Below are 57671 nucleotides of genomic sequence, written 5' to 3'. Positions count from 1 at the left end.
GCGACGGCCAACTCCTGCGGGGTGATCTCCGGCTCCAGGACACCGGTCAGATCACTGGCCCAGCGCCGGAACTGAGCCCAGTCGGCCGCCGGTACGCCGAGCAGGGCGCAGATCACCGCGACCGGCAACGGGTAGGCGAAGCTACCCAGGAAGTCCACCGGAGCTCCGCCCCGACCGGCCCGGATCATCCCGTCGACCAGACCGTCGGCCTGGGCGGCTACCACCTCGCGGAGGGCGGCGACCCGCCGCGGGGTGAACGCCTTCGCGGCCAGCCGGCGCATTCGGCTGTGGTCCGGCGGATTGGCCCGGATCATCGACTGGGAGATCGACATCATCGCCGGGCTCTCCTGCCAATGCGGGAAGACACCCTCGCGCTCTTCGTCGTCCATCACCCCGAACCGGGGGTTTCGCAACACCGTGTCGGCCTCGGTGTACCCGGTGACCACGAAGAAACCGGCCGCCGTCGGAACCACCGTTCCGTGCGCGCGCAGCCGCTCGTACGTGGGATAGGGGTCCAGCCGGCCCGGCGGTGACATCAGCAGTGCGACCGCCTCAGATGCATCCATTCGCCACCTCCGATATCAGGGTCAGGTGGCCCATCATGCACGCTCAGTCGGCGGGCCGTAACCCCCGGCGCCGGGGGTTGACGGAGACGGCGCTCAGGCGCTGGCGCCGGGCTCCCCCGCCAACACCGCACCGCCGCCCAACAGAGCCGGTTCGGGCAGCGGCAGCTCGATCCCGTGCGCAGCCGACCAGTCGTGGATCATGCTGGGCCGGACCTGGGCGGCGAAGTAGTCGATAGCGCTCATCCCACCGACGACGGGCTCGTCCACCTCGGCGACGAGCCGGGCGGGCACCAGCCGGCACCCGTCCTGCAACGCGGCACTGAGTCTACGGTGCCCGTCCACAACGAAGAAGTGCTCCCCCGTGTAACCAATCCGCAGCGGCTCGTCGCCCGCGGCAGCGACATCGCCGCCGGGTGCGGCGTCCCACCGGCCGCGGAGGGTGACGATGTCCTCGGTCGGGTACACCCGGGCCGGGTCGAGCAGCAGCAGCGGCGGAGCCTCCCGCAGCACCTCGGGGCAGAGCCGCCCTTCGTACGCGGCGACGATGTGCTCGATCACCTCCGCGGCGCCGGCCCGGGTGGTGTCACAGATCAAGTCGTAGTTGCGCAGCTGGGCCTTGTCCACGCCGTAGCGGATGATGAACCGGTTCCGCTCACTTTCGCTGCGCTCCATGAGCCGGGCCTTCGCCTCCTCCAGGGAGGTGTACTGCTCAGCCGGGCCAGACGGACGCAGCAGCACCCGCCGGGCAGCCTCCCCCGGCTCGGTGATCATGTGCACCTTGAGCGCGTCGGTGAAGAAGTGCCAGGCGAGCCGCGAGTCCATCACCAGACACTCGCCGGAGGCCGCGATATCCCGCTGGAGTTGGTCGACATAGCCGTCCACGGCCTGATCCAGCTCGGCGTGCAAGTTGAGCTGAAGGGCGGTCATCTGCCGCTCCTGGGCCATCTGCCGGTAGAGATCACCCACGCTGACCCGACGCATGCCGAGACGCTCGGCGATCTCCACGGAGACGGTGCTCTTGCCACTACCGAGGTCGCCGTTGAAGACAATCGATTGAGGAACGATCACGACTGGTCCACCTATGATTGCGGGCTGTTAACACTCGCCGGCACCGCGTCACCCGACGCGCTCCGTCGCCATCGCCGCCGGACCGGCGCCGGCTCCGGCCGGGCGTATCGAACGACACACCATGACCTGAGCCTTCATCCGGCTCGACATGGGGGGCGATGCTATCACCTGGATCCGCCCCCATCCCCACACAGCGTGTCCGTCGCGACAACTTCAGTAACTCTTGGTAGCTGTCGACTTCCGCTGAGTTGTTGGATCAGAAGAGGGTCAGCGGGTCGACCTGAAGCCGGAGTGGATCAGCAGCCTTACGGGCGGTGCGCACCCCGGCCGCCGAGTGCAGGGCGGCGGCCAGGTCCGCGGCCCGGGAACGGGGAACCCGCACCAGCATCCGTTCCCGGTCGCCGTCGGCGGGCACCGGCCCCAGCAGCTCCGCCTCCGCCGGTAGCCGGGACTCGTCGAGCAGCTCGGCGACGGCGGCCGGCGGCCCGGTGACGCTCGCCATCCGCACCGCCGGTGGAAAACCGAGCTCCCGGCGTTCGGCGAGTTCACGGGCCGCGAACCAGCCAGCGTCCCAGCGGAGAAGTGCCTGCACCGGGGCGAGCGCACCGTCGGCGACCACCACCACCCGGCCGCCGTCCGACCCGGGGCGGGCCAGGGCGGCGGCGGCCAGCCAGCGCCGCAGCGCCTCCTCCCCCGCCCGCAGGTCGGCCCGGGTCAGCAGGGCCCACGAGTCCAGCAGCAACACCGCCCCGTAACCGCCATCGGCCACCGGCTCGGCACCCGGGGTGGTGATGACCAACCCGGCGCCACCGGGGACCGTTGCGAGGACCTCCTCCCGCCCGGAGGTACGCACCGGCACACCGGGAAAGGCCCGGCCCAGCTCCTCCGCCGTCCGTCGGGCGCCGGTGACCGAGGCGCGTAACCGCCGGCCCCGGCACTCCGAACAGGCGTACGCGGCGGCGACCCGCGCACACCAGCGGCAGACCGGCGCACCCCGCGCCGAGGGCAACGCGAGCGGCCCGGCGCAGTGCGGGCAGCGCGCCGGAGCCCGGCAGGTGGCGCACGCCACCGCCGGCAGATAGCCACGCCGGGGCACCTGGACGAGGACCGGCGCATCGGCGGAGAGGGCAGCGCGTGCCGCGGTCCAGGCCAGGCTGGGCAACCGGGCGGTAGCCGCACCCGGGTCCCGGGCCAGCTGGGGGTCGTCGCCGGTGGGCGCGATCGCCGGCATCCGCGCCCGGACGGCGGCGCGGGCGGCCGTGACCTCGCGGGCCCACCCGGTCTCCACGAGCAGCTGCGCCTCGGCGGTGCGGGCATAACCGCCGATCAGGGCAGCGGCGCCAGCAAGCTGGGCACGGGTCAGCAACACCTCGCGGGCGTGCGGATAGGGGGCGCGGGGCTCGGCGTGCAGGTCGTCACCGTCGTCCCAGATGGCGACGAGACCGAGTCGCGGCACCGGCGCGAACATGGCGGCCCGGGTGCCGATCACCACCGGCACCTGACCCCGCCGGGCGGCGAGAAACGCCCGGTACCGGCGGGCCGGACCGAGCGCGGCGGTCAACTGGACGTGCCGGCCGGTGCCGAGCACGGCGGTCAGCGCCGAGTCGAGCCGGTCGAGGTCCCGGGCGTCGGCGACGACCACGACCGCGCTCCGGCCACCGGCGACGGTCGCCGCGACCGCCTCGGCGTAGCGGGCGGGCCACTCCTCCCCCGGTAGAGCAGACCAGACCGCGCGGGGGGCACGGCCGTCGGCTAGCGCCCGCAGGAGGGCGGGGCCAGTCGGGTAGCCCGACCAACCAACCGGATCGACCGGCGCGGTTCCCGCATCCGGCCCGGTTCCCGCATCCGACGCGGCCGGGCCGGCCGCGGCAGGCGGTTGCGGCTCCTTCTCGACCCGGGCGTGCCGGGGCGGAACAGCGAGGCGAAGCACGTCGGCGAGGCTGCCGGCGTACCGGTCGGCGACGGCGCGGGCCAGGCGGGCGATCTCCGGAGCCAGGGCCGGCTCCGGAGAGACGACCTTCTCCAGGTACGCGAGCCGGGGGTGGGCGGATTCGCTCACCCGCTCCAACAGCCAACCGTTGACGAGCTGACCGGCGAAGCGGACCTTGACCCGGGTCCCGGGAGCAGCATCGACATCGAGAGCCTCGGGCACCAGGTAGTCGAAGGGCCGATCGAGGTGGGCCAGGGGAACGTCCACGCAGACACGAGCGACCGGCGACCCGTTGGCGGGCCGCCGGTCGCTACGCGGGGTGTTACTCAGGCGCCCGCTACCGACTTCAGGTCAGCGGCGCGGTCGGTGCCCTCCCAGGTGAAGTCGGGAAGCTCTCGACCGAAGTGTCCGTACGCCGCGGTCTGCGAGTAGATCGGCCGCATCAACTTCAGGTCCCGGATGATCGCCGCCGGCCGAAGGTCGAACACCTCCGTCACCGCCTTCTCGATCCGCTCCACCGGCACCGTCTCCGTGCCGAACGTCTCCAGGAACAGGCTCACCGGCTGCGCCTTGCCGATGGCGTACGCCACCTGCGCCTCGCACCGCTCCGCCAGCCCGGCCGCCACCACGTTCTTGGCCACCCACCGCATCGCGTACGCCGCCGAGCGGTCCACCTTGGATGGGTCCTTGCCCGAGAACGCTCCGCCGCCGTGCCGCGCGTACCCGCCGTAGGTGTCCACGATGATCTTCCGGCCGGTCAGACCCGCGTCTCCCATCGGGCCACCAACCTCGAACCGGCCCGTCGGATTCACCAGCAGCCGGTAGTCTTCGGTGTCCAGCCCCAGCCCCAGACTCTCCACCTCCGGTGCGATCACGTGCTCCCGGATGTCCGGCGTCAGCAGCGACTCCAGCGACACATCTGCCGCGTGCTGCGACGACACCAGCACGGTGTTCAGCCGCACCGGCCGCAGTCCCTCGTACTCCACCGTCACCTGCGTCTTGCCATCCGGACGCAGGTACGGCACCAACCCTTCGCGCCGCACCTGTGCCAGGCGGCGGGACAGCCGATGCGCCAACGCGATCGGCAGCGGCATCAACTCCGGGGTCTCCGAGCAGGCGAACCCGAACATCATCCCCTGGTCGCCAGCGCCCTGCGCATCCAACACGTGCTCGGACGCACCGGTACGCAGCTCAAACGCGTTATCGACACCCTGGGCGATATCTGCCGATTGTGACCCAATCGACACACTTACCCCGCAGGACGCCCCGTCGAAACCCTTTCGCGACGAGTCGTAACCAATATCCAGAATCGTCCGACGCACGATCGACGGGATGTCGGCGTAGGCCTGGGTGGTTACCTCGCCCGCAACATGCACCTGACCGGTTGTGATCAGCGTCTCCACTGCAACCCGGCTACGCGGGTCCTCTGTCAGCAACGCATCGAGGATCCCGTCACTGATCTGGTCAGCGATCTTGTCAGGGTGACCTTCGGTGACCGATTCGGAAGTGAAGAGGCGGCGTGTCACGGCACTCCTAAGTCAGGGAAACTCGTTCCGCGGCAGTTTAGTCACTCGCGCCCGGTACCGGATCCCCCTATCGCGCACTGATCCAGCTATCCGGGACAGCCGGCCAGCCGGGTGACGATGAGGTCCCACACACCGTCGGCGAGGTCTTCCTTGGACTGCTCGGGCATCCGGCTGACCGATCCGTCCGTGCCGATGACGGTCGCCGCGTTGGTGTCGGCGCCAAAAACCCGGTCCGGGCCGACCTCGTTGATGACGATGAGATCCGCCCGCTTACGGGCGAGCTTGGCTCGACCGTTGGCCTCGGCGTCACTGGTCTCCGCAGCGAAGACCACCAGCACCTGCTCCGGGCGACGGCGCTTCCCGAGCTCGGCGGCGATGTCCGGGTTCGCGACGAGCTCAATGGTGGGCGCGCTGCCGTCGTCCGACTTCTTGATTTTGCCAGCCGCGTACGTCGCCGGGCGGAAATCGGCGGGAGCCGCCGCCAACACCACCGCGTCGGCTCGGTCGGCAGCCGTCAGCGTGGCCTCGCGCAGCTCGGCGGTCGTACCGACCCGGACCAGGTCCACGCCGGCCGGATCGGGCAGCGCGACGTTGGCGGAGACCAGGGTGACCCGGGCTCCTCGCGCCACCGCGGCGCGGGCGAACGCATACCCCTGCTTGCCGGAGGAGCGATTACCGAGAAACCGGACCGGGTCAAGCGGCTCCCGGGTGCCCCCGGCGGTGACCAGCACGCGCTTCCCGGTGAGGTCCGCCGGGGCGGCGGCGCCGCGGGCGAGAACGCGTCGGGCCACGGCGAAGAGCTCCGCCGGGTCCGGTAGCCGCCCCTTGCCGGTATCCGCTCCGGTGAGCCGGCCGACCGCCGGCTCGACGATCCGCACCCCACGGGAGCGCAGCGTCGCCACGTTGGCAACCGTCGCCGGATGTTCCCACATCTCGGTATGCATCGCCGGCGCCAGGACCACCGGACAGCGCGCCGTCAGCAGAGTGTTGGTGAGCAGGTCGTCCGCGAGCCCATGCGCGGCCCGGGCGAGCAGGTCGGTGGTGGCCGGAGCCACCACGACCAGGTCCGCCTGCTGACCCAACCGCACGTGCGGCACCTCGTGCACGTCGGACCAAACGTCATCGGCGACCGGTTGACCGGAGAGCGCCGACCAGGTCGCGGCCCCGACGAACTGGAGCGCCGACGAGGTCGGCACCACCCGGACCTGATGGCCGGACTCGGTGAAGAGCCGGAGCAACTCGCAGGCCTTGTAGGCGGCGATCCCGCCACCGACCCCGAGGATTATCCGGGGGGACATCGCTGGGTACGCGTTACGGCTGGTCGGTGGGCTCAGCGGTGAGCAGGCCCGCGTTGATCTCCCGCATGGCGATCGAGAGCGGCTTCTCCTGCGGGGTCGTCTCGACCAGCGGGCCGACGTACTCCAGCAGGCCCTCACCGAGCTGGCTGTAGTAGGCGTTGACCTGACGGGCCCGCTTGGCGGCGAAGATGACCAGCGCGTATTTCGACGTGGTCTTCTCGAGGAGCTCGTCGATCGGCGGGTTGGTGATGCCTTCGGGGTTGGTGGCGATGGATCCCACTGTTGACCTCTGCGTCTGTGACACCGCTCGCGGTGCTGGCGGTCAACCGCGCACGCGCGGTCGCGCCGGAGCTATGAATGACGAACCGAACAATCCTACCAGCTCGTCCACGACCTGCATGGTCCGGCCATGCACGATGGTATGCGCGAATTGTGGCGCGGTGACCGGATCGGCCACGTAGCCGGGTGGGTGCAGCAGCACCAGCTGGGCCGTCGGCAACACGGCCCGCAGCCGCAGCGCCCCGGCTAGGTCCATCGGGAGCAGAGCCGGCACCCCGGCGGCCAGCCGGGACCGCAGGGGCTGCCCCGGCGTACCCCGCCGGTACCGGCCGATCTGACTCCATTCCAGCAGCTCGCCGGCGGCCAGCAGCCGGTCGAACTCGGCCGGGTCGAGGAAGACCCGGTCGACCCCGGCCACCTCGCCATCCCGCCGGGGGCGGGTGGTCACCGGCACCGGCGTCCACACAGCAGGCAGGCGCGCCCGGACCAACCCAGCGACACCATCCCGACCGGAACCCGACGGTCCGGTCAGGATGGTGAGCCGGGCCGCCGGGCGCGCCTCACCATCCGTGCTCACTGCTCGTTTCTACACGGCTGCCGACCTCAGTTGGCGGCGAACTCCCCAAGCAGGGCCTTGCGCTGCTGCTCACCGAGCCCACGCAGGCGCCGGCTATCGGCGATCTTGAGCTTCTCCATGATCTGGGTCGCCCGGATCTTGCCGATTCCCGGCATCGCCTGCAGGACAGCGGATACCTTCAGCTTGCCGACGACATCGTCGGACTCGGCCCGCTCGAGAACGGCTCCGAGCGTTGTCTTGCCCTGCTTGAGCTGCTCCTTCAGCTCAGCACGGGCCTTGCGGATCTCCGCGGCCTTCTCCAGCGCTGCTGCGCGCTGCTCAGGGGTCAGTGACGGGAGCGGCACCAGTTCTCCTCAGGTCCCTATCGCGACGGGCGAACGCACCGCCGCACTGTGAAACGTGGTGTCGCTGCGAACCAGGGAGGCCCAAGGTTCCCAGCGCGGGGAAAACTAGCGGTCAACGGCGCATTCGGCAACGTGGGCACGCGAAGATCGGCGGAAAGTGACCGAGCCGTCAGTCAGTTACGAACCGGTCAAAGCCGCTCGGCACTCGGCTAGGACCCGGTCCGCGGCGTCCCGAAGAGCCGCCGGATCGGGCCCCGCGGCCAGCACCTCACGGGAGTATGTGGGCAGTACGGCGGGCAGGCTGGAGCCGAAGACCACCCGGAGGTCAGCGGCGCTGGCGCCCTGCGCTCCCAGGCCCGGAGCGAGCAACGGACCGTTGACCGCAGTGAGATCGTGACCCGTCGCGCCGATGGTCGCCCCCACCACCAACCCCACGCTGCCCAGTGGTTGCGCACCCGCGTTGAGCTGGGAAATCTCGTCGATCACCAGCTGTGCGACGGTCCGCCCGTCGGCGGTGCGAGCCCGCTGCACCGCGGCGCCCTCGGGATTGGAGGTGAGCGCCAGCACGAAGACTCCGCCACCTCGCGCGGCGGCCAGCTCGAACATCGGGGCGAGCGCGCCAACGCCGAGATACGGGCTCACCGTCACCGCGTCGACATGCAGTGGGCTCGATGGTTCAAGGTACGCGGAGGCGTACGCGGCGACCGTCGAGCCGATGTCGCCACGCTTGACGTCGAGGAGAACGAGCGAACCAGCCGCCCGCAACTGTCGGATAGTTGACTCAAGGACCGCCATGCCCCGAGACCCGAACCGCTCGAAGAAGGCCGACTGCGGCTTGACCACCGCGACCCGGTCACCCAACGCCTCCACGACCGCGCCCGCGAACCGCTCCAGACCGCGAATGTCGTCATCGAGGCCCCACCGGGCAAGCAGACCCGGGTGCGGGTCGATGCCCACGCAGAGCGGACCCCGCTCGCCAACCGCCCGATGCAACCGGGCGCCGAAGCTCTCCATCGCAGACCTCCCTCTCGCGTGCCACGCACGCGTCGTCTCAGCGGGCGGCTGATGCCGCCCGCACCCGGCGGGCTCGCACCGCCCCGGCGGGCTCGCACCGCCCGGCGGGGTTCCGCACGCCTACCCACCCGCTGCCCGGCCCCCCTCGCCGCCGCAGCCGGCCGATCAGCCCGCCCGAGCCGCGGCGGCGATCCCCGCGGTGATCTGGGCCAGATCGGCATCCGCGGTGACGTACGGGGGCATGGTGTAAATCAGATCCCGGAACGGTCGCAGCCAGACGCCAGCGGCCACCGCCGCCGCGGTCGCCGCCGGCAGGTCCACCTCATGGTCGAGCTGCACCACACCGATCGCGCCCAGCACCCGGACGTCGGCGACGCCCGGCTGCGCCCGTAGCGGCTCCAGGCCGGACCGCAGACCCGTCTCGATCCGCGCCACCTGCGCCGACCAGTCTTCGGCTCGCAGCAGGCCGAGCGAGGCGTTGGCCACCGCACAGGCCAGCGGATTACCCATGAAGGTGGGACCATGCGCCAGCACACCGGCGGCAGAGATCCCACGGGCGATCTCCGCGGTGCAGAGCGCGGCGGCCAGGGTGAGGTACCCCCCGGTGAGCGCCTTGCCCACACAGAGCACGTCCGGCGTTACGCCGGCATGCTCGGCGGCGAACATCGCCCCGGTCCGACCGAAACCGGTAGCGATCTCGTCAAAGATCAGCAGAACCCCGTGGGCCCGGGTGACCTCCCGCAGCACCTGTAGGTAGCGCGGGTGGTGGAACCGCATGCCACCGGTCCCCTGGACGACCGGCTCGACGATGACCGCGGCCAGTTCGTGGGCGTGCCGGGCGACCGCGTCCGCCAAGACCGCCTCGTACGCCGGATCCGGAGGTGCGGTGAACCCCGACGGCGGCACCGGCGCGAAAACCTGCCGGGGCAGCAGCTCCCCCCAGAGGTGGTGCATACCCCCCTCCGGGTCACAGACGCTCATCGGGTGGAACGTGTCGCCGTGGTAGCCACCCCGCCAGGTCCCCAGCCGACGGCGTTCCGGCCGGCCGGTGGCCCGCTGGAACTGCAGGCACATCTTCACGGCCACCTCGACACTCACCGAGCCGGAGTCGGCCAGGAAGACATGCTCCAACCCCTCCGGCGCCAGCTCGACGAGGGTCCGGGCCAGCGTGACGGCCGGCTCGTGGGTGAGCCCGCCGAACATCACGTGGCTCATCCGGCCGAGCTGGTCGGTCACCGCCGCGTCCAGCACCGGGTGTTGGTAGCCGTGGATCGCCGACCACCACGACGCCATCCCGTCAACCAGTTCCCGCCCGTCGGCCAGGCGCAGCCGCACCCCGGCGGCGCTCTCCACGACGTACGGCGGGGTGGCCGGCGGCAGTGCCGCGTACGGATGCCACACGTGGGCCGCGTCTGCGGCGCTGATCTCCTCCGGGGTCAACGACGTCGCCTCCTCACCAGCCGGTCACCCGTGTCAACCGGCCCTCGGGTTCCGGTAACCCGGCGCACGACCGGCGAGCGGTCCACAGGCACCGGGCGAGTACCACCCGCACGGTGTCACGGCGTGCGGGCCGCCGCCGCAGCGGCCCGCACCAGGGCCGGCCCCCGGTAGATGAGACCGGTGTAGAGCTGCACCAACGACGCGCCCGCGTCGAACATGCGCTCGGCGTCGTCCGGAGTGAGAATGCCGCCGACGCCGACGATCGGCAGCCGACCGCCGGTCTCGGCGTGCACGAAGGAGACCACCTCCCGGGCCCGCTGCGCCAACGGGCGGCCGGAGAGCCCACCCGCCTCGGCGCCGCCGGCCCGGTCGGCGGGAGCGAGACCGTCGCGGGAGAGCGTGGTGTTGGTGGCGATCACCCCCGCTGCACCCCGCGCCAGGCAGACCTCCAGCAGCTCGGCGATGGCCGGATCCGGGAGGTCTGGGGCGATCTTCACCAGTACCGGTTTCTCACCGACCAGAACGGCCAACAGGGCGTCCAGGTGCGCCCGGTCCTGCAGCGTACGTAGCCCCGGCGTGTTCGGCGAGGAGACGTTGACCGCGAAGTAGTCGCCGTAGCCCCGCAGGGCTTGGTACGACGCCTGGTAGTCCGCAACCGCCTCCTCGAGTGGGGTGACCTTGGACTTGCCGAGGGAGATGCCCAACGGCACCCCGAGCGGGCGGGGCAGCGCCGCCAACCGCGCCGCGAGCGCGTCGGCGCCGGCGTTGTTGAAGCCCATCCGGTTCACCACCGCCCGGCTCTCGGGAAGCCGAAACAGCCGCGGCCGCGGATTGCCCGGCTGCGGGTGCGCGGTGACCGTACCCACCTCGACGAACCCGAAGCCCAACGCCGGCCAGGCCGGCAGCGCCACCCCGTTCTTGTCCATCCCGGCGGCCAACCCGACCGGGTTCGGGAAGCGGAGGCCGAACACCGTTCGGGGAGCCGAAACGCCGTACCGGGCCCGGAGCACGGCCAGCGCCGCGGGCACCCGGGCCAGGCCGGCCAGCCGCCGTACCGTGAACTCGTGCGCCACCTCCGCGTCCCCGCCCCCCAGCCGGAACAGCCGTGGCCGCACCACCCGTTCGAAGATCACCCCATCCTCCCCGGCGGGGTGAGTGATCCCCGGCCGCTCGGGCTCATCGGGCGCTCCGCAGCGAGGCGTGCAGCGCCTGCAGCGGACGGACCACCATGTCACCACGGATCCGGGCCTCGACCGCCATCACCACGGCGGCAGCGCCGGGGACGGTGGTGATGCAGGGGATGTCCGCCGTCACGGCGGCACTGCGGATCTCGTAGCCATCCGAGCGGGCGCTCGCTCCCGAGCCCTGCGGGGTGTTCACCACGAGCACCACCTCGCCGGAGCGGATCAGCGAGACCGCGTCCTCGCTCTCCCCCGACTCGTAGTGCTTGCGGATCTGCTCGCAGGCGACGCCGTGCCGGCGCAGCACCTCGGCGGTGCCGGTGGTGGCGATCAGCTGGAAGCCCAGGTCGGCCAGGCGCTTGATCGGGAAGATCATGCCACGCTTGTCCCGGTTGGCGACCGACACGAAGATCTTCCCGCCGGTCGGCAACGAGCCGTAGGTGGCCGACTGCGACTTGGCGAAGGCGTACCCGAAGGCCGTGTCGATGCCCATCACCTCGCCGGTGGACTTCATCTCCGGTCCGAGCAGCGAGTCGATCCCCTTCCCGGTCGGAGTACGGAACCGCTTGAACGGGAGCACCGCCTCCTTGACCGCGATCGGCGCATCCGCGGGGAGGGTACCGCCGTCGCCGTCGGCGGGGAGCAGGCCCTCGGCGCGCAGCTCGGCGATGGTGGCACCGAGCGCGATCCGCGCCGCCGCCTTGGCCAACGGCACCGCGGTGGCCTTGGAGACGAACGGCACGGTCCGGGACGCACGCGGATTGGCCTCGAGCACCCAGAGCTGGTCGTCCTTGAGGGCGTACTGCACGTTGAGCAGGCCCTGCACGCCGATGCCCCGGGCGATCTCCTCGGTGTACCGACGGACCTCGGCGACGTGTGAACCGGCCAGGGTGATCGGCGGCAACGCGCAGGAGGAGTCGCCGGAGTGGATCCCGGCCTCCTCGATGTGCTCCATCACCCCGCCGAGGTAGACCTCACCGGCGGCGTCGCAGAGCGCGTCCACGTCGATCTCGATCGCGTCATCGAGGAACCGGTCCACCAGCACCGGATGATCCGGGGAGATGTCGGTGGCCCGGCCGATGTAGTCCCGCAGCGTGGCGTCGTCGTAGACGATCTCCATGCCCCGACCACCGAGCACGTACGAGGGGCGGACCAACACCGGATAACCGATCTCGGCGGCGATCGTCTTCGCCTCGTCGTACGAGATGGCGGTGCCGTGTGCCGGCGCCCGCAGCCCGGCACGGGCCAGCAGCGCGCCGAACGCCCCCCGCTCCTCGGCGAGGTGGATCGACTCCGGGGAGGTACCGACGACCGGCACCCCGGCGTCCTTGAGCCGCTGCGCCAGCCCCAACGGGGTCTGGCCACCGAGCTGCACGACCACCCCGACCACGCCGGGGCCACCGGCCGCCCGGCCGGAGGAGTCCTCGGCGTGCCACACCTCGAGGACGTCCTCGAAGGTCAGCGGCTCGAAGTAGAGCCGGTTCGCGGTGTCGTAGTCGGTGGAGACGGTCTCCGGGTTGCAGTTGACCATGACCGTCTCGTATCCGACGTCCCGCAACGCCATGACGGCGTGCACGCAGGAGTAGTCGAACTCGATGCCCTGCCCGATCCGGTTCGGCCCCGAGCCGAGGATCAGCACCTTGGGTCGGTCCGACCCGACCACCTCGGTCTCCGCGTCATACGTGGAGTAGTGGTAGGGCGTCGTCGCCTCGAACTCCGCCGCGCAGGTGTCCACGGTCTTGTACACCGGCCGGACGCCCAACCGGTGCCGCAGCGTCCGAACCCCGTCCTCGGCGGCCAACTCCGGGCGCAACGCGGCGAGCTGCCGGTCGGAGAGCCCCGCCCGCTTGGCCCGGCGCAGCAGGTCGGCATCGAGCACCGGGGCGTCCACGATCTCGGCCCGCAACTCCACCAGGCCGGCGATCTGGTCGAGGAACCACGGGTCCATCCCACCGGAGGCCGCCGCCACCTCGGCGATCGAGGCGCCGAGCCGCAGCGCCCGTTCCACCGTGTAGAGCCGTCCGTCGTGCGGCACCCGCAACGCCGCGAGGGTGTCCTCCCGGGTGGCATCGGCCGGGTCGGGCACGGTCCAGAAGCCGGCCGCCTTCGTCTCCATCGAGCGCATCGCCTTGTTCAGCGCCTCGGTGAAGTTGCGGCCCAGGCTCATCGCCTCACCGACCGACTTCATGGTGGTGGTCAGCTCCGGGTCGGCGCCGGGGAACTTCTCGAACGCGAAGCGCGGAATCTTGACCACCACGTAGTCCAACGTCGGCTCGAACGCGGCTGGCGTCTTCAGGGTGATGTCGTTGGGGATCTCGTCGAGGGTGTAGCCGATGGCCAGCCTCGCGGCGATCTTCGCGATCGGGAAGCCGGTCGCCTTCGAGGCCAACGCCGACGAGCGGGAGACCCGGGGGTTCATCTCGATCACGACGATCCGGCCGTCGGCCGGGTTCACCGCGAACTGGATGTTGCAGCCTCCGGTGTCCACCCCGACCTCGCGCAGCACCGCGATGCCGAGGTCCCGCAGGCGCTGGTACTCCCGGTCGGTGAGAGTCATCGCCGGCGCCACGGTGACGCTGTCGCCGGTGTGCACGCCCATCGGGTCAACGTTCTCGATCGAGCAGACCACCACGACGTTGTCGTGCCGGTCGCGCATCAGCTCGAGCTCGTACTCCTTCCAGCCGAGCACGCTCTCCTCGATGAGCACCTCGTGCACCGGGCTGGCGGCCAGGCCGGCACCGGCGATGCGTTCCAGGTCCGCATCGGTGTGGGCCATGCCGGAGCCGAGGCCGCCCATCGTGAACGACGGCCGGATCACCGCCGGCAGGCCCAGCTCGGCGACCGTCTCGCGGACCTCGTCCATCGAGTGGCAGACCCGGGAACGCGGCACCAGCGTCGCCGGGTCCGCCACCCCGATCCGGACCCCGGCCTTGGCGACGACGTCCTTGAACAGCTGGCGGTCCTCGCCGCGGCGGATCGAGTCGATGTTCGCGCCGATCAACTCGACGCCGTACTTCTCCAGTACCCCGGTCTGGTGCAGCGCGACCGCCGTGTTCAGTGCGGTCTGGCCACCCAGGGTGGGCAGCACCGCATCCGGCCGCTCCTTGGCGATGACCAGCTCGACGAACTCCGGGGTGATCGGCTCGACGTACGTGGCGTCGGCGAACTCCGGATCCGTCATGATCGTCGCCGGGTTCGAGTTGACCAGGCTGACCCGGATCCCCTCGCTGCGCAGTACCCGACAGGCCTGGGTGCCGGAGTAGTCGAACTCGCAGGCCTGCCCGATTACGATCGGCCCGGAGCCGATCACCAGGACGTGTTTGAGGTCGGTCCGCTTAGGCATTCGTTCGCCCCTCGCTGTGGTTGCGCCCCTCGATGAGCTCGGCGAAGCGGTCGAACAGGTAGTCCGCGTCGTGCGGACCGGCCGCCGCCTCCGGGTGGTACTGAACGGTGAAGGCGGGCACGTCGCGCGCCCGCAGCCCCTCGACCACGTTGTCGTTGAGGCAGACGTGCGAGACCTCGATCCCGCCGAACTCGGACTCGATCACCCGGTCCGGTACGACGGCCCCCGGCTCGACACCGGGGCACGCGACGGCGAAACCGTGGTTGTGGCTGGTCACCTCGACCTTGCCGGTGACCCGGTCGAGCACCGGCTGGTTGATCCCGCGGTGGCCGTAACCGAGCTTGTACGTGCCGAAACCCAGTGCCCGACCGAGGATCTGGCTGCCGAAGCAGATGCCGAAGAGCGGCACCCCGCTGGTGAGCGCCGCGCGGGCCAGGGCCACCGGCCCGTCGGCGGTCGCCGGGTCCCCAGGGCCGGGCGAGAGGAAGATCGCATCCGCGCCGGTGGCCCGCAGTTCGTCGATGCCCGAGTGAGCCGGCAGGACATGGGTGGTGACACCCCGCGCCGCGAGCCGCCGGGGCACGTTCCGCTTGATGCCGAGATCCAGGGCGGCGACGGTGAACCGGTGCTCCCCCTCGGCCTCGACCACGTACGGCTGCGGGGTGGTCACCTCGGCGGCGAGGTCCGCTCCGACCATCTGCGGGGCCTGCCGGACCCGGGTCAGCAGCGCCTGCGGGTCGGTCTCGACGCTGGAAACCCCGACCCGCATCGCGCCCCGCTCCCGCAGGTGCCGGGTGAGCGCCCGGGTGTCCACACCGCTGATGCCGACCACGCCCTCGGCGGCGAGCCGCTCCTCAAGGCCACCGGTGGCCCGCCAGTTCGAGCCGATCCGGGCGGGGTCACGGACCACGTACCCGGCGACCCAGATCCGGCCGGACTCGTCATCCTCGCCGTTTACCCCGGTGTTGCCGATGTGCGGCGCGGTCTGCACCACCACCTGCCGGTGGTAGGACGGGTCGGTGAGCGTCTCCTGGTAGCCGGTCATTCCGGTGTTGAAGACCGCTTCGCCGAAGGTCTCCCCGACGCTGCCGTACGCCTCGCCGTGGAACGTGCGCCCGTCCTCTAGGACGAGAATCGCCGGTCGCCGCCTCACGCCACGCCCCCCGCACTCCGGGCCACGCGGCACTGCCCCACCGCACTCCGTACTCGCATCACTTCACTGCCTTTCCGTCCAGGACCGTCGCCTCGCCGCGCAGGAAGGTCGCCACGATGCGACCGGGCAGCGTCATGCGGGCGTACGGGGTGTTGCTGCTGCGGCTGGCCAGCTCGGTCGGCTCGATCACGCGACGCGCCGCCGGATCCACCAGGGTCAGGTTCGCCGGTGCGCCCGGCGCCGGGTCGTGGCCGTGTTCGGTGAGGCCGGCGATCCGGGCGGGGGTGCGGGACATCCGCTCGGCGATGAGGTCCCACCGTGGTCCGAGCACGTCCAGCGTGATGGAGAGCGCCGTCTCCAGGCCGAGCATGCCCGGCCGGGCGTACGCCCACTCGCACTCCTTGTCCTCCACGGCGTGCGGGGCGTGGTCGGTGGCGACGATGTCCACCACCCCCTCGGCCAGCGCGGTGCGCAGCGCGGCGACATCGGCGGCGGTCCGCAGCGGCGGGTTGACCTTGTAGACCGGGTCGTAGGTGACCGCCTTCTCGTCGGTCAACAACAGGTGGTGCGGGGTGACCTCGGCGGTGACCTGCACGCCGCGGGCCTTGGCCTGCCGCAGCACGTCGACGCTGCCGGCGGTGGAGACGTGGCAGATGTGCAGGCGGCTCCCCACGTGCTCGGCGAGCAGCACGTCCCGGGCGATGATCGCCTCCTCGGCGACCGCCGGCCAACCGGTCAGACCGAGGCGGGTGGAGATCTCCCCCTCGTGCATCTGGGCGCCCTCGGTCAGCCGTGGCTCCTCGGCGTGCTGGGCGACGATGCCGTCGAACGCCTTCACGTATTCCAGGGCCCGGCGCATCAGCCGCGGGTCGGCGACGCAGTGTCCGTCGTCGGAGAAGATTCGGACCCGGGCGGCGGAGTCGGCCATCGTGCCCAGCTCGGCCAGGCGCTCGCCGGCCAGCCCGACCGTGACGGCACCGATCGGCTGCACGTCCACCAGCCCGGCCTCCCGGCCCAGCCGCCAGACCTGCTCCACCACCCCGGCGGTGTCGGCGACCGGCGAGGTGTTCGCCATCGCGCAGACCGCCGTGTAGCCACCGAGCGCCGCGGCCCGGGAGCCGGTCTCGACGGTCTCGGCGTCTTCCCGGCCGGGCTCGCGCAGGTGGGTGTGCAGGTCCACCAGGCCGGGCAGGGCGACCAGGCCGGTGCCGTCCACCGTGACCGCGCCGGGGGCTGTCAGCCCCGCGCCGGTCTCGGCCACCACGCCGTCGCGGATCAGCAGGTCGGTCGGCGCGGCGCCGAGGACGCTCACATTGGTGATCAGGTACGCGGTCACCGGTTGTTCCCTCCGAGTAGCAGGTAGAGGACGGCCATCCGGACGGAGACGCCGTTGGCGACCTGTTCGACAATGGTGGAGCGGGGCGAGTCGGCCGCCTCAGAGGTGATCTCCATGCCCCGGTTCATCGGGCCGGGGTGCATCACGATCGCGTGCTCCGGCAGCCGCCGCATCCGCGAGCCGTCCAGTCCGTAACGGCGGGCGTACTCACGGGCGGAGGGAAAGTAGGAGTCGTTCATGCGTTCCCGCTGCACCCGGAGCATCATGACCACGTCCGACTGCGGCAGCACCGAGTCCAGGTCGTAGCAGACGGCGGCGCCGGGCGCGAGGGCCGCGGCGATGTCCACCGGGATCAGCGGGGGTGGGCCGACCAGGGTGACCTTGGCGCCGAGGGTGGAGAGCAGCAGGACGTTGGAGCGCGCCACCCGGCTGTGCAGCACGTCACCGACCACCGCCACCGACAGACCGGCGAGCCGGCCCAGCCGGGATCGCATCGTGTACGCGTCGAGTAGCGCCTGGGTGGGGTGCTCGTGCGTACCGTCGCCGGCGTTGACGACCGAGCCGTCAACCCAGTCGGCCAGCTGGTACGGGGCGCCGGAGGCGGGGTGCCGGACGACGACGGCGTCGGCGCCCATCGCCTGGAGGGTGAGCGCGGTGTCCTTGAGGCTCTCGCCCTTGGCGACGCTGGACCCCTTGACCGAAAAGTTGATCACGTCGGCACTGAGCCGCTTGGCGGCGGCCTCGAAGGAGATCCGGGTACGGGTGGAGTCCTCGTAGAAGAGGTTCACCACGGTCCGGCCGCGCAGCGCCGGCAGCTTCTTGACCTCCCGCCCGGCCACGGTCGCCATCTCGGCGGCGGTGTCCAGGATCTCAAGGGCGGTGCCAGCGTCGAGGTCGGCGCTGGAGAGCAGGTGACGGATCATGCCTCGAACTCCCTTCCGGCGGCGACCAGCAGGCGGCGCGGCGCCGCGCCCCGCGGGCTCACCGGGCACCGCCGTAGAGCCGGACCTCGTCCACGCCGTCGGGCTCTGCCAGGGTGACCCGGACACTCTCCGCGAGGGCGGTCGGGATGTTCTTCCCCACATAGTCGGCCCGGATGGGCAGCTCCCGGTGGCCGCGATCGACCAGGACGGCGAGCTGGACCGAGGCTGGCCGGCCGACGTCGTTCAGCGCGTCGAGTGCCGCCCGCACGGTTCGGCCGGAGAAGAGGACATCGTCGACGAGGATGACCCGCCGGCCGTCGATGCCGCCGGCGGGAACGTCGGTGGGGCCGACGGCGCGGGTACCGTGCTGACGCAGATCGTCCCGGTAGAGGGTGATGTCGAGCACACCGACCGGGACGTCCACCCCCTCGAAGGCGCTGATCCGGGCGGCGAGCCGCCGGGCGAGCGGTGCGCCCCGGGTGGGGATCCCGAGCAGGACGGTCTGTTGGGCGCCCTGGGTCTTCTCGAGGATCTGGTGGGCGATGCGGTCCACCACGCGCTGCACGTCGGCGGTGGTGAGTATCACCTTCACCGAGGGTTGTCGGGTGGTCGGCGAGTGGGCAGCCGGTGGGTACGCCACGGCGGACCTCCTTCCCCGCCTCACGGGACGGGTCGTTAAAGGATGTCGGATCGACCGGCGCGGACCGCGAACGGACCGGACCGGGGCTTCGGGCAACGTTACCAGTGGTCACCGTCTCGACCGTCGCCGGCCGAGGGCCCGGCGACAGAACGGCGAAACTGGGACAACTCCCCCAGGATGAAACAGGAAAGTTCACGACCACTTGACCGGCTGTCGCAATCCCCGTACCGTCACGCTCCGTAGCGATCGACGGGAGAACCCCGAGCAGCACTGGGAGTGTCCGAATGCCCTCTGAGTACGCCAAGTCGCTGGGCGCCCGCCTGCGCTCCATTCGCCAGCAGCAGGGCCTGTCCCTGCAGGGCGTAGAGGAAAAGTCCAACGGACGGTGGAAGGCCGTCGTGGTTGGCTCGTACGAGCGCGGCGACCGAGCCGTCACCGTGTCCCGCCTGGCCGAGCTGGCCGACTTCTACCGTGTTCCCGTCTCCGAGCTACTGCCCGATGGCAGTGGCGTCCGCCACGAGCCCACCAGCAAGATCGTGCTGGACCTCGAGCGGCTCTACGACGAGGCCTCGGAGGACCTCGCCTACGTCGCCCGGTACGCCCGCGCGATCCAGCAGCAGCGCGGCGACTACAACGGCCGGGTGCTGTCGATCCGCGCCGACGACCTGCGCGCCCTGGCGATCGTCTACGACGCCTCGCCGTCTGGCCTGATCGAGCGGCTGAACGAGCACGGCGTCCTCGTCGCCGACCCGCGGGCGTTCTTCGCCTCCTGAGTGGTGCCAACCGAAAGGGCCCGTGCCGATCGGCACGGGCCCTTTTCGCCTATCCGGTCACGCTGCCGGCCGGCCAGCTCGCTTCCGAGCCAGCGCCCCCGCGGGGGCGGCTACCGGGTGGCGTACTCCGCGATCCGGCCGAGAATGCCGTTGAGGAACCGCGGTGAATCGTCGGTCGACATCTGCCGAGCCAGCTCCACCGCCTCGCTGATCGCCACCGCGTCGTCGATCTCGTCCACGTAGAGCAGCTCGTAGACCGCGATCCGAGCGAGGTTCCGATCAACGGTCGGCATCCGGTCCAGCGTCCACCCCTCGGCGTAGCTGGCGATCAGCTCGTCAACCCGGTCCAGGTGGGCAGCGACCCCCTCAACCAGGCCAACCGCGTATCCCAGATGCTCCGGACGGGGCTTCTCGATCCGCTCCACGTAGCCGGCGAGCACCTCCACCGGTGGACGGCCCCGCAGGTCCGCCTCGAAGAGCACGTCCAGCGCCCGTTTGCGCGCCTTGCGACGCGCCGGCATCTGCTGCTTGGGCCCCTCGGCCATCAGGCGCGGCCGAGGTAACGGCCGTCGCGGGTGTCGACCTTGATCTTCTCGCCGGTGGTGATGAAGAGCGGCACCTGCACGGTCGCGCCGGTCTCGACCGTGGCCGGCTTGCTGCCGCCGGTCGAACGGTCTCCCTGGAGACCCGGCTCGGTGTACGTGATCTCCAGCACCACGCTGGTCGGCAGCTCCACGTAGAGCGGCACCCCCTCGTGGGTGGCGACCGTCGCCTCGGCCTCGGGAAGCAGATAGTTCGCCGCCTCGCCGACCGTGTCGCCGAGCACATTGATCTGGTCGAACGTCTCCAGGTCCATGAAGACGAAGTCCTCGCCGTCGGCGTACAGGTACTGCATCGTACGCTTGTCGACGGTCGCGGTCTCGACCTTTGTGCCCGCATTGAAGGTCTTGTCGACGACCTTGCCGGAGAGCACGTTCTTCAGCGTGGTGCGCACGAACGCACCGCCCTTTCCGGGCTTGACGTGCTGGAACTCGACGACGGCCCAGAGCTCACCGTCGAGGTTGAGTACCATGCCGTTTTTCAGGTCGTTGGTGGTGGCCATTTCCTGCCTTGATCATAAGGTGGCGGACAGACCCGGCAAGTCTACTAGGCCGCGTTTGGGCAGGCTCGCCCGAGCAAGCCGCAGCCCCCGCCGACGATCAACGGACCCGCGCCGCCAAGTGGTGCAGAGCCAGGCGGTAGCCGTCCACGCCCAACCCACAGATCACCCCGGTCGCCACCGCCGAGACCACCGAGTGGTGCCGGAACGTCTCCCGGGCATGGATGTTGGAGAGGTGCACCTCGACCAACGGGGCCCGCAGCAGGGCGCAAGCGTCCCGTACCGCGATCGAGTAATGCGACCAGGCGGCGGGGTTGAGCACCACGCAGGCGCCTAGGTCCGCAGCCTCATGCAGCCAGCCGAGCAGCTCATGCTCGGCGTCGGTCTGCCGGACGACCACCTCCAGCCCCAACTCCCGCCCGGTCTGCTGGCACAGCTCGACCAGGTCGGCGTAGGTGGTGGTGCCGTAGACCTCCGGTTGTCGGGTGCCCAGACGGCCCAGGTTGGGCCCGTTGAGCACGAACACCCTCATTCGGCGATCTCCTGGTAGGCGGCGTGCAGCAGCTCGTCGGAGGGCGCCTCGAGAATCATCGGGCGGGCGAGGCCGGCCAACACCACGAAGCGCAGGATGCTGCCCCGCGCCTTCTTGTCCACCCGCATCGTGGCGAGCAGATCCGGCCAGGCCTCCGCCCGATATCCGGTGGGCAGGCCGAGCGCACCCACCACGGCCCGGTGCCGCTGCGCGGTCTGCGCGTCCAGCCGGCCTTCGAGCTGGGCCAGAGTCGCCGCGTAGACCAGCCCCACCGCGACCGCGTGGCCGTGCCGCCAGCGGTAGCCCTCCACCTTCTCGATGGCGTGCGCCAGGGTGTGCCCGTAGTTCAGTATCTCCCGGGCCCCCGACTCGCGAAGGTCACCCGCGACGACCTGCGCCTTGACCCGAATCGCCCGCTCGATCAACTCCCGGAGCACCGGCCCCGCCGGGTCAACGGCGACGGCCGGCTCCCGCTCGACTAGGTCAAGAATCACCGGGTCGGCGATGAAGCCACACTTGACCACCTCGGCCATGCCCGCGGCTAGGTCGACCGGGGAGAGGCTGTCCAGCGCGGTCAGGTCACAGATCACCCCGGCCGGCGGGTGGAACGCGCCGACCAGGTTCTTGCCGGCAGAGGTGTTGATGCCGGTCTTGCCACCCACCGCCGCGTCGACCATGCCCAGCAGCGACGTCGCCACCGGCATCCAGCGCACCCCGCGCAGCCAGCAGGCCGCGACGAAGCCGGCCAGGTCGGTAACCGCGCCCCCGCCCACCCCGACCACGGCGTCGGCACGGGTGAAGCCCGCCGCACCGAGCCGTTCCCAACAGCTGGCGGCGACGTCGATGTGCTTACCCGCCTCCGCGTCCGGCACCTCGACCAGCAACGGCGTCACGCCGGCCGCCCGGGTCCGCTCCGCCAGCTGCTCGGCTCGGCCCTGCATCGGCGGCGCGTACAGCACGGCCAGCCGCTCCGCGCCCGGCAGCAACCGCGGCAGGTCCGGCAGGTCGCGCCCCACCAACACGTCGTACGGCTGGTCACCGCCAACCGGGATCCGGGTAATCTCGTCCATCGGGCGCAGCCTAACCGAGCCGGCCGTGCCGGTGGCGACGACGGTCGAAGGCGTCCCGGGACCCGGACTCCGACACGGCCCCGACACGGAGCCGAACCGGACACCGCCCCGACACGGACCGGACCGGACCCCGGAACGGGACAGGACGGAAGTGGACCCGGAACCGTTGGCCGCCCGGCGGGCCGGGCGCCCGTCAGGCGGGGAGCAGCGCGGCGATCTCGGACGCGAGCTGCTCCGGTGTCCGGCCGTCGGTCACCACCGTCGCCGTCGCCACCGCCGCGTAGTGCGGCCGGCGCTGCTCCAGCAGGTGTTTGAGGGTGGCCCGCGGGTTGACCGTGAGCAGGGGCCGCCCCGCACCCAGCCCGACCCGGCGGACCGCGTCGGGCAGCTCCACCGACAGGTACACGACGGTGTGGCCGGTCAGCGCGGACCGGGTCTGTTCGGCGAGCACCGCACCGCCGCCGAGGGCGAGCACCCCGGTGGCAGCCGCGAGCGCCGTCGCCACCGCCGCCCGTTCGAGGCTACGAAAGTGTGCCTCCCCCTCGTCGATGAAGATCTCCGAGATCGGCTTGCCCGCCGTCGCCTCGATGTCCAGGTCGGTGTCGCGGAACTCCACCCCGAGCAGCTCGGCGAGGGCTCGCCCGACGGTGGTCTTGCCGGAGCCGGGCGGGCCCACCAACACACAGACCGGCGCCATCAGCGGACAACCAACGCGTCGAGGTAGCCGGCGAGGTTGCGGCGCTGCTCGGCCACCGAGTCGCCGCCGAACTTCTCCACCGCCGCCTCGGCCAGCACCAGCGCCACCATCGCCTCGGCGACGACTCCCGCGGCCGGCACCGCGCACACGTCCGAGCGTTGGTTGATCGCGGTGGCGGGCTCACCGGAGGTGACATCCACCGTCGACAGCGCGCGGTTCAGGGAGGAGATCGGCTTCATCGCGGCCCGCACCCGCAGCGGCTCACCGGTGGTGATGCCCCCCTCCAGGCCACCGGCCCGGTCGGTGACCCGCCGGACCCTGGTCGCGGTGGGAATGATCTCGTCGTGCGCGACGGAGCCCCGGGAACGCGCCTGCTGCCAGCCGTCGCCGATCTCCACCCCCTTGATCGCCTGAATGGACATCAGCGCGGTGGCCAGCCGGGCGTCCAGCTTCCGGTCCCACTGCACGTGGCTGCCGAGCCCCGGGGGCACCCCGTACGCCAGCACCTCGACCACGCCGCCGAGCGTGTCGGCGTCCTTCTTCGCGGCGTCGACCTCGGCGACCATCCGGCGACTCGCCTCCGGGTCCAGACAGCGCAGCGGGTCCGCGTCGATCCGCTCGGCGTCGGCCGGGCTGGGTCGCAGCCCCGGTTTCGCCGCGACCGACCCCAGCTCCACGATGTGCGAGACGACCTCGATGCCCAGCGCCTGCCGGAGCAATGCCTTGGCGACGGTGCCGACGGCGACCCGGGCCGCCGTCTCCCGGGCGCTGGCCCGTTCGAGGATCGGGCGGGCGTCGGTGTGCCCGTACTTCTGCATGCCGGCCAGGTCGGCGTGCCCCGGTCGGGGACGGGTCAGCGGCGCGTTCCGGGCCTGCCCGGCCAGCTCCGCCGGGTCGACCGGGTCGGCGGCCATCACCGTGCGCCACTTGGGCCACTCGGAGTTGCCGACCCGGATCGCCACCGGACTGCCCAGGGTCACCCCGTGCCGCAGCCCACCGATGATCTCGATCTCGTCCTGTTCGAACGCCATCCGGGCACCACGGCCGTAGCCGAGGCGACGCCGGGCGAGCTCTCCGGCGATCTCCTCGGTGGTCACCTCGACCCCAGCCGGGACTCCCTCGAGCAACGCGACCAGGGCGGGACCGTGTGATTCCCCTGCAGTCAACCAGCGCAACACAACGGCCAGTCTGGCACGCCCGGTGGGCGCCCGGTGCCACACCCGGCCCGTCCCGCCCTGCGGACACGAGTGTCCGTGGGACGGTCACGATCACCCCGTTGGCAGCGAATCCGTACGATCATGGCGGCCTCCCGGAAGTCTGGTCGGCGACGACGTGGTTTCGACCCACCCGGAGGCCCCGGTGCTGCTCCTCGCGTTCGCAGCCGTGCTGCTGCTGGCAGTCCTACTGTCCAGCCTCGCGCACCGCAGCATCCTCTCCACCGCCGTGGTATTCCTCCTCGCCGGTATCCTGCTCGGCCCGGACACCACGGGTGTCCTGGAAATCACCGCCGACAGCGAGATCGTCGCCGGGCTCGCGGAGCTGGCGCTCTTCACCGTGCTCTTCACCGACGGCATGCGGGTCGGCTTCGCCGACCTACGCGCGGCGTGGCGGCTACCCGGGCGGGCGCTCGGCTGGGGGCTCCCGCTGACGCTGGGGATCACCGCGGTGCTGGCGCACTACGTGGCCGGACTCGACTGGCCGGAGGCACTGCTGATCGGGGCGGTCCTCGCCCCCACCGACCCGGTCTTCGCCGCCGCCCTAGTCGGCAACGTGGGCGTTCCGCGCCGACTGCGGCACCTGCTCAACGTCGAATCCGGCATCAACGACGGCCTCGCGCTGCCGTTCGTCATCCTCTTCCTGACGGTCGTCGAGGGCTCCGACGACCTGCACCTCGACGAGCTGGGGACCGAGCTGCTCCTGGGCCTGGTGATCGGGGTGGCGGTGCCCTGGCTGGCGCTGCAGTTGGAGAAGGGGCGGTTCTTCTCCGCCTCCACCAAGTACGAGCCCCTCAACGGTGTGGCGATCGGCCTGCTGGTCCTCGCGCTGGGGCTGATCACCCACGCCAACCTGTTCCTCGCCGCGTTCGCCGCCGGCATCACCGTGGCCACCTTCGGCGAGCGACAGCGCGAGAGCTTCGAACACTTCGGCGAGCTGATCGCCGAGCTGTTCAAGCTCGCCGCCCTGCTGGTGTTCGGCGCCCTGATCTCGGTGAAGTTCCTCAGTGAAATCAACTGGACCGGCTGGCTCTTCGCGGTGTTGGCCATCGTGGTGGCCCGCCCACTCGCCCTCGCGGTGTCGTTCCTCGGTTCGAAGCTGAGCCGCACCGAGCAGTTTGCCGCCATGTGGTTCGGCCCGAAGGGTTTCGCCTCGGTGGTCTACGGTCTGCTGGTGCTCCAGGCCGGCGTCACCGCGGGAGACGAGGTGTTCCACCTGGTGGCGTTGACCGTTGTCCTGTCGATCCTGGCGCACTCGTCAACCGACGTCCTGGTCGCCCGGATCTTCAACCCGGCGATGACCCCCCAGTGGTCCGAACGACAGCGGGCGGCCTCGGCCGATCGCCGAGAACACCGCGGCGACGAGGATCAACCGCCGCCATAGGCCGCCCCGGACTGTTGGGAGCGGTTGCCAGAGTGGTGGGAGCCGGTCAGTCAACCCGAGACAGGGAGCGCATCGCGCCAAGATATCTTGACGTTATTAAATCCTGCGCGAACCGACCCAGCGGGCCAGCCATTCGAGCAGCCAGCGAATCCGGACGCGAAAAGGCTCGTATCTCGAAATGTGACCGCCCAACCCCGTCCCGATGAACCAGAAATGCCTCCTCGCCACTCTCCGGATGCCCCGGCAATGTACCGTAGGCAAATCCCAGCCGATCACCCTGGTCAAACGTATAGATGATACGGCAGGGGGCCTGCACCAGCAGTCCTCGCCACCCAATTCTCAGCCGGAAGTCCACTCCCGGCTCCGGTCGCAGATCTGGGCGATCAACGCTAATCCCAGCCCGACCGTGCACACGCCATGAGAGCAATGCGTCAACAGCCCTGTCAAAGACCCGGACATCGGCACCAAGAAAGGCCCTACGGTGGACGTGTCGATACCCGGACGGAAGAATACCCGCTGACGCACCAACCTCCGGATAGGTTAGCTCATCCCATTTCAATACAGCCACCCCAAAGACTCAGATGCCCCGGCCGCGCTTGTGTAGCGTGCGCAGCACCGCGTCCGCCCGGACCACCCGCCCGGCCACCGCGAGCGCCAGGTACGCCCGTGGCTCCCGCGGATTGCCCCGGAGGGTACGGCGGGCCCAGCGCAGCGCGCCCTGGCGGTCACCGGAGGCGGCGCGGGCGAAGGCGATCTGCCCCGCCACCCGGGCCGCACCGGCCGGCTGGCTGCCGAACTCCGGGTAGCGTTCCAGCAGCCACTGCAGCGCCGCCGAGATGGTGTCCCAGCGCTGCGTGAAATACGACCGGTTGTGCCAACGCACCAGCACCAGCGGGGTACGCAGGTTAACCAAGGGCGCCCGGCGGGCCGCCCGCAGCAGGAACTCATAATCCTCGGCGTAGCTGCCCGGAATCTCCTCGTCGACCAGTCCGAAGCCGTCGCGGAGTACGGCGGCGCGGAAGAGGAAGGTTGACGGGTGCAGCTCCGTCAACCGATCCCGCAACAGGTCGGCGAGCGTGATCCGGTCCCGGGACAGCGACCGGTCGACGGTGTGTCCGTCGTAGCTCACCCGGATGCCACCGGAGACGAACTCCGCGTCGGGGAGGGTGGTGAGCGCCGCAACCTGCGCCGACAGCTTGCCGGGCAACCACTCGTCGTCATCGTCGCAGAAAGCGATGAACTCGCCGGTGGCAGCCAGGGTGCCGGTGTTGCGGGCACCCGCGAGACCGGGCGTCCGGCCGTTCTCGATAACTCGGACCGGCCTACCCGGTCGGGACAGCGCGGTCAGGGTCGGATCCGGCTCCGAACGGTCGTAGACGACGACCACCTCGAGCTCACCCGGATAGTCCTGGTCAAGGAGGGCGCGGACCGCGGCCCGCAGCAGCTCCGGGCGGTCCCGGGTGGGCACCACCGCACTCACCCTCGGCCGGGTGGTCGCCCATGGCAGCGCGGTCATCCTCGCGCTCCGCTCCACGGCGACCGGGACCACGGCCACCACCAGCTCCGTCGGCCGTTCGCCGCGACCACCAACTGCTCCACGGTCTCGCCGATCCGGGCCACGGCGGCCTCCCGTTGCCGGGCCGAATCGGGATCCGCCCGGCTGACGAACCGGGCCGGCTCGGCCAGGCCGGCGGTAAGCGTGGCCACGAACGCCGCTGGGGTTTCGCACACCACCACCAGGCCCGCCGCCCCGAGTCGACGCGCGAACCGCAGCTGGTGGTCGTCGACGTGTTCGCCGTGAGACGGATCCCGGGGGACCACGATCGGCACCCGGCCGTGCCGACGAACCTCCAGGATGGTGGCCGGGCCACCGTGACAGATCACAAGGTCGGCTGTGGAGATCGCCGCGTGGAGCTCGTCGTGCCCCAGAAAGGCCAGGGCGCCGGGAACGCCGACCGCCTTCGTGTATCCATGCTGGACGGTGAGGGCCACGCGGTCGGGAACGGTGCGATGCCAGCTTCGAAGCCAGTCGACCAGCCGGTCAAACGGGTGCTTGTCGGTACCGACCACGACCAACACCCGCAGCCGGCCGACATCAGGACCGCTCCGGCGGCGAGGGACTTGGCTGGGCTCGAAACCGCTCACAGCAGCGGCCCCACCACAGTGGCCTCCGGGTAGTGCCGGCGTTGCTCTTCCCACTGCACGAGCATCGCGGAGAGAAACGGGCGGCACAGGCGCGCGGTCAGGGTCGGGGTGTCGATTCGGTCGTACACCTCGACGTAGACCGTGGGAATGCGCCGCAGCCAGGCGAGGACCACGAACGGCACCGCAACCCCGGCCCCGGTCGTCACCACCGCGGCGACCCGATGCCGCCGCAGTACCCGTACCGCCAGCACCGCGTTGCGCACCAGATTGGGAACGTTGCGGGTGGTCGGGTGGTGCGCCGCGACGACCTGTTCCCCCACGAGCTGGGAGAGTGCGTCCGGGGTGTCGAAGGTTACCCAGCAGCGACGCCAGTGCCCGTACCAGGAACGCAGCGCAAGCAGCTGGGCCAGGTGTCCACCGCTCGATCCGACGAGCAGCAGGACCGGGGAGTCACCGCGACCCCTGGGGTACGTCTCCATGCAAGCCTCACCGTCCGCTTCCTTCGATCCGCTTCGGCCCCGATCGATGGTTGGCGAAAGCAGAACACGTATCGCGCCGTGGAGGCATCGGGAAACCGGACGGTCACCGGTGGTCCTGCTGCACGAGGAGCTCCAGCAGAGCGGGGTGTAACGCGGGGTTCCAGCCCGCACCGGCGTCGGCCAAACGCCAGGTCCGCAACCACAGCTCCAGCAGGTACGCGTCCGCCACCAGGCGCTGCCCAGCCCGGTTCAGCCCGAGCGCGTCGCCGTACCGTCGGAGTTGGAGATCAACAGCGTCGGCCGCGACGGTGACGGAGGAGCCCCGCAGCACCAGGGCCCGCTGGAACGCGTCGTGCGCCAGGTCGAAGCCGACCGGGACGTCCGGGGCGCTGTGCTCCCAATCCCAGGCGACCAGCCGATCGGCATGCCGACCGAGGTTCCACGGGACCCAGTCGCCATGCCAGTGCCCGAACTCGACCAGGGTCTCCCCGTGCCGCGAGGCGAGCCCAGCCACCGCCACGACCGCCCGGGTGTCGGCCGACATCGTGGCGACGGCCTGGTGCGCGGTCCGGGTGAGCCGGGCCAGGAAGCTCGATCCGGCCAGTGGTCGGGGCCGGGCGGGCGGGCGGCCCCGGCGAGCCACCGCGAGCACCGCGGCGACCTCGGGCTCGGCGGTGGTGGACAGCCCACGGACCGTCGGCGGCAGCGGCTGCACCAACGCGACGGACCGCCCAGCCCAGCGGAGCTCGGCCAGCAGCCGTGGCGCCACCGGGTGGTCCGGCACCCGGACCAGGGCGGGGAGTTCCCGCAGGGCCGCCGCCTCGGCGGCCACCAGGGCCCGGGTAGCGTCGTTCCAGCCGATCTTCGCGAAGCCGAGCGGGCGGCCGTTCGGGGCGAAAAGTTGCAGGGTCGGCTTGTGGTTCGGATCCGGCGGTCGCACCCCACACGCCGCGTACGCGGCTCCCCCGCCCAGCAGGGCGGCGAGTCGGTGGCTGAGCAGCGCCTCCTCCGCGGCGACCGCGTCGGGCAGCGACACGGTCAGGACCGGGAACCGGGCCAGTTCCAGCCCACCAAGCCGGGCGAGCCCACCGAGAACCGCCCGCGCCGCCCGCACCCGTGGTGGTCGCAGCGCGTTGTACGCCAGCAGCGACGCCGCCGTCGCCCGCGGGGAACCCAACGGCAACAGAAACCGGGCCCGCCGCACCGAGGGCACAATCGCGTAGCGCGCCACCGTCCGGTGTTCGGTCGGCGGCCGGCCGGCCACGGTGAGCCCGACCTGCTCGGCACCGAAGACCGCCCGGGTGACCCAACCCAACCCGTCGGTACGGGTCCGCGGGTCGGCGGAGGCGGTGGCCGGCCCGGTCATCCGGCCTCACCCGGCCAGTCGAGGTCCATTCCGAGCCGCTGCCGCAGCGCCTCGTTGTAGGGGTGGTAGTAGGCGGTCAGCTCCGCCTGAACCGCCGGGTCCAGCGGCGCGGAGCGGCGGTCGTTGTAGACCCGGAAGCTCGCCAGGTCGTACGCCGGCAGCCCGAGGAAGGACAGGGTACGGCGGTACGTCGACCGGGCGTCCCGATAGAGGTCCTCGCTGCGCAGGAAGAGGAACTGCGTGCGGTCGAACCGGTCCAGCCACGGCTGAAGGTGCTCGAGGTAGCGGCCCCGGGCCCGGTAGCTGTACCAGTCGTACGCCTCGCTGACGTACTCCGGCTCCGCCGCCAGCCGCTCCCGCTCCCCCCGGGTACGCCCCGGCTCGGCGTCGAGGGCGGCGGCGAAGTCCAGCGGCTCGATGCCGTGGGTGCGCCGCTCTTTCCAGTGCGAGTAGGCCCGCTGCACCGGATCGCGCAGCAGCACCACCAGCTTGACCGAGGGCATCAGCGCGGCGACCCGCTCGGCGGCGAGCGGGTGGAACATGTACAGCGGGGCGGCCTCACCGGCCCGGACCGGGCCACCGTGCCGCCGTTGTAGCGCCGCCCGCTGGCGCCGGGTCGGGAAGTGCGACCGGTACCACGCCTCGCCCCGCCGCCAGTGCTCCTCGAAGTAGTGGGTGGACTTCGTGTTCCAGGCTGGGAAGAGCCGCGGCACCAGCGGATGCTGGATCAGATAGTTCCACAGTGACGTGGTGCCGCCCCGCTTGGTGCCGATGACCAGAAAATCCGGCAGTGGCCGCCGGTCACTGGTCTGCACGCCGTAGCTGACGAGAGACTCCCGCACCCGCTCGGTCACCTGGTTCGGCACGATTCGCTTCACCTGGTTCCGGATCGCCGACACGACGGACCTCACCTGTCCTTCTGCTCTGGTAGGCCGGGGGCGGCCGGGACGGCCGCCCCTCCCCCACGGAGTTGCCGCAGGAACGCCCCGACAACGGGCCGGGTTCGGGACAACGTGCCGACCCCGCCGACGGCCAGCACCGCCACCGCCACCAGCAGGCCGGGAATGCCCCGCCCGCCGACCAGCACCCCCACTCCCGCGGCGGCGGCCACCACGGCGGCGGTGATCGCCGCCGCGCGTAGCATCGCCGGGTCCACCAGCGGGTGCCGCACTACGAGCCAGGCGCACGTCCCGGCGGTGAGGTTCTCGGTGAGGATGCCCGCGGCCCAGGCCATCGCCGCGCCGGTGGCACCATGTCCGGGGATCCACACCAGGCCGAGCGAGACCGTCACCAGCAGCCCGCCCAGGGTGGCGGCCAGGTGTAGGCCACTGCGGCCCCCCATCAGCAGCAGGCTCTGCACATTGCCCACTCCCGTGCGCACCAGCATGGCCAGGGCGAGGACGGTCAGCGCGGTGGCTCCGGCGGTGAACCCCGGCCCGAAAAGTTCCAGGAAGGCCAGCCCGAAGACAGCCAGCAGCAGGTACACCGGCCAGGAGAGCACCAACCCCCAGGTGGTCAACTGCCGGTGCACGGCTGCCGCGAGGTCCGGCTGGCCCGCGCCGAGCAGCCGGGACAGCCGGGGGGCAACCGTCACCCGCAGCCCCTGCACGGCGAGCTGGCCGGCGAGGACGTACCGGCCGACGGCACCGAACACACCGGCCTCCTCCGCCCCGGCGAGCGCCGAGGTCAACAGCACCCCGATCCACAGGTTGCCGGCGTCGATGGCGGCCGAGACGGCCCGGGGCAGCGCGAACCGCCAGAAGGTCGACCAGTCCCGCGGCCCGGGGCGGAGCCGGGCACCCCGCCCGATCCGCAGCGGCCCCGCGACCAGGGCCAGGCAGACCAGCAGGGCCAGGGCGGCCGGAACCAGCCAGGCGGACACGCCGGCCACCAGGCCGCCACCGACCAGGACCGCGACACCGACCAGGACCGGGCGGGCCACCGGCAGGAGAAAGAACTGCACCGACACGTACGCCCGAATCGGCCGGACACACCGCAGGGCGGCGAGCAGCAGCGTCAGGAGGACAATCACCGGAACGGCGGCGAAGCTCACCGCCAGCAGCTGGGACCCGGCGGCCGGGCCGAACACCCGGGGTGCCAGAGAGTCGGCGGCGAAGAACCCGGCCAGCGCGACCACCGCGGCAACCACGAACGGTGGGATCAGGGCCACCGGCAGCACCCGGGCGGCGTCCCCCCGCCCCCCGGCCGCGCGGCGGCGCGGCAGCGCCCACAGCAGACCGGTCTCGGCACCCAGCGTGCACACGGCGGTCGCCACTGTGATCACCCCGATCGTGGCAAAGAAGACGCCGGAGCCGGTGGGGCCGTAGCCGCGGGTGATCACCACCGCGAGGAGAAAGCCGAAGAGGCCGCTGGTGGCCGCACCGAGCAACCCAGCGACCCCGCTGCGCGCGCTGTCCCGACGCTCCGCCTCGTCCGGCTGCCCGACGGCGCGACCGGACGCCGCCGGAGCGGTGCCGGCGGTCATGCCGCCGCCCGACCGAGAGTCGTCGGCAGCCGGGCGGGCCGCCCTCGTGCCGGTCCAGCCCGGCCGGGGTCCAGCGGGGGTAGGGGCCGTGGCGCCCGCTCGCCCTCGGTGCGTGCCATGGCGAAGGCGACCGCGTAGAAGGCGACGGCGAGATTCTGGTTGGCCAGGCCGTAGAAGGGGATCTGCACCAGGCACACCAACGGAACGATCGCCAGCCACTGCCCCGCCGGGGAGCCCGCCCGGGCGCAGCGGAGGGCGGCCACGACGAACCAGGCCAGAAAGCACAGCAGGGCGGGGATCCCGTGGCTGAACAGCACCATCCACAACTGCCCCTGGGTACCGATCGGTGCCTCGGCCGAGACGGTGTCGACGTTCGCCGGAGCACCGTGGCCGAGCCACGGCGACTCATCGACCCGCGCGAGCACCGCGCGGTAGAGGTCGAGCCGGTCGGTGTTGGTGTCGCTGTTCCCGACCCGGTCCCCGATCAGCTGGGCCACCGGGATGAACACGGTGGCGACGAGACCCACCAGCACCACCCCGACAATCGAGGCGGCGACCCGGGTATTGCCGCGCCAACCGGCACGGACACCGAGCACCAGCAGGCCGACACCGAGGCTGAGGAACATCACTCGGTTCAGGGTGAGGAAAGCCGGTGCCAGGGACAGCGGCAACGACCCGAGCAGCAGCCAGCGCAGCACCCCCCGCCGCCGCAGCATGATCACCGCGATCACGGCGGGCAACACCATCGCGTACGCGCTGCCGTAGTTGTTGGTGTACGCGTACGGCGCCGCGGGCCGGTAGACCGGGTCCGCTGACCGGGCGCTGTACTCGGCGGTGGAGAGGTGGACCATGTCGTGGACGAATGGTTCGGCGGCGATCGCGCCGGGCAGCAGGATCTCCACCGGGGTGGTCAGGCCGAGCCGCGGGGCGAGCACGCTAAGCCAGCCCAACGCCACCAGCCCGAGCCAGAACGCGCAGAGGGGCAGGAGCACCTCGCTGCCTCCGGCTCGCTCCCGGGCCACCACGTAGACGTAGACGCCGACCACCAGCGCGGTGGCGTAGAACCCCAGCCGTAGTCCAAAGGCCAACACTGAGCTGGGCGACCCCAGCTGGGTGGCGCTGACCAGGACGACGGCGAGGAAAAGCAGCCAAATCCCGGTGCCGGGCGGCAGCGGAACCCGGCCCCGGACCAGCAGTAGGGCCAGCAGCACGGCACCCAGCAACGGCCAGCCCAGATAGAACGCACCGGCCAGCCACCAGATCGGCACCAGGCCGAACATCAACGCCAGCGGCCAGATCGGCAGCCGCGGTGGCGGCGGCGCGGGCGGCGAGCTCCCACCCAGCGACACGGTCAGCCCCGACCACGGTGGGTGAGGACGAAGCCGAGCGGGACCACACCGGCCGCTCGCAGCCGCTCCGCCAGCCGACGTAGGTCGCTCTGCCGGGTCTGGTCCTGCTCGACCACCACCACCGCGACCCCCTGCCGGGCCGCCGCGACACCCCGCTCATCGGCCTCGGCCGGTGGGGCGTTGAAAAGCACCAGTGCGCTGGCCGCCCGCTGCCCCCAAGTCCCGAACCGGATGGTGCCGGCGCCCACCGCAACGGCGTCGGCAGGCGCTCCGACGGCGCTCTTCCCATTGATCGACGCGGTGGAGGCGATCCGGGGCAGCGGGATCGTGCCTTCCGGGTCGTCGGAGGCCAGGCGGTTGGCAGCAGTACCGTTGCCGGCGCCGGTCGTCTGGTGGACGGTGGTCTGGCTGGGAAGAACGGTCGGGCGGGGAGCAGCGGTCGGGTGCGGGGATGGTCGCCGGACGGCGATCGGATCGGTAACCTCATCAACGGGGGCGGTCCGCCGTTCCTGGCGCTGCTGCGGCGCCGGCGGCCGGGCGGAGTGCGCCGTGGCCGGCAATCGCGCCACACCGGCCAGCACCTCACTACGCAACCGCCCCAGACGACCGGTGTCATCAGCGAGGTACACCTCCCGGCCGGTCCCGGCGAGCGCCACCGCCAGCCCGGCGCTCATCGCGGTCTGATCCCCCCGGGTGGTCAACAACACGATCCGGGCCGGTTCCCGAGTCCGCCCGGCGATGGCCATCGCCACGTACCGGATGTCGGCATCCACGGCCTGCCGCGAGCTGCGTGGCTTCGGGCCGCGGGCGGTACCGAGCAGTGGCAGGCCGGTCGCGTCCCGGCCGTCGTCAACCGACCGGATGCGCCGGTCCACCGACTCCCACCCATAGGCCAGCATGACGCCGAGCAGCACACCACCCAGGAGTCCCGCGAGCAGGTGGAGCAGTCGGTCACCACCCGTGGGGACCAGGTCCGGCTCCGCCTCGCGGGTGACCCAGCCCGGGTTGACATCAACCGCCGCGATCTCGGTCCGGGCCGAACCGAGCTGGACCAGTTGGCTGTTCACACCGGACAGCTCGGCCACCGCCGCATCCGCCTCGCCCTCCCGAGCACTGGCAATCCGACGTTGCAACGCCGCCTGCTGGGCCTGCACCTCGCTGATGCTCTGGTCGTACGAGCGCAGGATGTCCGCCCGCTGCTGCTCGTACATGGTGCGGCGCACGTCGAGGTAGGCCGTGGCGGCGAGGTTGACGCCCGCCACCGCGTCCTGGGGTGAGTTCGCGGTGAATCGGAAACGCAGGATCTGGCCGCCGGTGGGCACCTCGAGTTCGAGCGCGTCCTGCACGTCACGCTGGTCCCGGCCGGTGGCGTCCATCAGCCGCCGCACCACGTCGGTCCCGGTGGCGATGCCGCGCTCCACGTTCATGTTCACCGCACGGTCGGCGGAAGCGCCGCTCGGCGTGAAGGCGTCGGTGACCACCGGTCGGACCGCCACCACGGCGTCGGCGGTCACCGCGCTCGGCACCAGCAGCACATAGCCGAGTGCGGCGAGCAGCCCGAGTGCGGCCGTGCCGGCCAGTACCCGGATCCGGTGCAGCGGCACGCGGAGCAGGTCGGTCAAGGTGACCATTCGACCCGGTGTCCCCCCGCCGGCGGCGGCGTTGGCGGTCCAGCCGCCACCACCGGCGCTAGTCATCGAAACTCTTCACGGTCTGCTGGGGGTTTCCGATAACCACCACCCGGGGCGGGACATCCGTCCGCACCACCGTTGCGGTGCCCACCACACTGTCCCGACCGATCCGCACACCCTTCAGTACGAGTGCGTGTGCGCCGATCCAGACGTTGTCCTCCAGGACGATCGGCGCTCGGGTACGTGGGGTGGGCGGGTCGTGTCGCACCTCGGGCCGCAGATTGTGGAAGTCGTTGTCCCGCACCTCACAGTTCGACAACAGGCAGCGGTCTCCAATCGTGACCGAGGTCCAGACACCGACCCAGGTCGCACTCAGCAGGCACTCGGCGCCGATTCGAACCTCGCCCGGACCGGCGAACCGCACCAGCTTGTTGATCCGGGTCCGGTCACCGAGGTGCACCCGCACACCACGGCGGAGCCGGATCCGCCCACGAATCTCCACATCCCGGCCGAGGCTCAGCCCCGGATAGCGCAACCGGTACCAGCCGCGCTTCAACGCGAACGCGGCTCTTACCCCAACACCACGGCGGATACCCCGCAACGATCCTCCCCAGCTCCCGGGGACAACGGCAAAGATTGCCGTCGGCCAACGTGAACCATCCACCATAATCGACGACGGTCAGTCGCTTACTGCACAGCGAAGAACAGTCGCGGAGTGGACCAGGTCAGCTCCGGTCCCGGGGCCACGAGCAGGACGTGTTCCGCGCCGTCCACCACCGGATCGGCCCCGGGCCGGAAGGGGACGCCGCGCAGGTTCCCGTCGGTGTTCCCGTACACGATTTTGCCGTCCACCCAGGCCATGCCCCGCACCGTCGACCAGTCGACCCCGGTGGTGGGCAACGTGAACTCGGTGGCACCGAGGTAGTTCCCGTCCGTCTCGAAGTACCGGTAGTGCAGGGCGTCGGAGTCGGCCCGGGTGTAGTGGAGGCGCCCGTCGAGGAAGAAGGCGCCGGTTAGCTCCGCCGCATCGAACCAGTCGTTGTAGCCGGACGACTGCCATGGGGCACCGACCACTCCCCCAGGGAACATCGAGATGTCGATCCGGCTGCCCGTCGGGGAACCGGCGACGGTGCGTGCCCAGTAGATCCGGTCACTCATTCCCCAGGTCGCCCCGGCGCCGGTGTAGTTCGGCTGGCTGACTGTGGTCGGTGCGCCGATGCCGGTACCGTCGAACGGAATCCGGGTCAGCTCGCCCTCCCCGGTGCCCAGATAGAGGTTGCCGCTGGTCGCGGTCGACGGGGTCTTCGGGGTGATCGTCCGACCACCGGAGCGGGGGAACATCCCGAGCCGGCCGTGATACTCGCCCCCCATGCCGTCGGAGTTGTGCCCGAAGTAGAGCCCGTCGTCGCCCCGCCAGAGCACCGGCAGGGTGGACCCCCACGGAGTGGCGCCGGGAGGCAGCGACGAGCCACCGCTGCGCCGGGGGTTCCAGTTCACCGGCATTCCGGTGGCTGGGGTTACCGCAGCTATCCCGAGCCGATCAATGGCACCGTCCCCGGCACTGTCGCGGTCATTCGGGTTGTTCAGCCAGCGGAAGTGCCCACCCAGATAGATGACGTTGTTGTCCACCTCGACCGAGGTGATGGTGTCGTTGCCGGTGTAGTTCGCCCAGGTGGCGAGCTGACCGCCGCCGCGGGCCGCGGTCTCGAAGCGCACCAGCGCGTCGCAGTACGCGGCGGGCCAACCTGCTCCACCGTTGGTGCCGACGACGAACCAACTGCCGTCCCCACCGAACCTCACATCCTGCACGTAATGTATGAAAACATCGGGGTTTTTGCATGGCGGCACGAACTTCTCGGTGCTCCAGTCGAGGACACTCGGTGGGCCCGAGAGGTCGACCAACACCATCTGGTTCCGCGACAGGCCGTCGACATCCGTGAAGTTGCCCCCGGCAACCAGCGTCTCCCCATCCGGCGACACGTCGATGGTCCAGACATACGAACTGGTGCCGTGTCGCCCCCCGGTGGCGTTGACGGCGAAGGTCGGATCGATCTCCCCCGTGCTGGCGTGCAGTCGGGCGAGCCCGCCGTGCGATGTGCCGTTCACCCAGTTGAAGGCGCCCGCCAGGTAGAGCCAATCGCCGTGCAGCGTCATGTCCCGCACGACGCCACCGTCGGAGCGGCCCACCCAGCTGCCGACGGTGACGCCGGTGATCGGGTCGAGCGCCACCAGATTCTTCCGGGACACCCCGTTGGCGTTCCGGAACGCCCCACCAACGATCAACGTGTCGTTCGGACCGGCGATCAGGGTGTTCACCGCGCCGTCAAGCATCGGCAGGAAGGTCGTCGAGATCTCCCCGGTGGCCCTGTCGTAGCCGAACAGATAGCGCCGGGTGGTCCACGCCGCAGTCGGGTCCGGTCGGATCTGCGTGAAGGTGCCGCCGACGTACACCGTCGAGCCGATCTGCGCGAAGGCACGGACCTCGCCGTCCCGGGCGTGCGGTGTCTCGTCAACCGGATCGCTCGACACCAGGATCTGCGTCTCGGGCACCGGCGGGACGGCGGCGGAGGCCGCGGTCGGCACGAGCAACGCGGCCGCGACGGTTACCGCGCAGAGCACGGCCGTCCGAACAGGACGACCCGAAATCTGCCGACGAAGCGAGAAGCCAGCCACGCTATACCTCCAGGGTGAGAACTCGCGTAGCGTGCCTTGCCCCACCCGGTTAGCGATATCCACCGATTGGTTGGCACTTGCCCCACCGCCCCGGCGGTCCGACCGCACGCGGCCTCCCCGCCCGGCGCATGACGCCGCCGGACCGCCCCCTGGCGCAGTACGAGTCGCCGCTGCGGGAGTCAGCCAGCCCGAGCCGCCGTGAGGGCGGCGGCCATCGCCGCCCGCGGCGCCGGCACCCCGGTGAACTGCTCAAACTGACCGACCGCCTGGGCCAGCAGTAAATCCAGACCAGAGCAGACCCGGCAGCCGGCAGTCTGGGCCGCGGCCGCGAGCGCGGTCGGCCAGGGGTCGTAGAGGGCGTCGAAAAGCACGGTGGCGGGCCGCCACGCCACCGCCGTAGCGAGCGGATCGGCGGCCCCGGCCGGCACGGTCGAGATCACCACCTCGGCGGAGCAGGCCGCAACAGCGTCGGCCCAGGGAACTCCGGTCAGCGGAACGCCCACCGCCGCGGCCACCGGACGCAACTCGGCGATCGCCGACTGCCGCCGGGCCACCACGGTCACCGCCCGAGCCCGCAACGCCGCCGCCGCGGCCACCGCCGCCCGGGCGGTACCACCGGCACCGAGCACCGTCAGCGTCGACTCCGGGCGAACCCCGGCCGAGGTCAGCACCTCCACCATGCCGGCGACATCGGTGTTGTCCGCGTGCCAGGAGCCGTCCGGCCGGCGTACCAGGGTGTTGGCCGCCCCGACAGCGGCCGCGACCGGCGACGCCGTTGCCGCCACCGCGAGCGCCGCCTCCTTGCCCGGCATGGTGACCGAAAGCCCCGCCCACTCCGGGCCCAGGCCGGCGACCAGAGCCGGCAGCTGCGCCTGGGCGCACTCGAAGCGGGTGTACGACCAGTCGTTCAAACCGACCGCGGCGTAGCCAGCGTTGTGGATCAGCGGGGAGAGGGAATGTGTGATCGGGTCGCCGACCACCGCCGCCCGCCGGTGCTCAGATGACACCCGCCTCCCTCGCCTTGGCCTCGTTGCGCAGCTGCTCCTCGTAGGTTTCCGCGAAGGCGGACTCCCCCTCCTTGTTGATCGCGACGAAGAAGAGCCACTTACCCGGCGGCGGATCCATCGCGCCTTCCAACGCCAGCCGACCCGGATTGTTGATCGGTGTGGGGATCAGACCCTTGAGCTTGCGGCTGTACGGGCTCTTGGTGTCGAGCAGCTCATCCTGGGTCATCTCGGCCGAGGTCTTGGTCTCCTGGCCGGTCAACTCCAGGTAGTAGTTGACCGTGACATCCATCTCCAGGCAGTTGCACTGGAACTCGCCATAGACCCGGTTGTAGGCGACGCGGGCGACCTTGCCCAGATCCTCCGGAGTACCGGCTTCGGCTTGGGCGAGCGACGCGACGATCAGCGCCTCGTACGGCGCGATCTGGCGTTCGTTCTCCACCCGGTCCACGAACTCCAGCTCCTCGGCGACGGTGAGGAATCGCTCCACCATCAGCGCGAGAATCGACTGCGCCGTGGGGTCCGGGGGAAGCTCGTAGGTGTCGGGGAAGAGGAAGCCCTCGATCGACGGCTCGACCGTCCGGTCATCCGTCCGCGTGAACCACCACTCCGGGACACCGAGCGCGAGCGGATCCTTCGCCGCCGCCTCGAACTCCTCCACCGGAATCTCGGTCTCCTCGGCGAGTAGCTTGTAGATGCTCTTCGCGGTCCGCCCCTCGGGCACGGTGATCCCGTTCACGACCCGGTTCTTCGGGTCCAGCATCGCGGCCACGGCGTACTCGCCACTCATCTGCTTACGCAACTCGTACTGGCCGGGCTGGATGTTCTTGCTCTGCCTGTTGTCCTCCGCCGCATTGACGAAAGCCTTGGTGCTCTTGACCACCCCGGCCTCGTAAAGCGTGACCGCGATGGCCGCGATCGGGGCCCCCTCCGGGATCTCGACCGTCACCGCGTCGGTCCCGGAACCGTCGTAGTCGGGCGTGCCGAGAAAGTTCTGAATCCGGTCGAAGCCGTAGTAGGCGCCACCACCGAGGCCGCCGAGTAGAGTCAAGGTCAGCAGCAGGGCCAGCACGGTCTTGCCGCGCCCACCGCCCGAGCCACGCTGGCGTTCGCGCTCGCGTTGACGCTTACGCACATAGCCGCGCCGATGCCGGCCCTTCTCTCCCCGATCGCTATCAAAACCGGGGTCCAGCTCCTCGATCATTGCATCCGCCTCCGCTGCGCGTCGAGCCAGCTCTGCAGGATTTCCACCGCGGCCGCCTGGTCCACCACCGCCCGCTGCCGCCGCCCCCGAACGCCACGCTCAGCAAGCCTACGGCTAGCCACCACCGTCGACATGCGCTCGTCGGCGAGCGTCACCGGCACAGGCGAAATCACCTCGACCAGACGACCGACATACGTCTGCACGTGTACGGCGGCGGGGCCCTGCCGACCGGCGAGATTCACCGGCAGACCAACCACCACCTCGACCGCCTCGTGTTCGGTCACCAACGCGGCCAGCTCGGCCATGTCGCTGGGGACCGCCTCCGGCTCGGCGGTGCGATCCCGGGCGAGGGTGACCAGCGGCGTAGCCAGGACGCCGTGCGGGTCGGACCGAGCCACGCCGACCCGGACCTGTCCGACATCCACCCCGAGGCGTACGCCCCGGGACCACTGCGCCACGAATGGTCACCTCCCTGAGAGAACGAGCGGGCTGCGCCTCCGGCACCGGGTATCCCCCGGCACCTTACGCTCCGGCGATGGCATTCTCGACGGTGCGGAGCAGCCCCGGCGCCTCCGCCGCGGGCAGACCGCCCCCCTGCGCCAACTCGGGGCTGCCCCCGCCCCGACCGGCGAAGGCTACCTTGACCAGATCCGCCGCCGACAGCCCCTGACTCCGGGCGGCGGGGTTGACCGCCACCACCAGGGAAGCCTTCCCGTTCGCCCGGGCCGCCACCGCGACCACCGCCGGACGCGCCGGGTCGATCCGGCCACGGATCTCCTGCGCGAGGGTCCGCACATCGTTGCCGGCCGCGCCCTCGGGCGCCTCGGTCCCGACGTACGCCACCCCACGCACCTCGGTCGCCTGGGCGGCGAGGGCCGCCGCGCCACCGAGCACCAGCTGCGCGCGCAGCTTCTCCAGCTCCTTCTCGGCGTCACGCAGCTGGGTGACGGTCTGCTCCACCCGCTCCGCGACCTGGTCGGACGGGACCCGGTACAGCTCGGCGAGGCGGGCCACCAGCAGGTGCTCGCGGGCCAGGAAGTTGAACGCGTCGATCCCGACCAACGCCTCAACCCGGCGGACCCCGGACCCGATCGACGACTCAGAGAGAATCTTCACCAGGCCGAGCTGGCCGGAGCGGCCCACGTGGGTACCGCCGCACAGCTCTCGCGCGTAGTCACCGACCTCGACGACTCGCACCTGCTCGCCGTACTTCTCGCCGAAGAGCGCCATCGCACCGATCCGCCGCGCCTCGGCCAGCGAGGTGACGAACGCACGCACCTCCAGGTCGGCCAGGAGCGCCTCATTGACCTGCTGTTCCACATCCCGCAGGACGCTCGGCGCCACCCCGGTCGGGGTGTTGAAGTCAAACCGGAGCCGCCCCGGCGCGTTCAGCGAACCGGCCTGGGTGGCGGACTCACCGAGGAAGTTACGCATGGTCTGGTGCACGAGGTGGGTCGCGGTGTGCGACCGGGAGATCGCCCGCCGGCGATCGGTGTCGATCTCGGCGAAGCCGGTCTCGCCCGCCCGCACCTCGCCCCGCAGCACCCGGGCCCGGTGGACGATCAACCCCGGTACCGGCTGCTGCACGTCGAGGACCTCCACCTGGCCCCCACCGACAGTGATCACGCCGAGATCCGGCTGCTGACCACCGCCCTCGGCGTAGAACGGGGTGGTGTCGAGTACCAGCTCGACCGTCTCGCCCTCGACCGCCGCGGCGTGCGGGCTGGCCGCGCCGAGCACCGCCCGCACCGTCGACTCGCGGGAAACCTCCTGGTAGCCGGTGAAGGTGACCGGGCCGCCCTCGTCCAGCACCGTCCGGTACGCGGAGAGGTCCACGTGCCCCGTCTTACGGGCCTGCGCGTCGGCCTTCGCCCGAGCCCGCTGGTCGGCCATCAACCGACGGAAGCCCTCGGCGTCGACCTGCAGGCCCTGCTCACCGGCGATCTCGAGAGTCAGGTCAATCGGGAAGCCGTACGTGTCGTGCAGCTGAAACGCCTTCGCGCCGGAGATCGCCCGCCGGCCCGCGGTGCGGGTCTCGGCGATGGCGGTGTCCAGGATCGTGGTGCCGGCGCGCAGCGTGGACAGGAACGCATCCTCCTCCGCGTACGCGTAGTCGGCGATCCGGCCGAAGTCCGTCGCCAGCTCCGGGTACGACGGGGCCATGCAATCGCGGGCCACCGGCAGTAGCTCGGGCATCGCCCGTTCCTGCCAGCCCAGCAGCCGGATCGAACGGATCGCCCGACGCATGATGCGGCGCAGCACGTAGCCCCGCCCCTCGTTACTCGGAGTTACCCCGTCCCCGATCAGCATCAGTGCGGTGCGGACGTGGTCGGCGACGACCCGCAACCGGACATCGTCCGGGTGCGACTCGCTGGCGACCTGACTGGAGTGCGCGCCGTACCGCTTGCCGGTCAGCTCGGCGGCCTTGGCCAGGATCGGCCGCACCTCGTCGATCTCGTAGAGGTTGTCCACGCCCTGGAGGATGGACGCCATCCGCTCCAGGCCCATCCCGGTGTCGATGTTCTTGGCCGGCAGGTCGCCGAGGATCGGGTAGTCCTCCTTGCCGGTACCCGGGCCCCGCTCGAACTGCATGAAGACGAGGTTCCAGAACTCCACGTAGCGGTCCTCGTCAACCGCCGGACCGCCCTCCTGCCCGTACTCGGGGCCACGGTCGTAGAACAGCTCGGAGCAGGGCCCGCACGGGCCGGGGATGCCCATCGACCAGAAGTTGTCGGCCTTGCCCCGGCGCACGATCCGATCCGCCGGCACCCCAACCGACCGCCAGATCTGGAACGCCTCGTCGTCGTCGTGGTAGACCGTCGGCCAGATCCGCTCCGGGTCGAGCCCGAGCCCTCCGGCGGCAACCGGCTTGGTGGACAGACCCCAGGCCAGCCGGATCGCCTCGTCCTTGAAGTAGTCCCCGAACGAGAAGTTGCCGTTCATCTGGAAGAACGTGCCGTGCCGGCTGGTCTTGCCCACCTCGTCGATATCCGGCGTACGGAGGCACTTCTGCACGCTGGTCGCCCGCCGGTAGGGCGCGGTCTGCTGCCCCAGGAAGTAGGGGACGAACTGCATCATGCCGGCGGCGACGAACAGCAGGTTCGGGTCGCTGATGGCGGGCAGCGGAGCGGACGGCACCACGGCGTGACCGTTCGCCTCAAAATGCGCGAGGTACCGCCGCCTGATCTCCGCCGTCTTCATCGCTGGTACTCCTCCGGGAAAATCTCTCGGTCGCCGGTGCGCGGATATTCCCGCAGGTCGGCGACAGTCTCATCGAACGCCTCGCCGCGCGCGAAGGCCTCGTGAATCTCCTGCTCGCGCTCGGCCATTCCGATCCGGACGTCCGACACGAAGCTACGTACCGAATCGGCCAGGCCGCCAGCGGATTCGGACAGCCCGCCGGCGATCCCGGCCGGCGTGTAGGCCTGGGCCGTCTGGGTGGCCTTGCGAACCACCAGCACACCCACGGCCAGCCCGATGCCCAGCCAGAACAACCGCCTCATGCTCTCCCCCTCCTGCTCGCCCGGCGCTGCTCAGCGGCGGCCGCGACGGCCCCGCTGTTGCTGCTTGATGGTGTCCCGCACCTCACGTTCGGTCTCCGCATGCCGGCGGGCGGCCGTCGCCCGGCGCACTCCGTAGCCGAAGGCCGCCACCTTGACCAGCGGGCTCGCGGCGGCGGCGGAGACGATCGTGGCGAGATTGGCGACATTGGCGGTGATGCTCTGCGCGTGGTTGGTCATGGTATCGACCTTGGCGAGCTGGAGGTTCACCCCATCCAACGAGGTCTGCACCTGATCCAGGGCGGTGTTGACGTTCTTCACCGTGGTGTTGACCTCGCCCAGCAGTGGCGCGGTACGCTCATTGACGTCGTTGATCATCCGGGTGGCCGCGTCAACCGTGTGCCGCAACCGCAGGATTGGCAGCACCAGGATCAACACCAGCATCGCGAATGCGATCGCCGCGATCAGCGCCGCGACTTCTCCAAGGTCCACGCCTGTCCTCCTCAAGCCAAATCCGCGGGCACCGGACGTTTCGCAGCAAGCCGCCGTCGTCCCCACGCCCGTGCCGCGCGCCCCGGCCACTGGTCGGCCGGAGGCAGGCGGGCCTGCCAGCCCAGACCCTACCGTCCGTGATGGAGACCGCCTCAGGATGGTGAGGGGGTCGGTTCACCGAGCGGATCCACGGACGAGGTGGGGAAGGGGTCCTCACCGGTGAGCGACGGATCGGTGCTCGGCTGCGGTCTCGTCCGGTCGTCGTCGATTGCGTTACGCACCTTCACCGATACCAACGAGCCAGCGCACTCCTCCGCCTGGGTTGACGGATCCGGGGACGGCACGAGCGCCGGCTCGCCGTCGACTGGCGGCGGCACACAGGCCGGCTCGCGTACCCACAGATCTAGGGTCAGCTCATCCCGCTGCCAGCAGGTGTAGCTGCCCTTCGCCGGTTGCTCGGGGCAGCGGTCGACCTGCCACGGCCGCCAGCCCTCCCCGCGCAGCGACGCCTCGTAGACCTGGACCGTCTCCTCCGGAGACCGTTCCGAGGCCACGGTGCGCTCGCGCAGTCGACAGTCCAGCAGACACCAGCGACTCCCACTGACATCGTCAACCGTCTCGGTCGCTGCCCAACTGGGAACCGGCAACTGGTCGAGGGTGGCAAAGACCGGGTCCCGGCTCAGCGTCCGTAGCCCGAAGACGGCCGGGACAACACCGAGCAGCACGACACTGGCCAGCACCAGGGCTCCCGTCCGGAGCCGTTGCTGCGGTTGCCGGCGCAGGTACGAACGGGCTCCGCCGGGTCCGTCCGGCACGGTGGCGTCGACCGCTGGGGGTTCCGCCCCGCCGCGCGGCAGCCCGTCCGGCGCGGCCTCGAACGGCGCTGGCGGGACGCCTTGGGGCGTGGCCCGAGACGGCTCTCGAGGTGGCGGCAGCGCGCGACCCGACGGTCGCTCGTCCACGCTGGGATGGGGGCCGGCCGGGCGGGCCGTCGCAGCCACGGGTGGACCAGCTGGCGCATCGCCGGGCCGGGCTACGCCGGGAGGTGCCGCCAGCCCGGGTCGACCGTCCGGATCGCCGGGGCGGGCTACGCCGGGTGGCGGAGTTCCGCCGGGGGCCGGAGTCGGCGGGCCGACGCGCCGCGGGGCAACCGCGCCCGGGGGCGGCCCAGCGGCGGCCCGTGGCGGTGGCTGGTCCGGACGGACCGGACGGACAACACCCGGGCCGGACGGGGGCGGATCACCGATCGCGCCGCTCGCGGCGGCGGACGGGCGGGGTCGCTCGGCAGCCGGTCCAGCGGGCGGGTGTGGCCGCGCGGGGCCAGCCGCTCCCGGGTGCGGACCGGCGGGGCCGGGCCGCGCTCGGCCGGCGGCGGGGCCACCCCGGGACGGTTCGGATCCAGAACGCGGACCGTCAGCGGGTACCCGGCCCTCGGCGGGCGGCGCGCTTCGCGGGGCGACCGGCGAGCCCGGGGGGACCGCCGGTTGATTCAGGGACCGCAGCGTGGGGTCGGTCTGGTGGGGAGTACGGCCAGCCTGCCGTAGCCAGTCGGCGGGCCGCTTCGGTCGAGTGCGCCGGCCCTCGCCGGTGGCCGGGTCAACGCTGTCGGTACGCGGGCTCGGGATGTCGGTGTTCATCGCAGCCGTGGCCCGCCCCGGGCCGCCCTCGGGGGCGGATGGGCGGCCTCGCGGTACCAGGGTGTCCTCCTCCGGCGTCTCCCGCCGGCCATGCCGGGCGACACCACCGGACGGCGGGGCAGCACGGTGGCCCGGTGACCTGCCGCCCTCGGCTGGCGCACGGTGTCCACCCGTGGCGGGAGGAATCCCGCCGGTCGGATCGTCGCCGGTCGGGCCGGGGACCGCCGGCGGGGTACCCGGAGCACCCGTCGGCTCACCGGCGCCATGTCGTCCACCCCGGCCGGCCGGTGGGGCGAGGCCCGGCTGGGACGCAGCGCCGGCCGGAGGACGGGCCGGCGCTGCCGGTCGGCCGCGGCCGACCGGCTCGGCGGTCGGCGGGCCGGCGGTCGGCGGGCCGGGCGGGCCACCGCGCCCGCGGGCCTGGGGGGCCGAGGGGCCGGGAGGAGCGGGCGGCCGGGGAGGTGCAGGGGGCCCAGAAGGAGCGGGGGGCCGGTCCGCATCGGAACGCGGACGCGGTGCTTCGGGCACGTCTCGCCGCACGGGCGGTGCCGCCCCGGTGCCGCTCGGGCCCGGATCGGCACCGAGACGCTGTGGCGGCGCGGCCGGAGCGGGCCCGCCCTCCGGACCCAACTCCCCCCGCTGTGCCTTGGCCGTACGCAGGTCGTCGATCCAGCCGAACTCCTCGCCGCTGACCGGTTCGTCGGCAGCGGCCTCGGCCTTCCCCCGCCCCCAGCGGCGCCCCTTGCGCCGCTGGTCGGCGCTCTCCTCGGGCTGGTCCGCCCCTCGCGACTTCACTGCTGCCCCTCCTCAGTGGCGTTCGCGCCACCCTCGTACGCCCCGTCGTCACCCGGTCTTTCGGGTTGGCGGCCGTTGCCCGCCCCGGTGCCACCGGGCGCCCCCGCCGGCCGGCGGTCAGCCGTCGGCGCCGACCGACGAATGATCCGGCGCAGCAGCGGCAGTCGTTCGGCGACGGCCCGCTCGGCCCCGTGCTGGCTGGGCCGGTAGTAGTCGGTGCCGACGAGGTCGTCGGGCACGTACTGCTGGTTGACCACACCCCGCTGGTCGTCGTGGGGATAGCGGTAGCCGGTGCCGTGGCCGAGCCCTTTGGCGCCGGGGTAGTGCGCGTCCCGTAGCCCGCGCGGCACCGCCCCACCCCGGCCAGCCCGGACATCGGCGAGGGCCGCCCCGATGGCGGTGGTCGCCGAGTTCGACTTCGGGGCCGTGGCCAGGTGGATCACCGCCTGGGCGAGGTTGAGCTGGGCCTCCGGCAGGCCGACATATTCCACCGCGTGGGCGGCGGCGGTGGCCACGCCGAGCGCGGCCGGGTCGGCCAGGCCGACGTCCTCGCTGGCGAAGATGACCATCCGTCGGGCGATGAACCGCGGGTCCTCGCCGGCGACTAGCATCCGGGCGAGCCAGTGCAGCGCCGCGTCCACGTCGGAGCCACGCATGCTCTTGATGAACGCGCTGGTCACGTCGTAGTGGCTGTCGCCGTCGCGGTCGTAGCGCACGGCGGCGCTGTCCACCGCCTGCTCGGCGGTGGCCAGGTCGATGCGATCGGCGCCGACCGCGGTGGCGGAGGCGGCCGCGGCCTCTAGGGCGGTGAGCGCCTTGCGGACGTCACCGGCGGCGAGCCGGACCAGATGTTCCTCGGCGTCGGGGGCGAGGGCGGGCGTGCCGCCCAGGCCGCGCTCGTCGGCGACCGCACGGCGGAGCAGGCTGCGCACCGCGTCGTCATCCAACGGCTGCAGGGTGAGGAGCACGCACCGGGACAACAGCGGCGAGATGACGGAAAAGTACGGGTTCTCGGTCGTCGCCGCCAGCAGCGTGACGGTCCGGTCCTCGACCGCGGCGAGGAGCGAATCCTGTTGGGTCTTGCTGAACCGGTGCACCTCGTCGATAAAGAGCACGGTCTGCGGGCCACCGGCGCGGCGCTGCCGGCGGGCGACGTCGATGACGGCACGGACGTCCTTCACTCCGGCGTTCAGCGCCGACATCGCCACGAAGCGACGGTCGGTGGCCCCGGCCACCAGGTGCGCGATGGTGGTCTTCCCACTGCCGGGCGGCCCCCAGAGGATCACCGACATCGGTGCGGCCCCGGAGACGAGTTGATGTAACGGCGCGCCGGGGGCACGCAGGTGGTCCTGGCCGATCAGCTCGTCGAGCCCGGTCGGGCGCATCCGGACGGCCAGCGGCGCGTCCTGACCGACCGGCGTGAACCCAGTCATGCCGGCAGTACCCGCGGGCGCGACGGCCGCGGCGGCGGGCTCTCCGAAGGAGAAGAGGGCGTCAGGATCCATCACGGGAACAGTACCGGGCGTGGCCGGGGTCAACAGAATCAGCGCCGCCGGGCGGAGCTGACCGGCGCCGGAGGCTCGGGCTGGGTCACCGTTGCCGGCGGCTCGGGCGAGGCAGCGGCCGTCGGCGCACCGACCGGGGTGGGAGAACCATCGCGGCTGGCTCGCCAGGCGGGCAGGTACAGCGGCGCGGCGATCGCGAGCACGACCGCACCGGCCAGCATGGCGACGCTGACGCCGGCCCGGTCGGCGACCAGGCCGAGCACGATCCCCCCGGCGGCACCGGCAGGCATGGCCACCATCGAGTTCAGGGAGACCACACTGGTTCGGTACGGCCCGTCGACCTGCCGGTGCACCAGCCCCATGTGCAACGGGTTCGAGGCGCCGTGCACGACGTAGCACACGACGAAGGCAACCAGCACGCCGATCGGGCCGGCGAGCAGCGCCATCCCGACCACAGTGACGCCCTGCGCGATCCGCAGCAGCGCCGCGGCGGGCGCTGCGCCTAGCCGCCGGGTGAGCAGCGGGGTCGCCGCCGCACCGCCGGCATTCGCGAGCCAGGCCACCATGGTTGCCGGCCCGAGCAGCGCCCCGGCCCGATCGGAGTCGCCGAGCACCTCGGCGAGCCGGACCGGCAGGAGAGCTTCGAAAGTGACCATGCCGAAGCCCCAGAAGAGCTCGACCGAGAGCAGGGCGAGCAGCACCCGGGAGCGGCGCAGCAGCCCCATCGCCTGGCCGATCATCCGGGGGGCCTCCGCGATCGACTCGCGCAGCGCCGACGACCCGGCGGTGGGACGACGCTCACGTAGCAGGGCGAGCACGGCCAGCAGCCCGACGACCTGCAAGCCCACGGCGACCACGATCGGCATGGTCAACGCAGTGAATGGGCCGACCGGGCCGAGCGCGACCAGCGCGCCACTGAGCAGGGCACCGACCGCCATGGCCACGCCGAGCGCCGTCCCGCCCTGGCTCAGGCCCCGCTCATACTCGGCATCGGGGTCGGCCGCGAGGGTGCTGTCCACGAACCAGGACTCGAGCGGGCCGCTGTCCAGCGCCCGATAGACCCCCTGCAACGCCCACACCGCCACCAGCAGGGCGAACGAGTCGGCCACAACGAAGAGGGCTATGCAGACGAGGTTGACCACCGCGGCGAGCACCAGCACCGGCCGGCGTCCCACGGCGTCGGCGAGCCCGGCGGTCGGCAACTCGAGCAGGAGGACGAAGAGACCCTGGGCGGCGAAGGCCACGCCGATCTCGGTGAGGGTGAGGCCCCGCTCCTGCATCAGCAGGACGAAGACCGGGACCAGCAGGCCGACCGGCAGCCAGCGCAGGCTGAGCAGGATGAGGTAGCGGTGCCGGACCTGATGGACCGAGAGGGTGGCCATCACGCCTCCCGGGGAGTGGCGGTGGGCAGGTCAGACGAGTTCAGTAGTGGGTAGGCGGCGAGGTAGACCTGAACCTGCTCGGCGCCGGGCTCCGCCGGGTCGGCCGCTTCGCGGTAGCGCTCCAGGACCTGCCAGAGTTCGTCGTTGAGCGCCTTCAGCCGGTCTGCCGGGAGGGTCAGGAAGGCATCACCCATCCCGAAGGCGTCTCGCCACTCCGACGACCACTGGCTCTGCGCCGCGAACCACCGCTGCGCCTGCTCGGTCAGCAGGCGCACCTGGTGGCCCTGGACCCACTCCACGGCGGCGCGGGCATCCGGGTCGTCGTCGAAGTCAGTGGGCTCGAAGGTGCTGATCTCGTGCGCGGCCCGCCACCAGCGCTGCCGGCCGGTGCCCCGGTCGGGGTCCTCGGCGACCAGCCCCACGTCGGCGAGCTGACGCAGGTGGTAGCTGGTGGCACCGGTGTTGGTGTCGAGCTGTTCGGCCAGCATGGTGGCGGTCGCCGCGCCCTGCACCCGCAGCGCCCCGAGGAGCCGGATCCGCAGCGGGTGCGCCAGCACCCGAATCTGCTGGTGGTCGATGTACACCACGCGCGGGGCCGGCCCGGCCTGCTCCCGGTCATCAGTCATGCTTGCACAGTATCTCTGCATAACTTCTGTGCACAAGAGTTGTGCACAGAAGTTATGCAACACCTTCGGGTTCGACTGGTCCCGCACCACTCAGCCCTGCCAAGGCCGAAGACGACAGTGGCGGCCCGGCAAGAGCCGGGCCGCCACTGCAATGACCAACGAGGCGATCAGGTGGGGTCGGCCACCGGAGCAGCCGGGCCCGCGGTGCCGGCCTGCGCCCGCGCCTCCGGCTTCGGCCGGGCGTCCACGCCCGCCTCCAGGCGCTGCGCCGCGGTGATCGGGGTCGGCGCGGCGGTCAACGGGTCAAACCCGCCGCGGGTCTTCGGGAAGGCGATGACCTCACGGATCGAGTCGGCGCCGGCAAGCAGCATGCAGACCCGGTCCCAACCGAAGGCGATCCCGCCGTGCGGCGGCGCGCCGTACTTGAACGCCTCCAACAGGAAGCCGAACTTGTCCTGCGCCTGCTCGGGGGTGATGCCGAGCAGGTCGAAGACCCGCTGCTGCACGTCGCCGCGGTGGATACGGATCGAGCCGCCGCCGATCTCGTTTCCGTTGCAGACGATGTCGTACGCGTACGCGAGCGCCTGCTCCGGCGCCTCCTCGAAGCGGTCCACCCACTCGGCGTTCGGCGCGGTGAACGGATGATGCACCGCGGTCCAGCCGCTCGCTCCCTCCGCGCCGTCGGTGACCCGCTCGAACATCGGCGCGTCAACCACCCAGCAGAACGCCCAGGCGCTCTCGTCAATCAGCTTCGCCCGGCGGGCGATCTCCACCCGGGCCGCGCCAAGCAGCTCCTGCGCCGCCCGGCTCTCCGCGCCGGCGGCGAAGAAGATCGCGTCGCCGGGCTTCGCGCCGACCGCGTCGGCCAGACCCGCCAGGTGCTCGGTGGAGAGGTTCTTGGCGACCGGGCCCCGCGCCTCACCCGTCTCGGCGTCGAGCACCACGTACGCCAGGCCCTTCGCACCCCGCGCCTTGGCCCAGTCCTGCCAGCCGTCCAGCTCCTTACGGGACTGCGCCGCACCGCCGGGCATCACGACCGCACCGACGTAGCCGCCCGCCTCGATCGCGCCGGCGAAGACCCGGAACCGGGTGCCGCGCAGGTAGTCGGTCAGCTCGGTCAACTCCACGCCGTAGCGCAGGTCCGGCTTGTCCGAACCGTACCGGGCCATGGCCTCGTGCCAGGTGATCCGCGGGATCGGCCGAGTGATCTGGTGGCCGGCCAGTTCCCGCCACAGCCGGGACACGATCGCCTCGCCGAGGTCGATCACGTCGTCCTCGGTGACGAAGGACATCTCGATGTCCAGCTGGGTGAACTCCGGCTGCCGGTCCGCGCGGAAGTCCTCGTCCCGGTAACAGCGGGCGATCTGGTAGTACCGCTCCATCCCGCCCACCATGAGCAGCTGCTTGAACAGCTGCGGCGACTGGGGCAACGCGTACCAGGTACCGGGCTGCAGCCGGACCGGCACCAGGAAGTCCCGGGCTCCCTCCGGCGTCGAGCGGGTCAACGTCGGGGTCTCGATCTCCAGGAAGTCCCGCTCGTGCAGCACCGTCCGGGCGATCTGGTTGGCCGCGGAGCGCAGCCGCAGGGCGTTGGCCGGGCCGCTGCGACGCAGATCCAGATACCGGTAGCGCAGCCGGACGTCGTCACCGGCCTCGACCTGGTCGTCCACCGGCAACGGCAGGGGCGCCGCCTCGGAGAGCACCTCCAGCTCCTCCGCCGTCACCTCGACCTCGCCGGTGGCCAGTTCCGGGTTCTCATTGCCTTCGGGACGACGGGTCACCTCGCCGGTGACCTGGACGCAGTACTCGTTGCGCAGCACGTGGGCGTCCTCCTCGCGGAGGACGACCTGGGCCACCCCGGAACCGTCCCGCAGGTCGACAAAGATGACACCGCCGTGGTCGCGCCGGCGGGCCACCCAGCCGGCGAGCGTCACCGTGGTGCCGGCGTCCGTCGCGCGCAGGCTTCCGGCGTCATGGGTACGGATCACGGCGTGCGTCTCCCTCGTCTGCGGAATGAATCTGCCCGGCATCCTCGCCGGGCCGCCCCGGGGCCGCATCCTGATTTCCAGCCTGTTCCGGGGCAGAATGTCTCTGCCCCGGCATTCTGTCAGGGCTACCGCACCGCCGTTTGCCGGGTGCGCGGAAGGAGGGCCCCGCCGCGCGCCGAACCTAGGTGGGGGCCGTGCGCCAGGACCGGTGGTGCCGCGACCTGGGCTGTCAGCCTCGGGCGGCCTGTCGGGCGCGACGGGCGTCGCGCTTCTCCTCGAACCGGGACGCGGCGAGCTCCAGGCCCTCGAGATGGGCCCCGATCTGGTCCCGGGCCGCCTCGCCATCCGCGTCCAGGCCCGACACCTCGAAGATGTCCCACTGCCGCAGCACCGGCAGCACCACCTCGTCCCGGTGCTGGCGCAGGTCGTAGATGCCGGCCAGGGCGATCGCGACGGACTTCCGGGCGAACCCCTCGATGCCGTTGCCCGGCATCTGGAACTCGGCCAGCACGTCGGCCACCGCCCGCATCGTCTGACTGGGAGCCAGCTCCAGGGCGGCGGCGAGCAGGTTCCGGTAGAACAGCATGTGCAGGTTCTCGTCGGTGGCGATTCGCGCCAACAGCGCCTCGCACTGCGGGTCGCCGGTCGCCCGGCCGGTGTTCCGGTGCGAGATCCGGGTGGCCAACTCCTGGAACGACACGTACGCCAGCGAGTGCAGCATCTCCTCGTCGTGCGCGTTGCGGTAGCCGGCCGACATGTGCGTCATCCGGGCCCGCTCCAGGGCCACCGGGTCGACCGCCCGGGTCACGGTCAGGTAGTCCCGGATCGCGATGCCGTGCCGCGCCTCCTCGGCCGTCCACCGGTGCACCCAGGTCCCCCACGCCCCGTCCCGACCGAAGAGCGTGGCGATCTGGTGGTGGTACGAGGGCAGGTTGTCCTCGGTGAGCAGGTTGACGATCAACGCGGTACGGGCGACCTCGGGCAGCGGTGAGTCGGCCGGCGTCCACGCCTGGCCCCCGAGCGGGCCGTCGAAGGTCCGCCCCTCGCTCCAGGGCACGTACTCGTGCGGGAACCACTCCTTCGCGATCGACAGATGCCGGTCGAGGTTCTTCTCCACGACGACTTCCAGCTCGTGCAGGAGGGCGGTCTGGCTGAGGACGGTCATGCGGGTCTCCCTACGGCGGCGTAACTTACGCCACCGTAGGTCCGATCCTCGGTACGCGCCAGTAGCATCCCACGCGCCCCCTCCGAGCAGCGCCTTCCTGCCGAAACATCAACACCCCGGCCGAACGAGGGCCGGCGGTCGCGGAAACTCAGCTCACCACCGGCCGCAGGTCCGCCGCGGGCGGCTGCCACACCTCGGCCCGCGCCGACACCTGCGCACCGGTACGGATGTCCTTGACCTCGTCGGCGCCCTCGTCCGTGCCGGGGAACCACACGTACGGGATGCCCCGCCGCTCGGCGTAACGGATCTGCTTGCCAAACTTCGCGGCACTCGGCGCGACCTCGGTGCAGATGCCCCGGGCCCGCAGCGCCTCGGCGACCCGGTTACTCACCGCCCGCTGCGCCTCGCTGGTCACCGCCACCACCACACAGGTGGGGACCGGGCGGGAGATGCTCAGCGCCCCGGCACCGAAGAGCAGGCCGAGCAGCCGGGTCACGCCGATCGAAATGCCCACTCCCGGGAAGGCGACGGCACCGGCGCTGGCCAGGTTGTCGTACCGGCCGCCGGAGCAAATCGAGCCGAACCGCTCGTACCCGACCAGCTGCGTCTCGTAGACGGTCCCGGTGTAGTAGTCCAGGCCGCGGGCGATGCGCAGGTCGGCGACGCAGAGGCCGGGCGCGTGCTCGGCGGCGGTCTGCATCACCTGGACCAGCTCCGCGAGGCCCTCGTCGAGCAGCGGGTGGCTGACCCCGAGCGCGTGCACCGCGTCGGCGAACGACGCATCCGGCGCCGAGATCTCCGCCAGCGCCAGCGCCGCCTTCGCCTGCGCCTCGGTCGCCCCGGCCGTGGCGGTCAGGAGGTCGGCCACCCGGGCCGGTCCGATCTTGTCCAGCTTGTCGACCGCACGCAGGGCCGCCTCCGGGTCGGTGATCCCCACCCCCCGGTAGAAGCCTTCGCAGATCTTGCGGTTGTTGACCTGGATCCGCACCGGCGGAATCGGCAGCGACCGCAGCGCGTCCCCGATCACCAGCGGCATCTCGGCCTCGTGGTGCGGCGCCAACGTGTCCCGGTCAACGATGTCGATGTCCGCCTGCAGGAACTCCCGGTAGCGGCCCTCCTGCGGTCGCTCGCCCCGCCACACCTTCTGGATCTGGTAGCGGCGGAACGGGAACTGGAGCTTGCCGGCGTTCTCCAGCACGTACCGGGCGAACGGCACGGTCAGGTCGAAGTGCAGGCCGAGCGCGTCGTCGCCGGCCGGTCCGTCGGGGTCGGCCTGCAGCCGCCGGAGCAGGTAGACCTCCTTGGAGGTCTCCCCCTTGCGCAACAGCTGGTCGAGCGGCTCGACCGCGCGGGTCTCCAACGGGGCGAACCCGTACCGCTCGAAGGTGTCCCGGATCCGCTCCAGGACGGACTGCTCGATCATCCTCTGGGCGGGCGTCCACTCCGGAAAGCCGGAGATCGGCGTGGGCTTACTCATGGTGCTCCGTTCGCGAACCCCGCGCGGCCCGCGCGGGGGGAAAGAGGGTGCGGCGGCTACAGGCCGCGGGCAGGGGCCGCCGGTCGCGCCGGCTCGCCCGCCACCTCGAGGAGGTACGGGTTGGCGGCGCGTTCCCGGCCGATCGTCGTGGTGGGACCGTGGCCGGGCAGCACGACCGTGTCGTCCGCCAGCGGGAGGATCTTGCTCCGCAGGCTGGCGAGCATCGTCGGATGGCTGCCACCCGGCAGGTCGGTACGGCCGATCGAGCCGGCGAAGAGCACGTCACCGGAGAGGCAGAGCTCGTCTGCCTCCCAGCGGGAGCCCGCGCCGGGCAACCGGAAGAGCACCGACCCGCCGGTATGGCCCGGCGCATGGTCAACGGTGATCTCCAGCCCGGCGAGGTCGAGGGTGGCGCCGTCGGTCAGTTCAGCGACGTCCTCCGGCTCGGTGTACGGCAGCCGACCGCCGAAGAGCCCGGCCAGGTCGGCGGAGAGCCCTTTCGCCGGATCGGCGAGGAGTTCCCGGTCGGCCGGGTGGACGTACGCGGTGACCCCCCGCGCACCGCAGACCGGCGCGACGGAGAAGGTGTGATCGAGGTGGCCGTGGGTCAACAGGACGGCGGCCGGATGCAGCCGGTGCTCGGCCAGCAGGGCGTCGAGTCGGTCGAGCACCCCGATGCCGGGATCGACCACCACACACTGCTCCCCCGGCGCCGTCGCGACCACGTAGCAGTTGGTGCCGAAGGCGTCCGCGGGAAAACCGGCCACGAGCACGACGGCTCCCCTTCCCTCGAAGTGTCAGGTCGTCTGCTGAGCCTAGTCGCCGAGGCAACCACGCTCGCGCGGTGCGGCCCGGGTGGCGGGTGCAGCCCGGTCCGCGGGTCACCACCGCGCCACCTCGTACACGACAATCCCCGCCACTGGTCGTACACTCTGGCGGGCGTGTGGCATGGCACACCTGACCAACGGTCGGGCCGTCCGTCACGGAACCAGGGTAGAGGAAGGGGAGCGCGGGTGGCCTCCAGCAGGGATCGGCAGCGCAAACTGGCGCGGGCAAAACTCGACCGACAGCTGGCCCGGCGGGCCGCTCGGGCCCGCCGCCGACGGCAGGTCCAGGCCGGGGTGGGCGTCGCAGTCGTCCTCGCCCTGATCGTGGCCGGCTCCGCCTGGGCGCTGGGCGCCTTCGATCGGGAGCCGGTCGAGGACACCGCGGCCGAGGAGCTCTGTTTCTGGGTCCCGGAGGACGCCACCGCCAACACCAACCTGACCGACGTCGGCACCCCGGCCACCAGCGGGTTGCCGACCGAGGGGGTGCGGACGATGACGGTCGTCACGAACCAGGGCGCCCCGGTCACCGCCGAGTTGGACACCGCCGCCAGCCCGTGTGCCGTCGCGAGCATCTCCCACCTGGCGGCGAACTCCTTCTACGACAACACGAAGTGTCACGAAATAACCACCGAGGGTGCGGTGCGGTGCGGCGACCCGAGCGGCACCGGACTGGGCGGACCCGCCTACTCCTTCTACGACGAGAACGTTCCCACCCCGGCGGACGCCCCGGCGAGCCCGGCGGATGCGTCGGCGAGCCCGGCGGACGCCCCGGCGAGCCCGGCAGCCGACCAGCATGCGACCTACCCGAAGGGCACGGTCGCGATGGTCGGCAACCGGCCCGGCGCCAACGGAAGCCAGTTCCTGATCTTCTTCAAGGACTTCACCACGGCCGACCCGGCGTACACGGTTATTGGCCGTGTCACCGACGGCCTGGATACGGTCGAGAAGATCGGTTCGCTACCGACCGTGGAGAATGCGGGTGGAGCGAAGGTCAAGCCGCAGGACGACGACGTGGTCATCCAGAGCCTGACGGTCACCGAGCCGGCAGCGACGCCGACCGTCACCACGTCGGTTACCCCGGCGGCCGACCCGAGCGCCGGCTGACCGATCCCAGCCAAACCCCACATCGTGCAGGAGGATCCAGGCGTGATGTCCACCAATGAGCGGCAACGCGCGGCGGCCCGCGCTCGGCTCGAGAAGGAGATGGCCGAGCGGACCGCCCGGGCTCGTCGGCGTCGCCAGACCCAGGCGATCGTCGGGGCGAGCGCGGCTCTCCTCCTGGTGGTCGCCGGCACCGTCTGGCTGGTAACGAGCCTCGGCGACGACCCGGCGACCGACACGACCACCACCGCCGGCGCCACCGAGTGCGTCTTCACCGAGATCCCCGCCGACCAGCGGACCCCACAGATCAAGGACGTCGGCCTGCCGGGCACCCAGCAACCGAACACCGGCACCCAGACCCTCACCATCGACACGAACCTCGGGCCGATCACGGCCAAGGTCGACCGGGCCCAGACGCCGTGTACCAGTGCCAGCTTCACCCACCTGGCCGAGCAGAACTTCTTCGACAACACCAAGTGCCACCGCCTCGTCACCGAAGGAATCAAGGTGCTCCAGTGCGGTGACCCGAGCGCGACCGGCGACGGCTGGCGGGAGACCGACGGCACCGGCGGGCCGAGCTTCCGGTTGGCCGAGGAAAACCTGCCCACGGACAAGCGGCCCCCGTACCCGGAGGGCGTTATCGCGATGGCCAACTCCGGCGCCCCCGGAAGCACCGGCAGCCAGTTCTTCATCGTCTACGGCGATTCGCCGCTCCCCCCGAACTACACCGTGCTGGGCACGGTCACCAGTGGGCTGGACATCGTCACGGAGGTCGCGGCGGCCGGCGACGACGAGGCCTACGCACAGCAGTCCGGCGGCGGACACCCGAAGAAGGAGGTCATCATCACCGACCTCACGATGAGCCCGCCCCAGGGCTGACCACCCCAGCGAAAGACCGCTACGCGCCCCCGGCAGAAGCCGGGGGCGCTCGTCGTTGTCCCGGGGGCGCCCGCCCTGGTCGGGTCAGGAACCGGAGGTAACCCGGTAGGCGTCGAAGACGCCATCAACCTTGCGCACCGCGGCTAGCAGGTGCCCCAGATGCTTGGGGTCGGCCATCTCGAAGCTGAACCGGCTCACCGCCACCCGGTCCCGCGTGGTCGTCACGGTCGCCGAGAGGATGTTGACCCGCTCGTCGGAGAGCACCAGGCTCACGTCGGTGAGCAGCTTGTGCCGGTCGAGCGCCTCGACCTGGATGGCGACGAGGAAGGTGGACGCGCTGGTGAGCTTCCAGCCCACCTCCACGACCCGCTCCCCCTGCGCCTTGAGATCCTCGGCGTTGGCGCAGTCGTCCCGGTGCACGCTCACTCCGCCGGAGCGGGTGACAAACCCGAACACCGAATCCGGTGGGACCGGGGTGCAGCAGCGGGCCAGCTTGATCCACACATCGCTGACGCCCCGGACCACGACACCCGGGTCGTTGCTGCTAGCCCGACTCCGCGGCGGGCGGGTGGCC

The 57671-nt window shown here is 71.4% G+C and carries 52 protein-coding genes (2 of these 52 running past the window's edge); 4 read left to right on the top strand and 48 right to left on the bottom strand.

Going from position 1 to position 57671, the window contains the following annotated elements; genetic code table 11:
* From SALPAC2_RS0102180 to pyrR, 16 genes are all read right to left on the bottom strand, one after another.
* A protein-coding gene (locus SALPAC2_RS0102180; protein WP_018214994.1) for a cytochrome P450 crosses the window boundary here: on the bottom strand, positions 1 to 566 show its beginning. Its footprint begins 700 nt before the window's first position; only the first 566 of its 1266 coding nucleotides appear in the window; the start codon lies at positions 564 to 566; its stop codon lies beyond the left edge, outside the window.
* Between the two features lie 93 nt (positions 567 to 659).
* A complete protein-coding gene (locus tag SALPAC2_RS0102175; RefSeq protein WP_018214993.1) occupies positions 660 to 1634 on the bottom strand; it encodes an AAA family ATPase in 975 nt (324 codons plus the stop codon).
* Between the two features lie 256 nt (positions 1635 to 1890).
* Positions 1891 to 3831: a primosomal protein N' gene (locus SALPAC2_RS0102170; protein WP_018214992.1), complete on the bottom strand. Its 1941-nt coding sequence runs from the start codon at positions 3829 to 3831 to the stop codon at positions 1891 to 1893.
* A gap of 59 nt (positions 3832 to 3890) precedes the next feature.
* Positions 3891 to 5090, bottom strand: a complete 1200-nt coding sequence (gene metK / locus SALPAC2_RS0102165; protein ID WP_018214991.1) for a methionine adenosyltransferase — start codon at positions 5088 to 5090, stop codon at positions 3891 to 3893.
* An 86-nt stretch (positions 5091 to 5176) separates the two neighbouring features.
* Positions 5177 to 6388, bottom strand: coding sequence for a bifunctional phosphopantothenoylcysteine decarboxylase/phosphopantothenate--cysteine ligase CoaBC (coaBC, locus tag SALPAC2_RS0102160; RefSeq protein ID WP_018214990.1), 1212 nt, complete (start codon positions 6386 to 6388; stop codon positions 5177 to 5179).
* 13 nt (positions 6389 to 6401) lie between these two features.
* Positions 6402 to 6668: a DNA-directed RNA polymerase subunit omega gene (gene rpoZ / locus SALPAC2_RS0102155; protein WP_013285517.1), complete on the bottom strand. Its 267-nt coding sequence runs from the start codon at positions 6666 to 6668 to the stop codon at positions 6402 to 6404.
* Between the two features lie 42 nt (positions 6669 to 6710).
* Positions 6711 to 7244 (bottom strand): nucleoside/nucleotide kinase family protein, encoded by a 534-nt coding sequence (locus tag SALPAC2_RS0102150; protein WP_018214989.1) that lies wholly within the window; start codon positions 7242 to 7244, stop codon positions 6711 to 6713.
* Positions 7245 to 7270: 26 nt separating this feature from the next.
* Entirely contained in the window at positions 7271 to 7588 is a 318-nt protein-coding gene (gene mihF / locus SALPAC2_RS0102145; protein ID WP_007458370.1) for an integration host factor, actinobacterial type, read from the bottom strand.
* 177 nt (positions 7589 to 7765) lie between these two features.
* Positions 7766 to 8602 carry an orotidine-5'-phosphate decarboxylase gene (gene pyrF, locus SALPAC2_RS0102140; RefSeq protein ID WP_018214988.1) on the bottom strand — a complete coding sequence of 279 codons (837 nt, stop codon included), beginning with the start codon at positions 8600 to 8602 and terminating at the stop codon, positions 7766 to 7768.
* Between the two features lie 165 nt (positions 8603 to 8767).
* The gene (locus SALPAC2_RS0102135) at positions 8768 to 10042 is read right to left on the bottom strand and encodes an adenosylmethionine--8-amino-7-oxononanoate transaminase (RefSeq protein ID WP_018214987.1); all 1275 of its coding nucleotides are present in this window, start codon (positions 10040 to 10042) and stop codon (positions 8768 to 8770) included.
* Between the two features lie 116 nt (positions 10043 to 10158).
* Positions 10159 to 11175, bottom strand: a complete 1017-nt coding sequence (locus tag SALPAC2_RS0102130) for a quinone-dependent dihydroorotate dehydrogenase (RefSeq protein ID WP_018214986.1) — start codon at positions 11173 to 11175, stop codon at positions 10159 to 10161.
* A gap of 43 nt (positions 11176 to 11218) precedes the next feature.
* Complete coding sequence (gene carB / locus SALPAC2_RS0102125; protein WP_018214985.1) at positions 11219 to 14566, bottom strand: carbamoyl-phosphate synthase large subunit; 3348 nt, start codon at positions 14564 to 14566, stop codon at positions 11219 to 11221.
* On the bottom strand, positions 14559 to 15719 hold the full coding sequence (gene carA / locus SALPAC2_RS0102120; protein ID WP_018214984.1) for a glutamine-hydrolyzing carbamoyl-phosphate synthase small subunit: 1161 nt from the start codon (positions 15717 to 15719) through the stop codon (positions 14559 to 14561). The genes carB and carA overlap by 8 nt, the downstream gene beginning before the upstream one ends.
* A gap of 58 nt (positions 15720 to 15777) precedes the next feature.
* Positions 15778 to 17055: a dihydroorotase gene (locus SALPAC2_RS0102115; RefSeq protein WP_018214983.1), complete on the bottom strand. Its 1278-nt coding sequence runs from the start codon at positions 17053 to 17055 to the stop codon at positions 15778 to 15780.
* A complete protein-coding gene (locus SALPAC2_RS0102110; RefSeq protein WP_018214982.1) occupies positions 17052 to 17978 on the bottom strand; it encodes an aspartate carbamoyltransferase catalytic subunit in 927 nt (308 codons plus the stop codon). The genes SALPAC2_RS0102115 and SALPAC2_RS0102110 overlap by 4 nt, the downstream gene beginning before the upstream one ends.
* 58 nt (positions 17979 to 18036) lie before the next feature.
* Positions 18037 to 18618, bottom strand: a complete 582-nt coding sequence (pyrR, locus tag SALPAC2_RS0102105) for a bifunctional pyr operon transcriptional regulator/uracil phosphoribosyltransferase PyrR (RefSeq protein ID WP_018214981.1) — start codon at positions 18616 to 18618, stop codon at positions 18037 to 18039.
* 284 nt (positions 18619 to 18902) lie between these two features.
* Between pyrR and bldD the strand changes: the two genes are divergently transcribed.
* A complete protein-coding gene (bldD, locus tag SALPAC2_RS0102100; RefSeq protein ID WP_011905744.1) occupies positions 18903 to 19391 on the top strand; it encodes a transcriptional regulator BldD in 489 nt (162 codons plus the stop codon).
* A 110-nt stretch (positions 19392 to 19501) separates the two neighbouring features.
* On the opposite strand, the gene nusB is transcribed toward bldD, so the two are convergent.
* The 6 genes from nusB to aroC form a co-directional block, all read right to left on the bottom strand.
* On the bottom strand, positions 19502 to 19912 hold the full coding sequence (gene nusB / locus SALPAC2_RS0102095; RefSeq protein ID WP_180199258.1) for a transcription antitermination factor NusB: 411 nt from the start codon (positions 19910 to 19912) through the stop codon (positions 19502 to 19504).
* Between the two features lie 23 nt (positions 19913 to 19935).
* Complete coding sequence (gene efp, locus SALPAC2_RS0102090; protein WP_011905742.1) at positions 19936 to 20493, bottom strand: elongation factor P; 558 nt, start codon at positions 20491 to 20493, stop codon at positions 19936 to 19938.
* A 97-nt stretch (positions 20494 to 20590) separates the two neighbouring features.
* Positions 20591 to 21022 (bottom strand): type II 3-dehydroquinate dehydratase, encoded by a 432-nt coding sequence (gene aroQ / locus SALPAC2_RS0102085; RefSeq protein ID WP_018214979.1) that lies wholly within the window; start codon positions 21020 to 21022, stop codon positions 20591 to 20593.
* Positions 21019 to 22092: a 3-dehydroquinate synthase gene (aroB, locus tag SALPAC2_RS0102080; protein ID WP_018214978.1), complete on the bottom strand. Its 1074-nt coding sequence runs from the start codon at positions 22090 to 22092 to the stop codon at positions 21019 to 21021. The genes aroQ and aroB overlap by 4 nt, the downstream gene beginning before the upstream one ends.
* 193 nt (positions 22093 to 22285) lie before the next feature.
* Entirely contained in the window at positions 22286 to 22789 is a 504-nt protein-coding gene (locus tag SALPAC2_RS0102075) for a shikimate kinase (RefSeq protein ID WP_018214977.1), read from the bottom strand.
* Positions 22789 to 23967 (bottom strand): chorismate synthase, encoded by a 1179-nt coding sequence (aroC, locus tag SALPAC2_RS0102070; RefSeq protein ID WP_026184322.1) that lies wholly within the window; start codon positions 23965 to 23967, stop codon positions 22789 to 22791. Before aroC ends, SALPAC2_RS0102075 begins: the two co-directional genes overlap by 1 nt.
* A gap of 154 nt (positions 23968 to 24121) precedes the next feature.
* Between aroC and SALPAC2_RS0102065 the strand changes: the two genes are divergently transcribed.
* On the top strand, positions 24122 to 25387 hold the full coding sequence (locus SALPAC2_RS0102065) for a cation:proton antiporter (RefSeq protein ID WP_018214975.1): 1266 nt from the start codon (positions 24122 to 24124) through the stop codon (positions 25385 to 25387).
* Positions 25388 to 25433: 46 nt separating this feature from the next.
* On the opposite strand, the gene SALPAC2_RS25635 is transcribed toward SALPAC2_RS0102065, so the two are convergent.
* The 25 genes from SALPAC2_RS25635 to SALPAC2_RS0101945 all read right to left on the bottom strand — a co-directional run bounded on the left by SALPAC2_RS25635 (position 25434) and on the right by SALPAC2_RS0101945 (position 55063).
* A complete protein-coding gene (locus SALPAC2_RS25635) occupies positions 25434 to 25955 on the bottom strand; it encodes a DUF1990 domain-containing protein (protein WP_223874044.1) in 522 nt (173 codons plus the stop codon).
* 9 nt (positions 25956 to 25964) lie between these two features.
* The gene (locus tag SALPAC2_RS0102060) at positions 25965 to 26903 is read right to left on the bottom strand and encodes a glycosyltransferase family 2 protein (protein WP_050563154.1); all 939 of its coding nucleotides are present in this window, start codon (positions 26901 to 26903) and stop codon (positions 25965 to 25967) included.
* Positions 26900 to 27466, bottom strand: coding sequence for a glycosyltransferase (locus tag SALPAC2_RS0102055; RefSeq protein WP_018214973.1), 567 nt, complete (start codon positions 27464 to 27466; stop codon positions 26900 to 26902). The genes SALPAC2_RS0102060 and SALPAC2_RS0102055 overlap by 4 nt, the downstream gene beginning before the upstream one ends.
* A gap of 62 nt (positions 27467 to 27528) precedes the next feature.
* Positions 27529 to 28011, bottom strand: a complete 483-nt coding sequence (locus tag SALPAC2_RS0102050; protein WP_018214972.1) for a glycosyltransferase family protein — start codon at positions 28009 to 28011, stop codon at positions 27529 to 27531.
* Positions 28012 to 28114: 103 nt separating this feature from the next.
* Positions 28115 to 29377 (bottom strand): hypothetical protein, encoded by a 1263-nt coding sequence (locus tag SALPAC2_RS0102045; RefSeq protein ID WP_018214971.1) that lies wholly within the window; start codon positions 29375 to 29377, stop codon positions 28115 to 28117.
* Entirely contained in the window at positions 29374 to 30288 is a 915-nt protein-coding gene (locus tag SALPAC2_RS0102040; RefSeq protein WP_033661730.1) for a sulfotransferase domain-containing protein, read from the bottom strand. The genes SALPAC2_RS0102045 and SALPAC2_RS0102040 overlap by 4 nt, the downstream gene beginning before the upstream one ends.
* On the bottom strand, positions 30285 to 31862 hold the full coding sequence (locus SALPAC2_RS0102035; RefSeq protein WP_018214969.1) for a lipopolysaccharide biosynthesis protein: 1578 nt from the start codon (positions 31860 to 31862) through the stop codon (positions 30285 to 30287). The genes SALPAC2_RS0102040 and SALPAC2_RS0102035 overlap by 4 nt, the downstream gene beginning before the upstream one ends.
* Positions 31859 to 33211, bottom strand: a complete 1353-nt coding sequence (locus SALPAC2_RS0102030) for an O-antigen ligase family protein (RefSeq protein ID WP_018214968.1) — start codon at positions 33209 to 33211, stop codon at positions 31859 to 31861. The genes SALPAC2_RS0102035 and SALPAC2_RS0102030 overlap by 4 nt, the downstream gene beginning before the upstream one ends.
* A 2-nt stretch (positions 33212 to 33213) precedes the next feature.
* Positions 33214 to 34908, bottom strand: a complete 1695-nt coding sequence (locus tag SALPAC2_RS0102025) for a P-loop NTPase family protein (RefSeq protein WP_018214967.1) — start codon at positions 34906 to 34908, stop codon at positions 33214 to 33216.
* Complete coding sequence (locus SALPAC2_RS0102020; RefSeq protein WP_026184318.1) at positions 34901 to 35443, bottom strand: acyltransferase; 543 nt, start codon at positions 35441 to 35443, stop codon at positions 34901 to 34903. Before SALPAC2_RS0102020 ends, SALPAC2_RS0102025 begins: the two co-directional genes overlap by 8 nt.
* A gap of 86 nt (positions 35444 to 35529) precedes the next feature.
* Positions 35530 to 37515, bottom strand: coding sequence for a ligand-binding sensor domain-containing protein (locus tag SALPAC2_RS0102015; protein ID WP_033661731.1), 1986 nt, complete (start codon positions 37513 to 37515; stop codon positions 35530 to 35532).
* A gap of 179 nt (positions 37516 to 37694) precedes the next feature.
* On the bottom strand, positions 37695 to 38522 hold the full coding sequence (locus SALPAC2_RS0102010; RefSeq protein WP_026184317.1) for a shikimate dehydrogenase: 828 nt from the start codon (positions 38520 to 38522) through the stop codon (positions 37695 to 37697).
* The gene (gene mltG, locus SALPAC2_RS0102005) at positions 38512 to 39723 is read right to left on the bottom strand and encodes an endolytic transglycosylase MltG (RefSeq protein WP_018214963.1); all 1212 of its coding nucleotides are present in this window, start codon (positions 39721 to 39723) and stop codon (positions 38512 to 38514) included. Before mltG ends, SALPAC2_RS0102010 begins: the two co-directional genes overlap by 11 nt.
* Positions 39720 to 40181: a Holliday junction resolvase RuvX gene (ruvX, locus tag SALPAC2_RS0102000; protein ID WP_018214962.1), complete on the bottom strand. Its 462-nt coding sequence runs from the start codon at positions 40179 to 40181 to the stop codon at positions 39720 to 39722. Before ruvX ends, mltG begins: the two co-directional genes overlap by 4 nt.
* A gap of 64 nt (positions 40182 to 40245) precedes the next feature.
* Positions 40246 to 42924 carry an alanine--tRNA ligase gene (gene alaS, locus SALPAC2_RS0101995; protein ID WP_018214961.1) on the bottom strand — a complete coding sequence of 893 codons (2679 nt, stop codon included), beginning with the start codon at positions 42922 to 42924 and terminating at the stop codon, positions 40246 to 40248.
* Positions 42921 to 43226 (bottom strand): hypothetical protein, encoded by a 306-nt coding sequence (locus SALPAC2_RS0101990; RefSeq protein WP_018214960.1) that lies wholly within the window; start codon positions 43224 to 43226, stop codon positions 42921 to 42923. The genes alaS and SALPAC2_RS0101990 overlap by 4 nt, the downstream gene beginning before the upstream one ends.
* A gap of 30 nt (positions 43227 to 43256) precedes the next feature.
* Entirely contained in the window at positions 43257 to 43715 is a 459-nt protein-coding gene (locus tag SALPAC2_RS0101985; RefSeq protein ID WP_018214959.1) for a DUF948 domain-containing protein, read from the bottom strand.
* Between the two features lie 152 nt (positions 43716 to 43867).
* On the bottom strand, positions 43868 to 44530 hold the full coding sequence (locus SALPAC2_RS0101980; RefSeq protein WP_018214958.1) for a hypothetical protein: 663 nt from the start codon (positions 44528 to 44530) through the stop codon (positions 43868 to 43870).
* A gap of 1613 nt (positions 44531 to 46143) precedes the next feature.
* Complete coding sequence (locus SALPAC2_RS0101975; protein ID WP_018214957.1) at positions 46144 to 47652, bottom strand: replication-associated recombination protein A; 1509 nt, start codon at positions 47650 to 47652, stop codon at positions 46144 to 46146.
* Positions 47653 to 47690: 38 nt separating this feature from the next.
* Positions 47691 to 49034: an MFS transporter gene (locus tag SALPAC2_RS24275; protein WP_018214956.1), complete on the bottom strand. Its 1344-nt coding sequence runs from the start codon at positions 49032 to 49034 to the stop codon at positions 47691 to 47693.
* Complete coding sequence (locus SALPAC2_RS0101965) at positions 49034 to 49660, bottom strand: ArsR/SmtB family transcription factor (RefSeq protein WP_018214955.1); 627 nt, start codon at positions 49658 to 49660, stop codon at positions 49034 to 49036. The genes SALPAC2_RS24275 and SALPAC2_RS0101965 overlap by 1 nt, the downstream gene beginning before the upstream one ends.
* A 167-nt stretch (positions 49661 to 49827) precedes the next feature.
* Positions 49828 to 51648, bottom strand: coding sequence for an aspartate--tRNA ligase (aspS, locus tag SALPAC2_RS0101960; RefSeq protein WP_018214954.1), 1821 nt, complete (start codon positions 51646 to 51648; stop codon positions 49828 to 49830).
* A gap of 229 nt (positions 51649 to 51877) precedes the next feature.
* The gene (locus SALPAC2_RS0101955) at positions 51878 to 52813 is read right to left on the bottom strand and encodes an acyl-ACP desaturase (RefSeq protein WP_018214953.1); all 936 of its coding nucleotides are present in this window, start codon (positions 52811 to 52813) and stop codon (positions 51878 to 51880) included.
* A 148-nt stretch (positions 52814 to 52961) separates the two neighbouring features.
* Positions 52962 to 54290, bottom strand: coding sequence for a histidine--tRNA ligase (hisS, locus tag SALPAC2_RS0101950; RefSeq protein WP_026184316.1), 1329 nt, complete (start codon positions 54288 to 54290; stop codon positions 52962 to 52964).
* A gap of 56 nt (positions 54291 to 54346) precedes the next feature.
* Entirely contained in the window at positions 54347 to 55063 is a 717-nt protein-coding gene (locus tag SALPAC2_RS0101945; RefSeq protein ID WP_018214951.1) for an MBL fold metallo-hydrolase, read from the bottom strand.
* A 240-nt stretch (positions 55064 to 55303) separates the two neighbouring features.
* On the opposite strand from SALPAC2_RS0101945, the gene SALPAC2_RS0101940 reads away from it, so the two are divergent.
* A complete protein-coding gene (locus tag SALPAC2_RS0101940) occupies positions 55304 to 56221 on the top strand; it encodes a peptidylprolyl isomerase (protein ID WP_018214950.1) in 918 nt (305 codons plus the stop codon).
* A 45-nt stretch (positions 56222 to 56266) separates the two neighbouring features.
* Entirely contained in the window at positions 56267 to 57097 is an 831-nt protein-coding gene (locus tag SALPAC2_RS0101935) for a peptidylprolyl isomerase (protein ID WP_018214949.1), read from the top strand.
* A gap of 84 nt (positions 57098 to 57181) precedes the next feature.
* On the opposite strand, the gene SALPAC2_RS0101930 is transcribed toward SALPAC2_RS0101935, so the two are convergent.
* A protein-coding gene (locus tag SALPAC2_RS0101930; RefSeq protein WP_018214948.1) for a RelA/SpoT family protein crosses the window boundary here: on the bottom strand, positions 57182 to 57671 show its 3' end. 2024 nt of this gene lie beyond the right edge of the window; only the last 490 of its 2514 coding nucleotides appear in the window; its start codon lies off the right edge, out of view; it ends in the stop codon at positions 57182 to 57184.

The organism is Salinispora vitiensis, from assembly GCF_000378825.1.
GTDB classification, from domain to species: domain Bacteria; phylum Actinomycetota; class Actinomycetes; order Mycobacteriales; family Micromonosporaceae; genus Micromonospora; species Micromonospora vitiensis.
This window is presented reverse-complemented; position numbering and strand designations above follow the sequence as displayed.

What these genes read in the sequence shown, in the direction of transcription:
- SALPAC2_RS0101935 (WP_018214949.1), top strand. Translation starts at nt 56,267, where the DNA reads ATGTCCACCAATGAGCGGCAACGCGCGGCGGCCCGCGCTCGGCTCGAG.
- SALPAC2_RS0102035 (WP_018214969.1), bottom strand. Translation starts at nt 31,862, where the DNA reads ATGACCGCCGGCACCGCTCCGGCGGCGTCCGGTCGCGCCGTCGGGCAG.
- efp (WP_011905742.1), bottom strand. Translation starts at nt 20,493, where the DNA reads ATGGCCACCACCAACGACCTGAAAAACGGCATGGTACTCAACCTCGAC.
- hisS (WP_026184316.1), bottom strand. Translation starts at nt 54,290, where the DNA reads ATGAGTAAGCCCACGCCGATCTCCGGCTTTCCGGAGTGGACGCCCGCC.
- bldD (WP_011905744.1), top strand. Translation starts at nt 18,903, where the DNA reads ATGCCCTCTGAGTACGCCAAGTCGCTGGGCGCCCGCCTGCGCTCCATT.
- SALPAC2_RS0101955 (WP_018214953.1), bottom strand. Translation starts at nt 52,813, where the DNA reads ATGACCGTCCTCAGCCAGACCGCCCTCCTGCACGAGCTGGAAGTCGTC.
- nusB (WP_180199258.1), bottom strand. Translation starts at nt 19,912, where the DNA reads ATGCCGGCGCGTCGCAAGGCGCGCAAACGGGCGCTGGACGTGCTCTTC.
- SALPAC2_RS0101965 (WP_018214955.1), bottom strand. Translation starts at nt 49,660, where the DNA reads ATGACTGATGACCGGGAGCAGGCCGGGCCGGCCCCGCGCGTGGTGTAC.
- aroQ (WP_018214979.1), bottom strand. Translation starts at nt 21,022, where the DNA reads ATGAGGGTGTTCGTGCTCAACGGGCCCAACCTGGGCCGTCTGGGCACC.
- SALPAC2_RS0101990 (WP_018214960.1), bottom strand. Translation starts at nt 43,226, where the DNA reads ATGAGGCGGTTGTTCTGGCTGGGCATCGGGCTGGCCGTGGGTGTGCTG.
- carB (WP_018214985.1), bottom strand. Translation starts at nt 14,566, where the DNA reads ATGCCTAAGCGGACCGACCTCAAACACGTCCTGGTGATCGGCTCCGGG.
- SALPAC2_RS0102060 (WP_050563154.1), bottom strand. Translation starts at nt 26,903, where the DNA reads ATGACCGCGCTGCCATGGGCGACCACCCGGCCGAGGGTGAGTGCGGTG.
- alaS (WP_018214961.1), bottom strand. Translation starts at nt 42,924, where the DNA reads ATGAAGACGGCGGAGATCAGGCGGCGGTACCTCGCGCATTTTGAGGCG.
- pyrF (WP_018214988.1), bottom strand. Translation starts at nt 8,602, where the DNA reads ATGGAGAGCTTCGGCGCCCGGTTGCATCGGGCGGTTGGCGAGCGGGGT.
- SALPAC2_RS0101975 (WP_018214957.1), bottom strand. Translation starts at nt 47,652, where the DNA reads ATGGATCCTGACGCCCTCTTCTCCTTCGGAGAGCCCGCCGCCGCGGCC.
- SALPAC2_RS0102050 (WP_018214972.1), bottom strand. Translation starts at nt 28,011, where the DNA reads ATGGAGACGTACCCCAGGGGTCGCGGTGACTCCCCGGTCCTGCTGCTC.
- SALPAC2_RS0102045 (WP_018214971.1), bottom strand. Translation starts at nt 29,377, where the DNA reads ATGACCGGGCCGGCCACCGCCTCCGCCGACCCGCGGACCCGTACCGAC.
- SALPAC2_RS0102110 (WP_018214982.1), bottom strand. Translation starts at nt 17,978, where the DNA reads ATGATCCGTCACCTGCTCTCCAGCGCCGACCTCGACGCTGGCACCGCC.
- aroB (WP_018214978.1), bottom strand. Translation starts at nt 22,092, where the DNA reads ATGGACGAGATTACCCGGATCCCGGTTGGCGGTGACCAGCCGTACGAC.
- mltG (WP_018214963.1), bottom strand. Translation starts at nt 39,723, where the DNA reads ATGATCGAGGAGCTGGACCCCGGTTTTGATAGCGATCGGGGAGAGAAG.
- SALPAC2_RS24275 (WP_018214956.1), bottom strand. Translation starts at nt 49,034, where the DNA reads ATGGCCACCCTCTCGGTCCATCAGGTCCGGCACCGCTACCTCATCCTG.
- coaBC (WP_018214990.1), bottom strand. Translation starts at nt 6,388, where the DNA reads ATGTCCCCCCGGATAATCCTCGGGGTCGGTGGCGGGATCGCCGCCTAC.
- SALPAC2_RS0102025 (WP_018214967.1), bottom strand. Translation starts at nt 34,908, where the DNA reads ATGACTAGCGCCGGTGGTGGCGGCTGGACCGCCAACGCCGCCGCCGGC.
- SALPAC2_RS0102075 (WP_018214977.1), bottom strand. Translation starts at nt 22,789, where the DNA reads ATGGCGCCGGTCTGTGTGTTGGTGGGCCCGCCCGGCTCCGGCAAGACC.